We start from the raw sequence: 56,079 nt of genomic DNA on the forward strand, positions 1-56,079 counted from the left end.
GAGCAGGCCCGGCGTCCGGCATTTTCCGGCATCGACACTGATCGGCGCGGTCAGTAAACTTCGCCACCATGAGCGACGGGGGTACGCCGGTAACACCCGGCCAGCAGGTTTCGGTCGTTCCCGAGCAGGTTCGTGACGTCGGGAAGTACGTCTACGAGCTGGCCGAGGCCCTGCGTTCGGCCTTGGATTCCGCCGCGAAAGACGTCGACGCGCTGATCGACGGAAGCTGGACCGGCGACTCGGCCACCGAGTTCGCCAACGGGTGGACCGACGTCCACGACGGCGGCGTGCAGATCATGTCCGCCCTCACCGGCATGGCGGAGAAACTCGGCGTCACCGCCGACACGTACCGAACCCGCGATGCCGACAATGCCGCGGCGTTGAGCACCTCCACCCTGGATCTGCCATGAGCTCGGAATTCTCGGTCGACCTGGCACATCTCGACCAGATCGTCGCCCGCCTTTCCGGATTGGCCGGCTTCGTCGCCGATCACCTCGACGAAATCGACGACCGAGTCGCCGCCCTGCACAACACCGGCTGGGAAAGCATTGCCGCCCAGGCCTACGCCGACGCCCACCGCCAATGGGCCACTGGTGCACGCGAATTCGTGGAGGGCGTGCGCGAGATGAGCGACGCCGCGAAACAGGCGCACGGACGCTACACCCGAGCGATCGACCTCAACAGCAAGATGCTGCAAGGAGGTTGAGCCGTGCGCATCGACTGGCAGATCTACTACGAGGCCGCCAAGAAATGCCACGACCTCGCCGCCGATCTCCGTCGCGCGGACAAACCGGTGCACGACGCCGTCAAAGGTGAATGCGCGGGCATGGCCGGGGACGCGCCCGGTTGCAAGGAGTGGGGCGAAAAGTACGACACCGCCGCGCGCGACACGATGCAGTCGTGCACAGACCTGGCGGACGCCCTCACCAATTTCGGTTATGTGCTTTACGCAGCCGGATACAACTACGGCAAGAGCAACAAGAGCAATCCACTGCCTGATCTGCCCGTTGTGCACGAGGTGTCGAAATACCAGGTCACCATTCCGACCTCGGTGCGTAACAACGGGATCGGCATCGAACACCACGGCGGTGTTCAGGAACTGTTCGACGTGCTGATCGCCAAAATCATCGAGCAGTTCGGCAAGTTGCCCAATGGCGATATCGCAAAGCTCGCCAAAGCATCGTCCACCTGGACCACTTTCGCCAACCACGAAGCGGTCACCGGAGCGGCCTCCCAGCTCACCACCATCATCGGCCTGTTCGACACCATCGATGACAAAACGAATCTGCCGCCCCTCCTCAGCCACCTCGAAACTCTGCGCAACGGCGCGACCCAGGTCGCCGCCGCGGCCCAGAACCTGGCCGGCCCCGTCGCTGAATACCACACCGGCACCGTAGATGTGCGCGCCAACTTCGAATCCTCGATCACCAAGGCCGAATGGGCAATCGGCCTCACCGTGGTCGCCGCCGCAGCCGCCGCCTTCTTCACCTTCGGCGGCAGCGCGGCCGCCGGAGCAGGCGGCGTCGGCGTCATCGCCACCAACACCGTCAACACAATCCGCACCGTCTACCAGGGCAGCAACCTCCTCAAAGCAGTCGGCCTGGCCACCGCCGCCGCCGGAGCCGTAGGCCTGGTCAAATCCTTCGACAAAGTCCCCGACCTGACCACCACCCTCACCTCCCTAGCCACCATCATCGCCATGCGCGTGCTGATCGATAACGATGCAGACCCAAGCGGTGATTCGGGCGAGGATGCGGAAGAAGACCGCAGTCACGAGCTTCCGAATGTTCGAGATCCCAAGGGATTCGATCCACAAACGCTCGCAGGGAAAAGCCAGGAGGAAGTCGCCCAGGGGATCCCGCACAAGTGGGTGGAGTCGCCGAGCAAGAGCGGTGACGGAACTGTGTATCGCGATCCCGAAAACTTCGGCAGACAGATACGAATTATGCCCGGCTACACCGAGGGAAACCGACCAGATCCACTGACTCATGGCCCGTATGCGGAAGTGTCCCAGAACGGCAAGACGACTAAGATTCCGCTGCAAGGCAACCCGACGCTGGAAGGAAAATAGTGGACGACTCAGCGGCTGCACGGTGGTTACTTCAAGAAGCTGAAGATCATCTGGCCCAAGACAACCTCGGGATCTATGAGCTCCTATGGCTGCTGCGGGGTTCCGAGTTCGACGTGAACGATGACGACGCCAAGCGGCTGGCCCGGCAGATAACCGCCCACTTGATCGATACGGGCGCAGCATCGCTGGTCAAGATGAAGTGGCCGTCGAATGAAATCGTATCCACTGGCGTATCCGACATCGCATTGTACGACGACAGGGTTTTCGATCCAGGTCAAGAGGGTTCATACCTCGCGTTGGCCACGAAAGCGATGGCCTGACCTGGGGCACGGTTGAGCTACGCAGGCGAGATTCAACGACGGGCGGGGTGGATGAATCGAGAGATCATCGAATACGAGGATCGGTGGCTGCTGTGGCCGTTGCTGAGCAGTCGGGGTGCGCGTATCGATTGGGGCGCGGATGAATTCGAGCTCTCGATGGATTCGGGGTTTCGGATCGTTGCCGGGTACGGGACAGAGTTGTCGCCGCGTTTTTACCGGGGCTTTCCCGACCGGCATGTGATCCTTTGCGGTCTACTCCGGCGAGGATCTGCTGTGGCGTCGGCCGGGCCTGGTCGAGCAGACGAAACATCCTGTTATCCAGGTTGATCCGTGGACGGGCACTCGAATTACGGCACCGCCGTGGCCGTCTCGCCCGGATGATCTGAACATTGATTACGATTCGGGTGATATCAACGATTGAGTGAGGTTGGCGGCGACCTCGGGTCGTCGGGTGGGGTTGGACGAAAGTTCTTGCGGTAGGGCGCTACACGGGGCACCTGCTCGCCTCGATATGAAATCCTCACTTCTGTGTCTACATGGTGACATCACCAGATGGAAGCAACCATTGGCGGCGTCGGAAGCCCCCGAGAAGTGGGGGCATTTCGGTGAATCAATGTGGCGCTCGTCACATTAGTTCTGGTTCAGGCGGATCGTCGGATATGAATATCCCTGTCGATCAATATCAACGCTTCGATTCGTCTGGGGGACAAGGCGTTCCAAAGCGATCGGGGGCGGGAGAGAAAGCCTAAATGTTCCAAAAGACTGTCATGCGCGCGGGCCGCAACATCCTCACGGTCGTTCTGCCCTTCGCGGTAGTGGCAACCCTCGCCAACGCGGGCACCGCGTCGGCGACCGAACTCGCGGACCAGCAGGCCCGGTGGGCCGACAGCCTGGTGGCCTCGGGTGCCGAGCAGGGCGTCGAATACAAGACCACCACGTCGCCGGACCTGAAGTCCGTCTCCACCGTGCTGAACAGCGGCAAGTTCACCCTGACCGCGGATTCGTCGGCGGTCCAGGTGGAATCCGCCACCGGTGCGAAGGTCACCGAGTTCCCGATGTCGATGAAGTCGGCCGCGGGCAACACGATCGCGCTGGCCCCGCAGATTTCCCAGGACGGGAAGACCCTGGTCGTCACCCCGCAGGTGACCCCGGAAATCGCCGGTGAACTGAAGAACGTCGCCGCCGGCGAACTGAAGCCCATCGCGACCAACCCGGACGCACAGAACCATGACCCGGTGGCCAACGGCCTCGCGGCCGGTGCCATGACGGGCCTCGGCGTCGCCGCCGTCCTGTGCATCCCCGCCATCCTGGTCTTCATCGTCGGCTACTTCGCCTGCATCATCGCCAGCGGCATCAGCTACGTCGTGTTCGCCGCGGTGATCGGCGCGATCCTGGGCGCGGTCGCCCCGCAGATCATCCCGCAGGTTCTGCCCTGATAACCACCTGACCGGGGCAATTCACCGGTCAGCAAGAGCCCGTCCGCATCGAAAACCGATGCGGGCGGGCTTTTTTCGTCAGGTGAAAATGGCATGACCGGGTGCGGCCGAGGAGCGGATACTCGGGGAATGCAGGGCTTTCAGACCAATCCTTTCCGCGACCGGCCGCCTGCCATAACCGCCGCGTTCCCGACCGCGGACCCGAAACCCTCAGCCGCGCAAAGCCTCCGCCAACGCGGGACTGAGGGCGAGCGCCGGTAGCGATTCGACGATCAACTCGACGAGCTGCTCCCGGGGAATGGGCTTTTCGCTCATCCAGGTGAGAATCGTTTCCTCCACGAAGGCGATCCACCCGCGAACAGCGAGCGAGAGTCGAGGGCGATCGGGGTCGTCCGGCGGGATCGGCACCTCGGTGAGCACGAGTTCGGCTATGGCACTGCGTGATTCGTTGACATAGGTGACCATGCCGGGGTTGTAGCTGGACGGTCCGCGCAAAATAGCGTGATAAGCCGCGCGATTGTCCTCGACGTAGTCGACGTAGCGCTCGACCGAGTCGCGCAGCATGTCGAACAGTCCGAGGCTGCGATCCGGCGCGGTCGCGGCGAGGAACTCGGCGCTGACGTGCCGCGCGATCGCCTCGTGGAACTCGCCGACCGAGGCGAAGTAGTGGAACAGCAGCCCGCGGGAGATGCCCGCCTCCCTGGCGATGTCCTCGACGGAGATGTCCTGCAGCGCCCGCTCGGCGAGCATCTCGGCCCCGAGGGTGATCAGTTGCAGGCGGCGTTCGTCCGGGCTGAGCCGGACACGCTTGGACTCTCCCGGACCGGAACGACGGATACTCACACCGACATCCTACTGAACGTGATTCAATACTGTTGACTGATGCTCAATAAGCCTCTACGCTCGGATACATGAGTCGCAAGGTTACAGACAAAGCTGTCGGCGACCGGCCAGTCCGCCGCGTCAAGACGATCATCATCGGCAGCGGGTTCTCCGGCCTCGGTCTAGCCATCCGGCTCAGCCAGCAGGGTCGCGACGACTTCCTGGTGCTCGAGCGCGGCGGCGATGTCGGCGGCACCTGGCGTGACAACACCTACCCCGGCGCGGCCTGCGACGTCCCCTCGCACCTGTACTCGTATTCGTTCGCGCTCAACCCGGACTGGTCGCGCTCGTTCTCCCGGCAGGGCGAGATCCAGAAGTACATCCAGGGCGTGGCGAAGAAATACCAGGTCTACGACAAGCACATCTTCGACTGCGACGTGACCGGCGCCCGCTGGAACAACGACACCTCCCGCTGGGAGGTCGAGTCGACCCAGGGCAGCTTCGTCGCCGAGACCGTGGTCTCCGCGGTCGGCGCGCTGTGCGAGCCCGCGCTGCCGGATATCAAGGGCATCAACGACTTCCAGGGCGAGACCTTCCACTCCGCGCGCTGGAACCACGACGCGGACCTGACCGGCAAGCGGGTCGCGATCATCGGCACCGGCGCCTCGTCCATCCAGATCGTGCCCGCGATCGCGGACAAGGTCGCCCACCTCGACGTCTACCAGCGCACCGCACCCTGGCTGCTCCCCCGCCTGGATCGCCCGTACACCAAGCTCGAACGGCTCGCGTTCAAGCACGTGCCCGGCTTCCAGCGCCTATCCCGCGCGGCCATCTACGCCGCGCGCGAGACCCAGGTGGTCGGCCTGGCCAAGGTCCCGGCGCTGATGGGCGCGTTCGAGCTGATCGCCAAGGCGAAGCTGCGCGCCGAGGTGCGCGATCCCGAGCTGCGCGCCAAGGTCACGCCGAACTTCCGCATCGGCTGCAAGCGCATGCTGATCTCGAACAACTACTACCCCGCGATCAGCAGGGACAACGTGGACGTGGTCACCGACGGCATCGCCGAGGTACGGGCGAACTCGATCGTCACCCAGGACGGCACCGAACGCGAGATCGACGCGCTCATCGTGGCGACCGGCTTCCACGTCACCGACTCGCCGACCTACGAGACCATCGCCGGTCGCGACGGCCGCACGCTGAGCGAGGTCTTCGACGAGATCGGTCAGCAGGCCTACAAAGGCGCGACCATCGCCAACTTCCCCAACATGTTCTTCCTGCTCGGCCCGAATGTCGGCCTCGGCCACACCTCGATGGTGTACATGATCGAATCGCAGCTGAACTACGTCGCCGACGCGCTCGCCGCGGTCGACAAGCTCGGCCTGCAAACGGTCGAGGTGCGCCGCGACGTGCAGGACGAGTTCAACAAGGACCTGCAGCGCAAGCTGAGCAAGAGCGTCTGGCTCAACGGCGGCTGCGCCAGCTGGTACCTGGACAAGCACGGCAACAACACCACGCTGTGGCCCGATTTCACCTTCGAATTCCGTAGGCTCACCCGGTCGTTCGACGTGGACGCCTACCAGACCACCATCCAGTCCGAGGCCGACCTGAAAGTAGGGGCACCCCAGTGAGCAAAGACGCTTACTTCGAAAACAAAGTCTGTGTGATCACGGGAGCCGGTTCCGGCATCGGTCGCGCGCTCGCGGAGAACCTGGCCAAGCGCGGCGCGAAGCTCGCGCTGTCCGATATCGACACCGAGGGCCTGGCCGAGACCGTGCGCCGCTGCGAAGCGCTCGGCGCCGAGGTCAAATCCGATCGGATCAATGTCGCCGAGCGCGAGGCCGTGCTGCTCTACGCGGACGCGGTGAAGGCCCATTTCGGCAAGGTGCACCAGATCTACAACAACGCGGGCATCGCCTACCACGGTGACGTGATCAAGTCCGAGTTCAAGGACATCGAGCGGATCATGGACGTCGACTTCTGGGGCGTGGTCAACGGCACCAAGGCGTTCCTGCCGTTCCTGATCGAGTCCGGCGACGGGCACGTGGTCAACGTGTCCAGCCTGTTCGGCCTGATCGCGGTCCCCGGCCAAAGTGCTTACAACGCGGCCAAATTCGCGGTGCGCGGGTTCACCGAGTCGCTGCGCCAGGAGATGCTGGTCGGCAAGCACAAGGTCAAGGTCACCTGTGTGCATCCCGGCGGCATCAAGACCGCGGTCGCCCGCAACGCCACCTGGGCCGAGGGCATCGACGGCGCGAAGGCGGCCTCGATGTTCGACGCGAAGCTGGCCATGCACACCCCGGAGATGGCCGCGCAGACCATCACCGAGGGCGTGCGCAAGGGCCACGGCCGGGTGCTGATCGGCTGGGAGGCCAAGCTGCTCGACGTGTTCGTCCGCGTCACCGCCTCCGGCTACCAGCGCATCGCCGCCGTCGTCAACCGCCCGTTCCTACCCTGATTCGAGTTCGAAAGACTATGCGGGACATCAATCTTCCGCTGCCCGTCGCACGAGCGGTGCTGCGTCCGATCTTCCGCGCCACGCTGAACCAGCGGGCGCCGTGGCGGATGCAGCGCCTGCTGCTCGAAGTCGGCTCGGCAGCGCAACTGGTGCCCGCGGGCACCACCATCGATCGGATCCGGCTCGGCGGCAGGCCCGCCGAGAAGGTCACCGCCACCGCGGCGCCCAGCGGCGCGGTGCTCTATCTGCACGGCGGCGGTTACGCGGTCGGCTCGCCGGCCACGCACCGGTCGCTGGCCGCGCGGCTGGCGCACCAGACCGGTTCGACCGTCTACGTTCTCGACTACCGGCTGGCCCCGGAGCACCCGTTCCCGGCCGCGCTCGACGACGCCGAGGCGGCGTTCCTCGAGCTGGTGCAAGACTCGGGCTACCTGCCGGGCCGGATCGCCCTGTCCGGCGATTCCGCGGGCGGCGGGCTTTCGCTGGCTACCGCGCAGCGGCTGATCGCCCGGCACGGGTACACGCCCGCCGCGCTCGGCCTGATCGCGCCGTGGGCCGACCCGAACCAGATTCCCGAGCGCGACAGCGACCTGGTGATCAACCGCCGGTGGTCGCGCGCCTGCGCCGCCGCCTACCTCGGCGGCGGGGATTCCAGTGATCCTGGTTACGCGCCGCTCACCGGCGAATTGGTCGGCCTGCCGCCGACCTATGTGCAGGTCGATGTGGACGAGCTGCTGCACGGGCAGTGCGGCGATCTGGTCGCGGCGCTGCGCAATGCGGGCGTGCCGGTCCGGTTCACCGAGAGCAAGGGCCTGTGGCACGTCGCGCAACTGCAAGCCGCGCTGGTCGCCCCGGCCGCGGCGGCGCTGAGCGAACTGGCGGCGTTCCTGCGGGAAGCGATTCAGCCGGCCGAATTGCGGGACTTAGGATAACTACGACACGGGTCCGTACTCGGCGGTTACGCACGGATCCGGTTCTGGTGGTCGACCTCACGGCCCTGACCAAGGTGTCGTAGATTACTGGCGAGTAAACCCACGTGGAAGGGCACTGATGCGAGAGTTCGAAGTCCCGGCTTCCTACACCATTCCGGAAGACGCGAACAATTCCGACAACGTCTTCCGGCATGCCGAACAGTCGCCGGACGCGGTGCTGTTCAACGTGCCCAACGGCAGCGGCGGCTGGCAGGACGTGACGGCCGCGCAGTTCGCGAAGACCGTCACCGGCGTGGCCAAGGGACTGATCGCCTCGGGCATCGAACTGGGCGACCGGGTCGCCATCATGGCCCCCACCCGATACGAGTGGGCCGTGCTCGACTTCGCCATCTGGGCGGTCGGCGGCTGCACCGTCGCCATCTACGACAGCTCGGCCGCCGAGCAGGCCAAGTGGATCCTCCAGGACTCGGCGACCAAGCTGCTGTTCGTCGACAGCGACAAGCACCGCGCGATCATCGATGAGATCGAACCCACGGCGCTGACCGAGCTGAAGGAGACGCTGCAGATCGACAAGGGCGTGGTCGACGAGCTGACCGCCCGCGGCAAGGACCTGGACGACCAGGCCGTGCACGATCGGCGCAAGCAGGTCAACGCGGCCTCGCCCGCCACCCTGATCTACACCTCCGGCACCACCGGGCGGCCCAAGGGCGTCATGCTCTCGCACGCCAACCTGTACGCCGAGTCCCGCTCGGACGGGATCGCGCTCGGCACGTTCATCCGGCCGGGAAAGAAGACGCTGATGTTCCTGCCGCTGGCGCACGTGTTCGCCCGCGCGGTCGCGCTGGTCGCGTTCGACGCCAAGGTGACCGTCGCGCACACCTCCGACTGGTCCACCCTGGTCGACCAGTTCGGCAGCTACAAGCCGCACTTCATCCTCTCGGTGCCGCGGGTGTTCGAGAAGGTGTTCAACAGCGCGAAGCAGAAGGCGCACGACGGCGGCAAGGGCAAGATCTTCGACGCGGCCGCGGAAACCGCCATCGCGTGGAGCGAGTCGCTGGACAACGGCGGGCCCGGGCTGGTGCTCAAGCTCAAGCACGCGCTGTTCGACAAGCTGGTCTACAGCAAGCTGCGCACCGCGCTCGGCGGCCAGTGCGAGGCCGCGGTCTCCGGCGGCGGACCGCTCGGCGCGCGCCTCGGCCATTTCTTCCGCGGTGTCGGCGTCACCATCTTCGAGGGCTACGGGCTCACCGAGACCACCGCGGCGATCACCGTGAACACCCCGGAGAACATCCGGGTCGGTTCGGTGGGCAAGCCGATCGAGGGCCACGGCGCGAAGATCGCCGAGGACGGCGAACTGCTGCTGCGCGGGTCGGTGGTGTTCGACGGCTACTGGGGCAACGAGGAAGCCACCAAGGAGGCCTTCCAGGACGGCTGGTTCAAGACCGGTGACCTCGGTGCCATCGACGCGGACGGGTTCATCACCATCACCGGCCGCAAGAAGGAACTGATCGTCACCGCGGGCGGCAAGAACGTGTCCCCCGCGCTGCTGGAGGACTCGCTGCGGGCCAACCCGCTGATCAGCCAGGTGATGGTGGTCGGTGACGGGCAGCCGTTCGTCGCCGCGCTGATCACCCTGGATCCGGAGGCGCTGCCGGGCTGGAAGAAGAACCACAACCTGCCCGAGGACACCCCGATCGAGAAGCTGATCGAGAACCCGGAGCTGATCGCGGATGTCGATGCCGCGGTCGCCGAGACCAACAAGAAGGTCTCGCACGCCGAGGGCATCAAGAAGGTGCGCATCCTGCCGATAGACTGGACGCAGGAGACCGGGGAGCTCACCCCGAAGCTGTCGCTCAAGCGCGCTGTGGTGATGAAGCAGCACGCCGACGATGTGGCCAAGATCTACAACTGAGTTCGCCCCCGATCCGCGCTGTCTGCGAGACCTCCTCGCAGACAGCGCTTTTCGGCTTTCACGGACATAACGCCGCGCTTCGCGCTTCAATGGGATGACACCGTCGAAGATCGGGAGCGTGCTGAGATGACTGACGGCGCAAAGAAATTGCTCGATGAGATCCAGGCGGAGCTGGCGCCGCGCGAGGCGGACAACCGGCTCGTTCCACTGATCGCCACGGGTAAGGCGGCGCGGGCGGTGTTCGCCGCGATCGCCACCGAGGAGTGGCGGATCACCGGGAGCGACTGGCGCAGTTTCCACGAGATGGCGGCGCGGGCGGCGGACGCGCAGGCCCGCGCGTTCTTCGGCATGCTCGCGCCGGGTGAGCAGCAGGCGCAGGGGATGCTGGACGCGCTCTTCGCCGCGGCGGGCGCGGATCCGGGAACCGAACTGCCGCGGGCCGGATGTCAGGCGTACCCGGCGTATGTGGCGTGGCTGGCGGTGAACGGCGAGTCGTCCTCGGTCGCCGCCGGGATCTACGCGAACTTCGCCACCTTCGGCGGGTACTGCCGCGACGTGGCCGCGGGCATGCGCGAGCACTACGGATTCGACGACGCGGCCTGCGCGTTCTTCGACTTCTACGCCACCGACGTGCCCGAGATCGCGCAGCAGGCGGTGCGCGCCATCCAGGCCGGCCTCGACTCCGGCCGGCTCAAACGCGACGAGGCCCACCTCTACGCCCGCCTCTTCCAAAGCTACGAACTCATGTTCTGGAACACCCTTGCCGACGAGTTCGCCGCCTGACGCAGTCGACAAGATCATGGGGAACTGATGTAGGCATCGCGCGAGCGGCCACCTGCACCAGTTCCCCATGCTCTTGAACAGCGCCCGATCAGTGCCGTCATCGAATGGTCACATTCCTGGGCCTTGTCCCGCAGTACGCTCGGATTCATGGCCGATCTGCGATCGCGGGTGGCGGCCGGGATCGTCTCGGCAGCTGTGACGCTCGGCGTCGCGGAGCTGCTCGCGGCGTTCTTCGGCCCCGACAGCGCACCCCTCAATGCCCTCGGCGCGACCGTGGTGGACCACACGCCGGACGGGGTGCGCGAATGGGCGATCACCACGTTCGGGACGAGCGACAAGACCGTGCTGTACATCTGCATGGCGGTGGTCGCGGTGGTGGTCGCCGGGCTCGCCGGGGCGCTCGAACGTACGTCGCGCACAGCGGGTTCGACGATTCTCGCGATCTTCGGCGTGGTCGCGACGATCGTCGCGGTCGGGCGGACCGGTCTGTCCGGAGCGCTGCCGACGATCGTCGGTGTGGCCGTTGGCATCTATGCGCTGCGCGTGCTGACCCGCCGGATCGACGCGGTTGTCGAGACGACCGACCGTGCCGAGGAACAGCACTCTGCGACTGCCATCCCCCCGGCGGGTGAAACCGAAAGCGCTACACCGGAATCGGCGGCAGCGCCGGACACGCGCTCGACAACCACCGACAGTCCGGTCGAGTCGACCGTGCCAGCAGATAGCGCCGCGCACGCAGGAGCCGCCACTACCTCAGGCGGCATCGCCGACTCGGCAATCGCTACCTCAGACTCCGCCAGCGCTGGGCGAGAGGTGGCGGCACCCGAACGGCGGCGAGTGCTGCAAGGTCTGGCGATAGTGAGCGGTCTGGCCGTCGTCACCGGTGTCGGTGGCAAGGTGCTGGGGCTGCGGCGGCGGGACGTGTCGGGCGAGCGGGCGGCGGTCGAATTGCCGCAGCCGGTCGCGCCCGAGGTACCGATCGCGCCGGGCGCGGACCTTCGAGTGCCGGGGCTGACGCCCTACCTCACCTCGAACGCCGACTTCTATCGCATCGACACCGCGCTGATCGTCCCGCAGCTGTCCAAGGACGACTGGTCGCTGCGCATTCACGGCCTGGTGGATCGCGAAATCCGGCTCAGCTGGGCGGATTTGGCCAACCGTCCGGTGCTGGAGCGGCTGGTGACCCTGGCCTGCGTGTCGAACCCGGTCGGCGGCGAGCTGATCGGCAATGCCCGCTGGCTCGGCTATCGCCTGGACGAACTGCTGGCCGAGGCGGGTCCGCACCCCGACGCGGACATGGTGCTCTCGCGCAGCATCGACGGCTTCACCGCGGGCAGCCCGCTGTCCGTGCTCACCGACGGCCGCGACGCCATGCTCGCGGTCGGCATGAACGGCGAGCCGCTGCCCGTCGCGCACGGCTACCCCGCCCGGCTCGTGGTCCCCGGCCTCTACGGTTACGTCTCCGCCACCAAGTGGGTGACCGAACTGGAGGTCACCCGCTTCGACCGCGCCACCGCCTATTGGACCCGCCGCGGCTGGTCCGCCCTCGGCCCGATCAAGACCGGCACCCGCATCGACACCCCGCGCGGCCGCGGCCGAATCAAGCCGGGCCGCACCACCATCGCCGGCGTCGCCTGGGCCCAGCACCGCGGTATCCGCGCCGTCGAGGTCCAGATCGACAACGGCAACTGGCAACCCGCCCGCCTCGCCGACGAACAATCCGTCGACACCTGGCGCCAATGGACCTTCGACTGGGACGCCACCCCCGGCCCGCACACCCTCCGCGCCCGCAGCACCGACGGCCCCGGCGACGTCCAAACCGCCGACCGCGCCGACGTAGTCCCCGACGGCGCCACCGGCTACCCCTCCGTCACCATCCAGGTCGGCTGAATCGCTCATCGAAACCACGAAAGCTGTCGCATATATCGACCGGATAGGGTCGGCGGGAATCCGTCACCCGCCCGGAGGAGCGCTGCATGTCTGCCGTATTCGATTGGGCCAAGGAAGAAAACCTGCAACCAGCGCCGATCCGAGTAAGCACTGCGCCCCACGGACGAAGGTTCGTGGGGCGCAGTGGTTTTCGCTGATCAGACGGTCAGGGATTCCGCCTTGGTGAGCTTGTCCTTCGGTCCGGGGGCGGCGGGCTTGCCGTGGCGGATGAAGAGGGCGGAGGCGAGGACGCCGATGAGCAGGATGCCCGCGGGGAGCAGGGTGGACTGGCCCAGGGCGGTGCTGAAGGCGTCCTTGACGAACTCCGGGATGGGGCCTTGGCCCGCACCGCCTTCGGCGACCTTGCCGCCGCCGAGGCCGTTGGCCGACATGCGGGACGCGATGAGGGCGCTGATCGCCGCACTGCCGAGCACCGAACCGACCTGACGGGTGGTGTTGTAGACACCCGCACCGGCGCCGGCCTGCTGCACCGGCAGGTTGTGCGTGGCGGTGGTGGCGAGCGGCCCCCAGATGCAGGAGTTCGCGAAGCCGGCCAGCGCGGCCGCCAGCAGGAACCACACGAGGGACGAGTCCGGCGACATCAGCGCGGAGAAGCAGAAGATCGACGCCGAGAACAACGCGAAACCGATGGTCGGCAGCAGCCGCGGGTGCAGGCGGTCGGAGATCTTGCCGATGAACGGCGCGACGAGGAAGGTGACGATGGCCATCGGCGCGAACACCAGGGCAGACTTCGTCGGCGACAGCTCACGCACCGCCTGCAGGTAGAAGTACGACGGCACCATGAACGCGGTGACCGTGGCCCCCATCGCGGCGATGGCCACGTTGGACAGCGCGAAGTTGCGCTCCTTGAACAGCTGCAACGGCAGCAGCGGTTCCCCGGTGTTGCGCGCCTGGTTCACCAGGAACGCGGCGAGCACGAGCACACCCGCGCCGATGATCAACCAGATCCGCAGCGACCAGTCGTAGCTGTTGCCCTCCTGGATGCCGAACACCAGCAGGAACATGCCGACCCCGCTGAGCAGCACGCCGGGGATGTCGAACCGGTGCCGGTTGGTCGGCAGCGCGGGCACCAGCCAGACGGCCAGCGCGAAGGCGACGATGCCGACCGGGACGTTGACGAAGAAGATCCACTTCCAGCTCAGTCCGTCGACCAGCACACCGCCGAGGATCGGGCCGACCAGCGTGGCCAGCCCGGCTACCGCACCCCACAGGCCCATGGCCGCGCCGCGCTTGTCCGGCGGGAAGGTGCGGGTGATCACGGCCATGGTCTGCGGGGTCATCAGCGCGGCGCCGATGCCCTGGGCGGCGCGCGCGGCGATCAGCATGCCGATGGTGCCGGACAGGCCGCACCACAGCGACACGCCGGTGAACACGGCCAGGCCGATGAGGTAGATGTTCTTGGGGCCGAAGCGATCTCCGAGCCGGCCGGTGACCAGCAGCGGCACCGCGTAGGCGAGCAGATAGGCGCTGGTCACCCAGATCACCTTGGAGATGTCGGCGTGCAGGTCGGTCATGATGGCCGGGTTGGCCACCGCGACAATGGTCATGTCCAGCAGGATCATGAAGAAGCCGACGACCAGCGCGGTGAGCGCCAGCCACGGATTGCGTTGAGTGGTCATGGGTTCGGAGTTCCTATCTCGGATGTGCCCGAGGGCGGGGGAAGTACGGCGGGCGCGGCGCGGCCGGCGGCGTCGGGCTGGTGGCGCGTCAGCCGCCGGGCGTACGGCGTCGGTGGTGGCTCGCTGTGTGTCTCGACGGTCCACGGGTGGTGGTGATGATGTTTGGCGGCCCTGGTGCCGGTGACCTGGTCGAAGTCCTCCCACTTCAGGCCGTCGTGCTCGAGCTCGCCGAGAAAGCCGGTGACCCAGGCGATCTCGGCGCCGATCATGGCGTGCAGATACGGGAGCACGATGGTGTAGCGGCGCGGCACCTTCCGCTCGCCCGCCCAGTCGATCAGCATCGCGACCTCGTCGTGTTCGGCTTCGAGGTGCCCGATCCGCTCACGCAGCAGTGCGAGCACGTCTTCCTTGGGCAGGTTGTGCGCCTCGGCCAGCGCGACCGGGAAGATCGGGTACTCCGGCACGGGCGCGCGCAGGATCTCGGTGATCCTGCCGCGCAGCGCCGCACGGCCGTGCTCGGTGATCCGGTAGGTGGTGCGCTCGGGGCGGTTACCCTCGCGGTTGACCCCCTCGGATCGCACCAATTCCTGCTCGGCCAGCCGCGCCACCGTGTGATACAGCGAGCCGGGGCGCACCTTGATCAGCACGTCCTCGCGGCGCGCGATCAGCAGTTGATACATCTCGTACGGATGCATGGGCTGCTCCTCGAGCAGCGCGAGCACAGCGATCGCCAGTGGCGTCACCACCGGACGCGCCTGCTGCGCCATTTCCGTCACCTCCCGCAGATCGCGCTCGCGCGGTCGTCGCACGAGCCGGAACATCGACCCGCGGGGCGAACACTAGCCCCGTCCTCCGACATGCTCCACGCTTAATATTCCACACGGAATGTACGGCGCGGAACAATGCGCTCGCAAGGCCGTTCGGTCGGGCAGAAAGGTGACTGTGCGCACAGCGAACCGGCCCCGACATCAGCCGGGGCCGGGCTGGATTCGGGCTATTTCAGCAGGTCGGTCCGCCTACGGCACGCTGAGGTCGGGAGCGATCGGCAACGCGTCGGTCCGCCGGAGCCGCCCGGTGCCTGGCGTGCTGACCCAGACCGCGAAGGCGAGCAGGCCGTCGAGCACCATGGCCAGCACGGCGACCAGCAGCGCGCCGACCAAGACGCGGTCGTACTTGTAGAGGCTGATACCGTCGAAGATGTAGCGGCCCAGCCCACCGAGGTTGACGTAGGCCGCGATGGTCGCGGTGGCGACCACCTGGAGGGTGGCCCCGCGCAGACCGGTGAGCAGGATGGGCAGCGCGTTGGGCACCTCGACCCGGAACAGGATCTGGGTCTCGGTCATGCCCATGGCGCGCGAGGCGTCGACGACATCGGCCGGGACATTGGCGATTCCGGCGTAGGCCCCGGCCAGCAGCGGCGGAACGCCGACCGTCACCAGCGCGAGCAGCGGCGGGATCAGGCCGAGCCCGAGGCCGAGCACCAGGAAGGTGAGCAGGCCGAGCGTCGGCAGCGCGCGCATGGCGTTGGCGAAGCCGACGAGCACCGCGGCGCCGCGCCTGGTGTGTCCGATCACCAGGCCGAGCGGCAGCGCGACCGCGGCGGAGATGACGATGGTGAGGAAGCTGTACCAGAGGTGTTCGGCGAGCCGATGTTCGATGCCGGCCGGCCCGCTCCAGTTCGCGCCGTCGGTGAGGTAGTGCCAGGCGTCGAGGAAAAGGTTCATGCGGCAACGCCTTTCGCCCGTGCGGCCCTGGCGTCGGCCCGCGCCCACGGGGTCGACCAGCGGCCGAGCGCGTAGACCAGGCGGTCGAAAATCAAAGCGAGCGCGAGGATCACGATGATGCCGGCGATGATCTCGTCCGGGTAGTCACGCTGATAGCCCTGGGTGAACAGCTTGCCGACGCCGCCGACCCCGATCAGCGCGCCGACCGAGACCATGGCGATGTTGGTCACCACCACCACCCGCAGGCTGGACACGAAAACCGGTATGGCCAGGGGCATGTCGACGGTGAGCGTGCGCCGTAGCGGGCTGAACCCGACCGCGTCGGCGGCGTCGATCACCTCGGCCGACACCGAATCCAGGGCCGCGGGCACCGCGATCACCAGCAGCGCGGTCGAATACAGCGTCAGCGCGATGATGACGTTCAACGGGTCGATCGTCGAAATCCCCACCAGCGGCGGGATGATCACGAACAGCGCCAGCGACGGAATGGTGTAGGCCAGGCTCGCCGTGGTCACGGTCACCCGACGCAGCCAGGACACCCGGCGCACCAGCGCGCCCACCGGGATCGCGATGATCAACCCGAGCGCCAAGGGCACCAGCGCTAGATACAGATGGGTTTTGGTGAATCCCATGATCTCGGCGAAGTTGTCGATCAGATACCTCACGTCGGTCCCCCGCCGCTCACTTCCTGTTCGAAGAAGTGCCGGTTGCGTTCGGCGTCCTCGACGGATCGCTGGTCGGCGAGCTGTTGCAGGATCTCGGTGGCCAGCACCCCGCCCCGGACCGCGCCCGCGTCATCCACGGCCACCCCGACTCCGGAGGGCGAGGAGATCGCGGCGTCGAGCGCCTGGCGCAGGTCGCCGGCCGGGGTGAACAGCGAGCCGCCCGCGGAGGTGCTGTCCGGCAGCGAACGTCCGCCGCGGACCGCTTCGACGCCGGTCACGTCGATCCAGCCGGATGGCTTGTGCTCCGCGTCGACGATCAGCACCCAGTCGCCCCGATCCAGCCGCAGCGCCGGGATCTGCGCCGCGGTCGCGGTTCGGATCTCGTGCAGCGGAACATCTTTGGCCGATCGGAAGGACAGTCCGCGGTAGCCGCGATCGCGGCCGACGAAATCGGCGACGAAGTCGGTGGCCGGTTGGGACAGCACATGATCCGGTGCGTCGTACTGCTGCAACACCCCACCGCGCCCGAACACCGCGACCCGATCGCCGAGCGTGATCGCCTCATCGATGTCGTGCGTGACGAACACGATGGTCTTCTGCAGTTCGGCTTGCAGCCTTTGCATTTCGCTCTGCAGCTCGGCCCGCACCACCGGGTCGACGGCGCTGAACGGCTCGTCCATCAGCAGCACCGGCGGGTCCGCGGCCAGCGCCCTGGCCACGCCGACGCGCTGCTGCTGCCCGCCGGACAGCTGCGCCGGATACCGGCCGGCCAGCGCCCGGTCCAGGCCCACCCGATCGAGTACCTCCAGCGCCGCCGCCCGGGCGGCCTTGCGCGAATCGCCGCGCAGCACCGGCACGGTCGCCACATTGTCGACGACCGTGCGGTGCGGCAGCAGTCCCCCGCTCTGGATCACGTATCCGATACCGAGCCGCAGCTTTACCGGGTCGACCGTCGAAATGTCCTGTCCGGCAATGGTGATCGTGCCGGAGCTGGGCGTGATCATGCGGTTGATCATCCGCATCGAGGTCGTCTTACCACAGCCGGACGGGCCGACGAACACGGTGAACGAGCCGGATTCGATGCGCAGATCGAGGTCGGTGACGGCCGTCGTGCCGTCCGGGTAGGTCTTACTGATACCGCGGAATTCGATATCGGACAACGGTTTTCCCCTAGCCGGTCGGTGTGTTCAGTCCCTGCGCGGCCACCCAGGCGACGGCCGCGGCCTTGGGCTCGGTCTTGCTGGAACCGGACACGGCCTCGTTCAGCTTGATCAGCTCCGCGGTGGTCAGCTTGGCCGAGGCGGCGTTCAGCACGGCCAGTGCCTTGTCCGTCTTCTTGGCCGCGTTGAGCAGCGGCACCACGTTCTGCGCCGGGAAGTTGTGCTTCGGATCCTCCAGCACCACAAGGTTGTTCTGCGTGATGGCGGGCGAGGTGGTGAAGATGTCGGCCGCGGTGACCTGGCCTTCGACCAGCGCGCGCACGGTGGCGGGGCCGCCGCCGTCGGCGATCGGCACGAAATTGTTCGCGGCGATGTCGAGGTTGTAGTTCTTCTTCAGGCCGGGCAGGCCGCCCGGGCGCTCCTGGAATTCGGCCGGCGCACCGAATTTCACCTCGGCGGCGTGTGCGGCCAGGTCGGCGATGGTGCGCAGGTTCCAGCGCTCGGCGGTGGCCTTGGTGACCACGACCGCGTCGGAATCCTCGCCGGGGGCCGGGGTGCCGATGGCGAGATCCGAGCCGAGCGCGGTGGCGAGCGCACTGTTCACATCGGCCGCGCTGGTGGCGGTCGCGTTCTTGTCCAGGTACTGGAGCAGGTTGCCGTTGTACTCGGGGATGACCGAGATCGCGCACTGCCGCACGGCCGGGACGTAGGCCTCCCGGCTACCGATGTTCAGCTTGGTGTCGACCTTGAATCCGTTGACGCGCAGCACTTCCGCGTACACTTCGGCTACCGTCTCGGATTCCGGGAAGTTCGCCGAACCGACGGTGAGCCCGTCGCCCGCACAGCTGCCCTTGCTGGCCAGTGGGTCGGAGTTGCCGCCACACGCGGACAGGATCATGGCGACGGCCAACGCCGCGGCCGCGACGATGAACCGGGTGGCGCGCAGCGTGAGCCGCAGCGCCGACCGGCCATGCCGCGCCGCATGGGGGGTGATCGAGGTTTTCACTGGAGTCCTTCCGGCCTGACGGGCAGTGCGAGGTCCCGGGGCAACACAGCCACCGGTACATTCTGGGTGTCCATACTGCCCGCTTCAGGGTGTTCGTGTTGGCTCTGTCGGTCTCTCGGAGAGTTGGTGTCGCCGGATGGTGTTGCCCGCGTCGCTGCGGATGCTGGCTCGAGTACTGGTCGTCGCGACCGCGACACTGGCCGTGTCCTGCGGTAACAGTGATCAGGGCGCGCGGATCACGGTGGGTGCCGGTGATTCGGTCGAGTCGAGTGTGCTCGCCGAAATATATGCGGGCGCGCTGGCTCGCGTCGGCGCGCGCACGTCGGTCGCACCCCATCTCGGTAGTCGCAGCGACTATCTCGCCGCCTTGGACGCGGGCCGGATCGATCTGATCGGTGAACACAACGGCGCGCTGCTGTCTTTCTTCGACCCCGCTGCCACCGATCGCGCGCCCGACCTCGGGCAGGTGCCGAGCGCACTGAGCAAGTCGCTGCCGGAGGGGCTGGTGGTCAGCGATGCCGCCGACGGCACCGACCTGCGACCGCGGGTCGTGCTGAGCGCCGAGGCCGCGACCCGCGACAACCTGCGCACCCTCGGCGATCTCACACCACGCTGCGCGACGCTCACGGTCGGTGTGGCACCCATCCCCGATCTGATCACCCTGCCGCCCGCGGCCGAGCAGGTGGCGGGCTGTCAGTTCGCCGCGACCGTGCCGTTCCCCGACGCGGGCGCGTTGCGAAAGGCCCTGCTGGAGGGTCAGGTTCACGCCGGTCTGCTGACCGGTCCGCCCGCCGTCGTCCCCGGCTCGACCGAGGGCCTGACGGTCCTGTCCGACACCGGCTACGCCGTGCGCACCGAGAACGTGCTCCCCCTGTTCCGCAAGGGCGTACTCGACGACCGCCAGATCAAGAAGCTCAATTACGTTGCGGGCGAACTCACCACCGACGACCTGGCCAAGCTGATCCGCGAGGTCCGCGACGCCGGCGCGAAGCCCGCCGACGTCGCGCGCACCTGGCTCGACGACCACTCGCTGTAAACACCGCACGTTCGGCGCCGGACCTGGCTAACGTCTGACCGGTGAGTATCAGGTTCATCGCCGGCTATGTGGCACTCGTAGCGCTATTGCTGTTCGCCTGGACGACCTACTCGGACAAGAATCCCCTGTTCGCGGCGGCGCTGATCTTCGCGCTGTGCGCGATGATCGCCATGAACATCTGGATCCATCTGTCCCTGCGCAAGCACACGCCCAAGCGAAAGGCGCCCGGCCCCGAGCGGGACAAGGCGCCTTCCAGCAGATGAACTGACTTACTAGGCAACGCCTTCGGCGCGCGCGGCGGCCGCGACGGCCTCGGCGACCGCCGGGGCGACCCGCGGGTCCAGCGGGCTCGGCACGATCTTCTCCGGGCCGAGTTCGTCGGCGACCACGCTGAGAATCGCGTCGGCGGCGGCGATCTTCATGCCCTCGGTGATGCGGCGGGCGCCGGCGTCGAGCGCGCCCTTGAACACGCCGGGGAAGGCGAGCACGTTGTTGATCTGGTTCGGGAAGTCGCTGCGGCCGGTGGCGACGATCGCGGCGTACTTGCGCGCGACCTCGGGGTGGATCTCCGGGTCCGGGTTGGACATGGCGAACACGATCGACTCCGGCGCCATCGAGGCGATGAGCTCCTCGGCGATCAGGCCGGCCGACAGACCGAGGAAGACATCGGCGCCGTTGAGCGCCTCGGCGGCGCCACCGGTCAGCCCGCGCGGGTTGGTGCGGGTGGCCAGCTCGGCCTTCACCTCGTTGAGGTCGCTGCGGTCACGGCCGATGATGCCCTTCGAGTCGAGCACAGTGACGTCCCGAACACCCGCGGCCAGCAGGATATTCGTGCACGCGACGCCGGCCGCGCCGGCACCGGACACGACGACCTTCATGCCGTCGATCGAGCGACCCTGCACCTTGGCGGCGCCGTTCAGGGCGGCGAGCACCACGATGGCGGTGCCGTGCTGGTCGTCGTGCATGACCGGGCAGTCGAGCGCCTCGATGAGTCGCTTCTCCACCTCGAAGCAGCGCGGCGCCGAGATGTCCTCCAGGTTGACCGCGCCGAAGCTCGGGCGCAGCCGGACGATCGTCTCGACGATCTCGTCGACGTCCTTGGTGTCCAACACGATCGGGATCGAGTTGAGCCCGGCGAACTTCTTGAACAGCGCGGCCTTGCCCTCCATCACGGGCAGCGAGGCGCGCGGACCGATGTCGCCGAGGCCGAGCACGGCGGTGCCGTCGCTGACCACGACGACGAGGCGGTCGGTCCAGGTGTAGCGCTTGCAGAGCTCGACTTCTTGCGCGATCGCCCGGCTGACCTGAGCGACGCCCGGGGTGTAGGCGATCGACAGGTCGCGCTGGGTCTCCAGCGGCGAGCTGAGTTCTACCGAGAGCTTGCCTCCGAGATGCCCCGCGAAAATTTCGTCGTGGGTGATTTCGGAAAGACTTGCAGTGGCATTCGGTGCGTCAGTCACAGGTGACACGATTTCACTCCTGCTCGGGCCGGACAAACCGGGGGACGGTTACCGCCGGGTATATAGGTATTAGTGTCTATGGTCGCTCCGCAGGCTCCGCTCCTGCGGTTTTCATTACGCTCATCGAGTGCGCTGACCGGTACGTTTCGCTGTTACGGCGGGTCACGAAAAAACCTGTAGCCGATTTCGCTGACGTGGCGCGGCACTGATCCGCGGAGCGGGAGCCGGACGGGTGGGTCCGGACAGAACATGCGGCGTGATCCTCGGGTCGCGACGGTGCGTCGCGAGGCGGAGATCTCCGTAACTCCAGTACCCGGCGGTGGCTTAGGTAAAGGAATCCGACACATTCTGCCAGCACGGTCCGCGACTTGCCAAACCGGTCGGGTTCCCGCCGTGTCGCGCGCCGGTCTCCAGCCTAGAGCGGCGGAATTACCCGGCGGTAAGGGAAAACTCGCGCCGGGCCGCGGCCGGGCGGTGAGTTGTCACATCGCGATCGGGTCGGCCGGTGTGAGGTGCTGGGCGGTGCCGTCCTCGTCCTCGGGCAGGATCGCCGGGGCATCCGGGACCGCCGCGGACCGCGCGCTCAGCACGCCCGGCTCGCGCAGGTGCGAAACGGCGGGGCCACGCGCGTCGAGCACCAGGGTCTGGCGCCGGCCGCGCGGGAACGGCTCACGGACCGGTGCCACGGAGTTCTCCGTCGCGCCGACCACGCCCGCGTCCAATGCCGCGATTTCCCGCGCGTCCGGGCGCACCCAGACGTTGTCCAGGCCCCCTGACATCAGCCGCACCCGCCAGTCCGCCTCGGGCCCGGGATGATCGGTGCGCCGATGCATGCCGCGGCTCTCGGTGCGGGCCAGCGCGCTGTACTTGGTCCACCGCGCGACCGCCAGCAGGGCGGCGGCCTGCCTGGCCCGCAGGCGGTCCGATCCGGTACCGCCGAGGTCGAATTCGGCGCCGGGCCACATCGCGTCGAGCTCGCCGATGCTGTCGACCAGGCTGCCCGCGCTGCGCCAGTAGCTGCGCCGCAGCGGCAGCGTGTGTTCCTGCACGAGGCCGACCACGGCGCGCGGATCGATCCGCGCCACCGCGTTGAGCCCGGCGCCGGCCACCTCGCGGGTGGGGCAGCGCCGGTCGGCGGTGCGCGCGTGCTCGGCCGCACCCGCGCCCGCCCACACACCGGAGGCGATGGCCCACGCGCCGCCCTGGCCGCCGAAACCGCTGACCGCGCCGGTGATCGGTTCCCTGGTGGTCACGTCGCCCGCGCCGAAGAGCCCGCGGACCGTGGTCGCGCAATCCGGGCCGGCCAGGCGCAGGCCGCCGGTGCCGCGCACGGTGCCCTCCAGCACGGCGCGCAGCGGCACCCGCCCGGTGCGGTCGACCAGTCCCTGCTCGATCAGCCACCGGCGCATCGTGGCGGGCATGTCGTCGAGCGCGGCGAACACCCGGCGGCCGTCGGCGATCGCGGCGAAGGCGGCCGCGCGGTGGCCCTCCAGGACCGTGCCGGACTCGTCGTAAAAGGTGGCGAAATGCAATCCGAGGCCCGACGCGGAATGCAGCGGCAGGGCCGGGCGCGGCACCGTCACGGCCGGCGTCAGGCCGTACGCGCTGGAGAATTCCATGCCCGACAGCTGCGCCCCGGCCTCCGCGGCGAACAGCAGTCCGTCGCCGGTGTCCACGTCGGTGCCCGCGCCGCCGGACAGGAACGCGCAGCCACCGGTGGCCACCACCACCGCGCCGGCCCGAACGGTCCACGCCCGGTACTGATTGTGCTGCTGCACGCCGGTCGCCCCCGCTACCTTGCCGTCGCGATCGATGAGCAGTTGCAACGCGGGATGATGGTCGAGAATGCGCACGCCCGCGTTCAGCACGCTGCGACGCATCCGGCGCAGGTAACTCGCGCCGTCGAGGTACACCCGCAGCGAGGAGCCGGGGCCCGCGCCGGGAAACCGATAGCCCCAGCGGGCCAGCTGTTCGACGCGCAGGTGGGTCTCCTCCAGCACCCGGTGCATCCAGGCCGGGTCGCCGAGTCCGCCGCCGTTGGCGTAGCCGCGGTGCACTGCCTCGTCCCTGGCCGGGCCGGGTGGGATGTTCCACAACGAGGTGGTGCCGTGTGCGGTGGGGCCGCTGGTGCCGCATCTGGCCTTGTCGGCGAGCACGACCCGGGCGCCGGTGGCGGCGGCGGATACGGCAGCCCAGGTTCCGGCGGGCCCGCCGCCCAAAACCAGTACGTCCGTCTCGAGTTCCGCCACAAAGAGAAATGTTCGGCCACAATTCACGGAACCGCAACCATTAACAGAATATTTAGCGCTCTCGTATTCGATCTGTTGCCGGCGGAGCGCTGCCGATCAGCTCCACCACTGGGTCCAGAGCAATAAACCGGCGGCAATAAAAACAACCGCAGATCCAGAAAATGCGGCTAAACCCCGACGCTTGTCCGAATAAACCTGTGCCCCAACGGCAATCACCGCGGCCACCACGTGCCACGCCACCGATTCGGCGCCCGGTCCGGGGAACTCCCGCCTGGCCGCGACGACCGCGGTGCCGATGACGACGAGCGCCAGCGCCAGCGTGCCCGCGGCGACGACGCCGCTGAAGCCGCGCAGCAACTTCACGAGCCGATCACCGGCACGCCGGTCGCCTTGCCGGTCAGCACCTCGAATTGCGCGGGGTCGGTGGTGAACTGGCCGAGTTGGATGGTCTTGTTCGAGCCGTGGTAGTCCGACGAGCCGGTGGTGATCAGGCCGAGCTCGGCGGCCAGCTCGGCGAGCACGGCGCGATCGGTCGCCGAGTGGTCCGGATGGTCGAGCTCGAGCCCGCCCAGGCCGAGCGCGGCCAGCTCCCGGATGTCGTCCAGCGCGAGCAGCCGGCCGCGCTTGCGGGCTCGCGCGTGCGCGACCACGCTGACCCCGCCCGCGGTGGCGATCATCTCGACCGCACGACGCAGCGGCGTGTCGGCCTTCTCCGCGTAGTACGGCCCGTGCGGCGCGAGCAATTCCTCGAACGCGGCATCGACACTCGGCACCACGCCGGCCGCGACGAGCGCCCTGGCCAGGTGCGGACGCCCCGCGGACGGACCGGCCGAGGCCAGCACCGCGTCGGGATCGATCGGCAGGCCGTCGGCCACCATCCGATCGGCCATGGCGCGCACCCGCTGGATCCGTTCGGCGCGCAGCCGCTCGCGTTCCTCGGCGAAGCTGCGGTCGGTCGGGTCGAACAGATAGGCCAGCAGGTGCACCGGCACCGGCCAGCCGTCCTCGCCCATGCCGATGCAGGACATCTCCATGCCCCGGACCAGCGTCAACCCCTTCGGCAGCGCGTCGACCGCCTCGGTCCAGCCGGACGTGGTGTCGTGATCGGTGATCGCGACGACGTCCAGGCCTGCCGCGGCCGCGTTCCGGACCAGTTCGGCCGGACTGTCGGTGCCGTCGGACGCGGTGGAGTGGGTATGCAAGTCGATGCGCACGCCCTCAGTCTTACAGTGTCGGCGCGGCGAACCGCACGCGCAGGCGACGTAGCATCACCGTGTGCCATCCATACCGCCGCTGCCGTCGTTCCGTGGTTCCGGCCGCGGACCGCGACAGCTGCCGCGGATTCCGATCCCGACCGCGCGGGCGATCGTCGACTGCGGCGTGTACGTCGAAGGTCGGCGGCTCCCTGGCAGATTCACGCATCGGGACGCGCTCGCGGAGGTGCGCAACCGGGGCGCCGGCTTCGTCTGGGTCGGCCTGCACGACCCGGACGAGACCCAGATGGCCGATATCGCCGAGACGTTCGGGCTGCACGCGCTCGCGGCCGAGGACGCGGTCAAGGCGCATCAGCGCCCGAAGCTGGAACGCTATGACGACACCTTGATTCTGGTGATGCGCACGGTCGCCTACGTCGAGCACGAGATGCACAGCATCAGCGAGATCGTGGAGACCGGCGAGATCATGGTGTTCACCGCGCCGGACTTCGTGGTGTCCGTGCGGCACGGCGAGCATTCCGAATTGGCCTCGCTGCGTAAGGAACTGGAGGCCGACCCGGCGCAGCTGATGCTCGGCACCGGCGCGGTGCTGCACGCGATCGCCGACCACGTGGTGGATTCGTATATCGAAGTGACGCAGTCGATCGAGCTCGACATCGACGCGATGGAGGAAGAGGTGTTCACCCCGCGCAGCCGGGTCACCATCGAGTCGATCTATCAGCTCAAGCGCGAGGTGGTGGAGCTGCGGCGCGCGGTGAACCCGCTCGCGGTGCCGCTACAGGTGCTCGGGCACAAGCCGGATGTCCCGCTGCCCAAGGAGATTCGGCGCTACATGCGCGACGTGGCCGACCATCACGCCGGGGTCGCCGAGCGGGTCACCGACTTCGACGAGGCGCTGAGCGCGCTGATCAGCGCCGCGCTGGCCAAGGTCGGCGTGCAGCAGAACACCGACATGCGCAAGATCTCGGCGTGGGTCGCGATCGCCGCCGTGCCGACCATGATCGCGGGCATCTACGGCATGAACTTCACCCACATGCCGGGACTGGAAGCGAGCTGGGGTTTCTGGCTGGTGATCGTGATCACCCTGGCCATCTGCGTCGGCCTGTACGCGAACTTCCACCGCAACGATTGGTTGTAGCCCGAATTACAGGCTGGCCGCGCCTCGTTCGGGGTCACGCACGTCGATTCCCGCCTCGGCCCAGGCATCTCGCAACGCCTGTGCCCCGCGCACCCGCACCCAGGCCGCCTCGGTGGCGGTCACCGGCGTCACCGCGAAGTAGCGCACCGGATCGGCCGGGGCGGGCAACACGACCTCGGGAATCCCGCTCGCGCCCAACAGCACCGCGGTGAACGGCGCGCCGTGCCACATCTGCTCGCCCAGGTCCATCAGCGCATCGGCTTGCAGCACAACGCCTTCCACCGCGGGCGCGGCGGCGAGCACACCGAGCGACTTGGCCAGCCCCGAGCTCGCGCCCGCCGAGCCGCGCAGGGTGAGCACCAGTTCCGCGCGCGGACCCTGCACCGGATCGGCAAGCAGCGCGGTGGGATCGCCCATCGGATGCCGGGAACCGCCCACCGTCGCGTAGTGCACCAGGTCGCCGTCGACGATCCGCAGGATCTCGATCGGCTCCACCCCGAGGAACGTCACCGACGCCGAATCGACACCGGTCGCAGGCACACCGAAATGGTCGAGCACACCGGTGCGGACCGTCGACAACACCTCCATGCGTCAGATGGCCAGCCGGGCGAGCATGTCCCGCGCCTGTTCCGCGGACTTCGGGTCGCACAGCACGTCGTAACGCCCGGCCACCAACTGCATGGTGGAGGCGAAGTCGCGCTGTCCCTTGGTCGCCGCGTACGGGATCGAGGTGGAGATGACGCCGAAGATGACGCCGCCGACCAGGCCGACCAGCAGCGGGCCGAGCGCGCCGCTGGTGGTGAACAGGCTCAGCAGCAGACCGAGGAACAGGCCCAGCCAGGCGCCGCTCACCACGCCGCCGCCGATGACCTTGCCCCAGGTGAGCCGGTAGAGGACCCGTTCGACCTGCATGAGGTCGACGCCGACGATGGTCACGTCCTGTACCGGGAACTCCCCGTCGGCCAGGTAGTCGACGGCCTTCTGCGCCTCGGCATAGGTGGGATAGGAGCCGACCGGCCAGCCGGACGGCGGCGTCGGCAGGGCCTGCCGTGCGCGATTCGAGTTCCCTAAGGGATTCGTCATGTCTCTATTCTGCTATTTCTACCGGTTTTCCGGGGGCGTGAAACGCGTGGTGCGCGTCATTGCCGCCGCCCGGCCCTTTTCCGCGATCACCTGAGCCATTTTCGCACTCGCCTCATCGATCATTTCGTCACCGAGCATCACCGCGCCGCGGGCACCGCCCTCGGCCGAGGTGTGGAAGGCGTACGCGTCCAGGATCAGCTCGGCCCGGTCGTAGTCGGACTGCCGCGGGCTGAAGATCTCGTTGGCCGCCTCGATCTGGCCGGGGTGCAGCACCCACTTGCCGTCGAAACCGAGCGCGGCGGTGCGTCCCGCGGCCCGCCGGAAGCCGTCGACATCCCGGATCTGCAAGTACGGGCCGTCGATCGCCTGCAGGCCGTGCGCGCGGGCGGTGAGCAGGATGGTCATCAGGATGTGGTGGTAGGCGTCGCCGGTGTCATAACCCTCCGGCTGTTCGCCGACCACCAGGGTGCGCATGTTGATGCTGGCCATGAAGTCGGCCGGGCCGAACACCAGCGCCTGCACCCGCGGGCTCGCGGTGGCGATCTCGTCGATGTTGCGCAGCCCCAACGCGTTCTCGATCTGCGGCTCGATGCCGATGCGGCCGACCTCGAGTCCGGTCGCCTTCTCCAACTGGGTGAGCAGCAGATCCAGCGCGCGCACCTGCCCCGCGTCGGTCACCTTCGGCAGCAGGACGGCGTCCAGCGCGGTGCCCGCGCCCTCGACGATGGTGATCACGTCGGTGTAGGTCCACTGGGTGGTCCAGTCGTTCACCCGGACCACGCGCAACTGGGATCCCCAGTCGGAGTCGTTGAGTGCCGCCACGATATTCGCCCGCGCCTCCGCCTTGGCCTGCGGCGCGACCGCGTCCTCCAGATCGAGGAACACCTCGTCGACGGGTAGGCCCTTGGCCTTTTCGATCATCTTCTTGCTGCTGCCCGGACAGGCGAGCACCGAACGACGCGGCTTCAAGATCACTCCCATCGATCGTGGCGTGGTGCTTACACCCGGCCGCGAACCTCTAGCCTGGCAAGCATGGCAGCTACCAGGGTGTACGTCGCCAGGCTGGCCGGCCTGGTGGTGCTAGGACCGGACGGCGAGTCTATCGGCCGGGTCCGCGACGTTGTGGTGGCCATCCGGTATGACCGCCAGCAGCCCCGTATCCACGGCCTCGTCGTCGAATTGCCCACCAGGCGGCGGATTTTCGTGCCGATCCTGCGGGTCACCGCGATCGAACCCGGCGTTGTGACATTGAACACCGGGACGGTGAGTCTGCGCCGGTTCAACCAGCGGCCCGGCGAGATGCTGGCGCTGGCGCAGATCGTGGATTCCTCGGTGCGCGTGGAGGATCCGGATCTGCCCGACCTGGCGGGCGTGGACGTCATCGTGGTCGATCTCGGCATGGAGCAAACCAGGACCAGGGATTGGCGGGTGGCCAAGGTGGCCGTGCGCGGGCACCGCAGGATCGGGCGCAGGCGCACCGTGCACGTGGTGGATTGGCTTCATGTCTCGGGACTGACGCCGAACGAGATCGACCGTCCCGGACAGGAGGTCACCCAGCTGCTCGAGCAGTTCGAGGGATTGCGCGCCGCCGACGTCGCGCACCTCCTGCGTGAGCTGCCGGAGAAACGCCGCATCGAAGTGGCCGTCGCGCTCGACGACGAGCGACTGGCCGACGTGGTGCAGGAACTGCCCGACGAAGGACAGGTCGAGCTGCTCAGTCATCTCGAGGTGCGCCGCGCCGCCGACGTGCTCGAGGCGATGGACCCCGACGACGCCGCCGACCTGCTCGGCGAGCTGCCGGTCAACGAGGCCGAATCGCTGCTCGCCCTGATGGACCCGGAGGAGTCCGAACCGGTTCGCCGGCTGCTCGAGCATTCCCCGTACAGCGCGGGCGGCCTGATGACGCCGAAGCCGGTGATCCTCACCCCGGCTACCACGGTCGCCGAGGCGCTGGCCCGGGTGCGCAATCCCGATCTGACACCGGCGCTGGCCTCCATGGTGTTCGTCGTCCGGCCGCCGACCGCCACCCCCACCGGCCGGTATCTCGGGTCGGTGCATATCCAGCGGCTGCTGCGCGAGCCGCCGGCGCATCTGGTCGGCGGCATTCTCGACGCGGGTCTGGCGCCGTTGCGTCCCGACGTCCCGCTGGGCGCGGTGACCCGCTATTTCGCGACCTACAACCTGGTCTGCGGACCGGTCGTCGACGACGAGAACCATCTGCTGGGTGCGGTCACCGTGGACGACGTGCTCGACCATTTGCTGCCCGATGACTGGCGCGATCAGGAAGAGCTGCACGAAGGGATTGCCGGACATGACTGACAAGGTCGGCGGGGCGCGGCAGCGGCTGGAAACGCCGGTCGAGTCCCGCTTCCGCATCGATTGGGACGCCGATGCCCTCGCGCGCAGCAGCGAACGCGTCGCCCGGTTCCTCGGTACCGGCCGCTACCTGGCCATTCAGACGATCGTCGTGGTCGTCTGGATCGCGTTGAACGTGTTCGTCATCGCCTTGCGCTGGGACCCATATCCGTTCATCCTGTTGAATCTGGCGTTCTCCACCCAGGCGGCCTACGCCGCGCCGTTGATCCTGCTCGCGCAGAACCGGCAGGACAACCGCGACCGGGTCTCGCTGGAGGAGGACCGGATGCGGGCCGCCCAGACCAAGGCGGACACCGAGTTCCTCGCCCGCGAACTCGCAGCGCTGCGAATCGCGGTCGGCGAAGTCGCGACGCGCGACTATTTGCGCAGGGAATTGGAGGAGATGAAGGAGATACTCGATCGGATCGAGGGTGCAGGCCCGGCCAAACCGCGACGCAAGAAGAGTTCCGGCCAAAAGCAGTCCCCAGCCCCGGTTTCACCGGCTGTTGCTGACGATTGACCGGAAATACCGAACAACTACCTGACTGGTGGGTAACCTGGACAGCGTTGTCCCGAGCGGCGCTGGGAGGGGATGTCCCAGAAAGCCGCTCACACGACGTAGAGGATTGGTGTGGCTGAATGCGTATATCTGCTCCGATAACCGTCTCGGCCCTGGTCGTAGCCGGTCTGGTCGCCTCCGGCTCAGCCTCCGATCCCACCACTCCCGCCGGCGCGCCCACCGCACCTGAGGCGTTGCTGGCCGCAGCCACGAATCCCGCCGGTTCGGCGGACAGCTCGGCCAAGTCGAGCGAGACCGGACTGTCTAAGACAGTTGGTTTACTACCGGTGACCCAGGAATCGCCCCGCAAACTCCGGGCAATGACCCCGTCCGACGGCGCTCCGCCGTTTGCCGGTCGGGTGCCGCTCCAGGAGATCTCGTTGCCGCTGATCGGCGGCGCGCTCGGCATCCCGGAGGTCGTGCTCGCCGCGTATCGCAACGCCGAACTCGCGCTGGAGTCCTCCACGCCCGGCTGCGGGTTGTCCTGGAGCCTGCTGGCCGGCATCGGCCGCATCGAGTCCGGGCACGCGGGCGGCGGGCGCACCGACGCCGCGGGCACCACGGTCTCCCCCATCTACGGCCCCGCGCTGGACGGCACGCTGCCCGGCAACGAGGTGATCAAGGCGGCCAGCGGCGGTTACGTGCGCGCGGTCGGGCCGATGCAGTTCCTGCCCAGCACCTGGGACCACTACGCGGCCGACGGAAACGGCGACGGCGTCGCCGATCCGAACAATGTCTTCGACGCCGCGCTCGCCGCGGGCAAGTACCTCTGCTCGGGCGGGCTGAACCTGCGCGATCAGGCGCAGGAACTGCAGGCCGTGCTGCGCTACAACAACTCCACGGCGTACGCGGCCAACGTGCTGAGCTGGGCCGCGGCCTACCGCACCGGCGGCGCGCCGACCCAGGTGACCATCTCGCCCGAGCTGATCCCGCCGGGCAGCGGCACCGGCGCGCCCGCGCAGCTGCCGGACATGACGGCGGTGACCTACACCAACAACACGCCGACCACGACGGCCCCCGCGGCGCCGCAGACCACCACCACGACGCCGACGCCGACCGAGGTGATGATCACCATCCCCGGCCTGCCGCCGATCCCGTGCGGCATCTTCTGCCCGCCGCCGCCGAAGCCGCTCAATCCCTGTGCGCCCGCGGTCATTCCGGCCCCCATGCCGCAGCCCGGCGAGCCCGCGGAACCCGCCGTGGTGCCCGGCGCGCCCGCCCAGACCTTCGGCGCGGGCGTGGCGCCGAAGGATCCCGCGGCCGGCGCGAAGGATCCCGCGCAGCCGGACCAGCCGACCGTCGCACCGGTCTGCACGCCGCCGGACGCCGCCCAGCAGCAGGCGCAGCCGCCGCAGCCGCCCGCGCCCGGCCAGCAGGCCGTACAGACGCCGGAAGCGACCCCGGAGGCCCCGCCGACGGTCACGGCCGAGCCGACCCCGTCCGCGGAGGCCGCGCCGACCCAGCAGCCGGGCATCACGTTGCCGTTCGGCATCGTGATTCCGCTGCCGCCCGCCCCCCAGGGCTGACGCCACACTCGAAGTAGGTCACGAAGCAGTAACAAAAAGGTCTCGGGTGCGGTAGTCTCCTCTTCGTCAGATCACGAAGGGCTCATCGAGCCGTTGGAGGGTCACCGCACAGTGGGGCGTCACCGAAAGCAACCAGCTGTCACCGTTAAACGCAGCTCGGTTATCGCATTGACCGGATTGGTTCCCGCTGGACTGATGGCATGTACTGCCGCGTCCAACGTGGGACACGGGACCACCGCGAACGCGGTGGAACAGCATCTGCCCGCCGACGATCAGGGCGAACTGGGCGCCAAGCCCGCGGCCCTGATGACCGATCCGGGCGCGACGACGGAGTTCGTCGCCAACAAGATGGCCAAGCCGAGCGGACCGCCGGTGGTGAAAAGCGTTGCGCTGGCCGACAATCGGCAGCTCGCCGCGCTGCCCGCCGGGCCGATGGGCGTGCCGGGCATCGCGGTCGCGGCGTACGAGAACGCCGAGCGCGTGCTCGCCGAGGAAAACCCCACCTGCCACATGCCGTGGTCGATGCTCGCCGGAATCGGCCGCGTCGAATCCACCCACGCGTACGGCAAGGCCGACGCCGACGGCAACCCGATCAACGCGGTCTACGGCCCGGTCCTGGACGGAAGCCTCTACGGCAACAACATCGTTCGCGATACCGACGGCGGCGAGCTGGACGGCCTGGCCGGATACGACCGGGCGATCGGCCCGATGCAGTTCCTGCCGCAGACCTGGAAGCGCTACGCCGCAGACGGCAACGGCGACGGCATCGCCGATCCGCAGAACCTGTACGACGCGGCGCTGACCGCCGGAAAGTACCTGTGCGACGGCGGTTTGAACATGCGCGACCTGGCTCAGCAGTCCAAGGCGATCCTGCGCTACAACAACTCGATGGCCTACGTCGCGAACGTCATGGCCTGGGAGACCTCCTACAGCAGCGGCGTCGCACCACGGGCCGGGGACCTGCCCAGAATTTGACACGCCTAAAATTCCTGCCATGCCAGTAGTTACGGAATCGGATGTGCGGGGCGCGCTCGCGAAGGTCGACGATCCGGAGATCCGCAAGCCGATCACCGAACTGGGCATGGTGAAGAGCATTGCGATCGCCCCGGACAGCAACGTCCACATCGAGATCTACCTGACCACCGCGGGTTGCCCGCTGCGCACCGAGATCATTCAGCGGGTCACCAAGGCGGTCGCGGACGTGTCCGGCGTCGGCGCGGTCACCGTCGATCTCGACGTGATGAACGACGAGCAGCGCACCAACCTGCGCAAGCAGCTGCGCGGCGACTCGGCCGACCCGGTCATCCCGTTCGCCCAGCCCGGCTCGCTGACCCGGGTGTACGCCGTCGCGTCCGGCAAGGGCGGCGTCGGGAAGTCCAGCGTCACGGTCAATCTCGCCGCCGCCCTGGCCGCGCGCGGACTCTCGGTCGGCATCCTGGACGCCGACATCTACGGCCACTCGATCCCGCGCATGCTCGGCACCGACGCCCGGCCGACCCAGGTCGAGAAGATGATCATGCCGCCGCAGGCGCACGGCGTGAAGATGATCTCCATCGCGCAGTTCACCCAGGGCAATACCCCGGTGGTGTGGCGCGGCCCGATGCTGCACCGGGCGCTGCAACAGTTCCTCGCCGACGTGTTCTGGGGCGACCTGGACGTGCTGCTGCTCGACCTGCCGCCCGGCACCGGCGACATCGCCATCTCGATCGCCCAGCTGATCCCCGGCGCGGAGATCCTGGTCGTCACCACCCCGCAGATCGCCGCCGCCGAGGTGGCCGAGCGCGCGGGCGCCATCGCGTTGCAGACCCGGCAGCGGATCGCCGGCGTCGTGGAGAACATGTCCTGGCTCGACCTGCCCGACGGCAGCCGAATGGAGCTCTACGGTTCCGGCGGCGGACAGGTGGTCGCCGATCGCCTCACCCGCGCGGTCGGCGCCGACGTGCCGCTGCTCGGGCAGGTGCCGATCGAACAGGCCGTGCGCGAGGCGGGCGACGACGGCACGCCGATCGTGCTGAGCGCCCCGGACTCCGCCGCGGGCAAGGCGCTGCTCGACATCGCCGACAAGCTGGCCGTCCGCCGGCGCGGACTGGCCGGCATGTCGTTGAACATCGACACCACGCGCCACGGGTAACCGACCTCGACGACCGATTTCCGCGCGGACGTTGTTCGCTCGGTGTCGGTGGGTGGCAATAAGCTCGGGGACATGCTCACGTTGCTGCTGTACGTGCTGATCGTCGGTCTGGTCGCCGCGGTGCTGTTCCTGCTCGCCAGCGCGGTATTCGGCCGGGCCGAGGAGCTGGGCCCGCTGCCGGAGGGGACCACGGCGACCGTGCTGCCCGCCGAGGGGATCTCCGGCGCCGATGTCCGGGCGCTGCGGTTCCAGCAGGTGGTGCGCGGTTACAAGGCGTCCGAGGTGGACTGGACGCTGGCCCGCCTCGCCGCCAGGATCGACGAGCTACAGCATCAGCTGTCCGAGGCGCAGGCCGCGCGCTGGCAGACCTCCGTCGCGCCGGAATCGAAGTGAGCCCGGCCGCGCTGGCCGTCGCCGAGGACGACGGCCGGATTCGCTGCCCCTGGCCGCTGGAGACCCAGTTGTACCGGGACTACCACGACTTCGAGTGGGGAAAACCGGTGCACGGCGACGACGCGCTCTTCGAACGGCTGTGCCTGGAGGCGTTTCAGTCGGGCCTGTCCTGGATCACCATCCTGCGCAAGCGGCCCGCCTTCCGGGCCGCGTTTGCCGGATTCTCGATCGAACGGGTGGCCGAGTTCGGCGACGCCGACGTGGCGCGGCTGCTCGCCGACCAGGGCATCGTGCGGAACCGGCTGAAAATCGATGCCGCCATCGGCAACGCCCGGGTTGCCCGCGATCTCGATATCAGCCTGGACGAGCTGCTCTGGTCGTTCGCGCCGGCCCCGCGGCCGCGCCCGGAAACCGGTGCCGACGTACCCGCCAGCACACCCGAATCCGTAGCTCTGGCAAAAGAATTGAAGCGGCGTGGGTTCCGTTTCGTCGGACCGACCACGGCCTACGCCATGATGCAGGCGACCGGGATGGTAGACGATCACCTGGCCGATTGCTGGGTCGGTAGTGACGTGTCCGACACAGTCCGACCGGTCACTTTTTGAACTCAGGTATCCGTCCACATCCGCGATAGGGAAGAATGGGACAGGTGTAGCTCGCCAAATGCCGGCGAGCTCGCTGGTTGGTGACAACTGGAGTTCCAAGAAAGTGCGCAGCATATCGCGCAGATCTGGAGGGAGCAGAGGATGGCGGCCATGAAGCCCCGTACCGGGGACGGTCCCCTCGAGGCAACCAAGGAAGGGCGTGGAATCGTCATGCGGGTTCCACTCGAGGGTGGCGGGCGTTTGGTCGTCGAACTCACGCCGGACGAGGCCGCGGCGCTCGGCGACGAACTGAAGAGTGTCACCAGCTGATACCTCGGCGCTGGCCGCTGTGGCCGGTCTGCTGGCTTGCCCGGAATGCGCGCTCGCACTCGAGCCGCATGATCGGGTACTGCGCTGTGGACACGGGCACAGTTTCGACATCGCCAAGCAGGGCTATGTCAGCCTGCTGACCGGCGCGTCGACCAAAATGACCGGTGACACCGCGACCATGCTGGACGCGCGTGCCACCTTTCAAGGTGAAGGACATTTCGCACCGATCGCCACCGCGGTGGCTGCGGCGGTCGGGCCGGACGAGCATGCGTCCGGCACCGTGCTGGAGGTGGGCGCGGGCACCGGCTATTACCTGGCCGGTGCGCTCGACGCCGCGCCTTCGACCTCGGGCATCGCCCTGGACGTGGCCAAACCGGCCGCCAGGCGCTGTGCCCGCGCTCATTCACGGGCGGCCTCGGTCCTGGCCGACGCCTGGCGTGGGCTGCCCGTTCGCGACGGCACCCTGCGCGCCGTGCTGTCGGTGTTCGCGCCGCGCAACCCGGGCGAGGTCGCGCGCGTGCTCGCCGACGACGGCCGATTCGTCGTCGCCACCCCCACCGAACATCACCTGCGCGAGTTGATCGGCCCGTTGGGCATGGTCACCGTCGACCCGAACAAGAATCGCCGCCTCGACGCGGCCATGTCCGGCCACTTCACCGCGGTCGATCAGGTACTGGTCGAGTATCCGATGAAACTCACCCGCCCCGACGTGGCCAATGTCGTCGGCATGGGCCCCACCGCCCACCACACCTCCGCCGACACCACCGCCCTACCCGCCACCATTCAGGTCACCGCCTCGGTGCTGGTCACCACCTACCGCCCGACCTGACCGACCCGAACACCGGACCTGCCGGAGCTCGCTCGGCCGGGTCAGGACTTGCGGACCTGCCGGTAGACGTCGACGGTCTGCTCGGCGATCTTGGACCAATCGAATTCGGCGATCGCTCGCGCGCGGCCCGCCGCACCGAACTCGGCGGCCAGCGCGGGATCGCCGGCGACCTCGTTGATCGCCACCGCCAGTGCGCGCTCGTATTCCTCGGTCGCGGCCGGGTCGTAGTGCACCAGCCGGCCGGTGCCGCCGTCGACGACCACCTCGGGGATGCCCCCGACATCCGAGGCGACCACCGCGGTCGCACACGCCATCGCCTCGAGATTCACGATGCCGAGCGGCTCGTACACCGATGGGCAGACGAATACCGTCGCGGCGGCCAGGATCTGCCGGATCTGCTCGGTCGGCAGCATCTCCCGCACCCAGAACACATTGCCCCGGCTGCGTTGCAGCTCCTCCACCGCGGCGGCCGTCTCGGCTTCCAGTTCCTTGGTGTCCGGCGCGCCCGCGCACAGCACCAATTGGATATCCGGATCGAAATCGCGGGCCGCGGCGAGCAGATGCCCGACCCCCTTCTGCCGGGTGATCCGCCCGACGAACGCCACCATGGGCCGGTCCGTGCGCACCCCGAGCACGGCCAGCACCGGCCGCGCGCCCGCCGCCACCGGTCCGGGATACCAGACGCCCGCGTCGATGCCGTTGTGCACGACGTGCACCCGGTCCGGGTCGACCGCGGGATAGGCGTCGAGCACGTCGTGGCGCATGCCCTCGCTCACCGCGATGATCGCGTCCGCGTGCTCGACCGCGTTGCGTTCCGACCACGAGGACAGCCGATACCCGCCGCCGAGCTGTTCGGCCTTCCACGGCCGGCGCGGCTCCAGCGAATGCGCGGTGAGTACGTGCGGGATGCCGTAGAGCGTGGCGGCGAGGTGCCCGGCCAGGCCGGTGTACCAGGTATGGGAATGCACGACGTCCACCTGCCCGGCGGCGTCGGCCATGCGCAGCTGCGCGGACATCATCTGCAACGCGGCGTTGGCGGCGTAGAGCTGCGGATCGGGTTGGTGCACTACGGCATCGGTGCGTGCGACACCCATGCAGTGCACGGTGACCTCACACAGTCGGCGCAGCTGGGCGGTCAATTGCGTCACATGTACCCCGGCCCCGCCGTATACCTCGGGTGGGTACTCGCGGGTCAGCATCGCGACCCGAAGCCGGTCCTGCGCGCCGGAATCCGCCGTCGAGCGCCCGGTGTCCGTGCCGAAACTCACCAGGTTCAAAGTAGACGTTCACCTCCGCTGGGGCCACTCGCGCGCCGGTTACCCGGTAGTTTGGCAGGTGTGAGGAGCCAGCCGCACGTACTCGGGATCGTGCTCGCCGGTGGCGAGGGCAAGCGACTCTTTCCACTCACGGCGGACCGTGCCAAACCAGCGGTGCCATTCGGCGGCGCGTACCGACTGATCGATTTCGTGCTCAGCAACCTGGTCAACGCGGGTTTCCTGCGCTTGTGCGTGCTCACGCAGTACAAGTCGCACTCGCTGGACCGGCATATCTCGCAGACCTGGCGGCTGTCCGGTTTCGGGGGCGAATACATCACCCCGGTGCCCGCGCAGCAGCGTCTCGGTCCGCGCTGGTACACCGGCAGCGCCGACGCGATCATGCAGTCGCTGAACCTGATCTATGACGAGGACCCCGACTACATCGTGGTTTTCGGCGCCGATCACGTGTACCGGATGGACCCGGAGCAGATGGTCAACCATCACATCGAGTCCGGCGCGGGCGTCACCGTCGCGGGGATCCGGGTGCCGCGCAGCGAGGCCAGTGCGTTCGGTTGCATCGACTCCGACGAGTCCGGCCTGATCACTCAGTTCCTGGAGAAGCCCGCGCATCCGCCCGGCACGCCCGATGATCCCAATGTCACTTTTGCGTCAATGGGCAACTACGTCTTCACCACCAAGGTGCTGGTGGATTCGATCAAGGCGGATGCGGACAACTCCGACTCCGATCACGACATGGGCGGCGACATCATCCCGTCGCTGGTGTCCGCCGGCCAGGCCGGCGTCTACGACTTCGCCGACAACGAGGTGCCCGGCGCGACCGAACGCGACCGCGGCTACTGGCGCGACGTCGGCACCATCGACGCCTTCTACGACGCGCACATGGATCTGGTGTCGGTGCACCCGGTGTTCAACCTCTACAACCGGCACTGGCCGATCCGCGGCGCGGCGGAGAACCTGCCGCCCGCCAAGTTCGCCCAGGGCGGGCTGGCGCAGGAGTGCATCGTCGGCGCGGGCAGCATCCTGTCCGCCGCCACGGTCCGCAATTCGGTGCTCAGCTCGAACGTGGTGATCGACGACGGCGCGACGGTCGAGGGCAGCGTGCTGATGCCCGGCGTGCGGATCGGCCGGGGCGCGGTGGTGCGCCGGGCGATCCTGGACAAGAACGTGGTGGTCGGCGAGGGCGAGATCATCGGGGTCGACCTGGAGCGCGATCGCGAGCGGTTCGCGGTCAGCAATGGCGGTGTGGTCACCGTCGGCAAGGGCGTCTGGGTGTAGCGAAACATTGGACAGCACGAGCATGCGGGCCGCAAGATTGGTCCTATGATCAGGCGCGCACAGTCCGATCCCGCGCTGAAACAGGTTCGCGCACTTGTCGCGTCACTCGATATTCCACGGCCGTGGCGCCTGGCGACATTCGTCGATCATGTGGCGACGCGCCTCGGCAAGCCGATCGAACTGCTGCCCCAGCCCGAGCTGACGGCGAAGGGCTTTCCCTGCGGGGTGGTCATCGAACGCCCGGACAGCTTCGCCGTCGCCTACGACGCGGCGAGCTCCGGCTATCACACCGACCACATCGTGCTGCACGAACTCGCGCACCTGCTGCTCGATCACGCGGGCTACGTCTCCCCGTCCGCGCACCTGCGCATGGTGCGCCAGTTGTTCACCGAGCTGGACACCGAGATCGTGCTGCGCGTGCTGGCCCGCACCGACTACGACGACATCCTGGAGAGCCAGGCGGAACTGTTCGCCTCGCTGGTGATGTCCGAAACCGACGCGCCCCGTTCGGGTTCCGTGCTCGGTCGCGCGATCTTCCACCGGTAGCGGGCCGATGCTGCCGAGCGCCGTCACGCTGCCGATCACGCTGGCCGCCTGGTTCCTGCTGATCGTGCGCCTGCTCCGGTTCCGCACGTCGCTGGTGGAACGCCGCTTCAATATGCTGCTGGCGCTGCTGACCGTCATTCTCACCACGCACGAACCGACGCTGCGCCATCAGCTCAGCACCCACACCGGCGGCCGCCTGAGCGAAGGATTGATCTACCAGTTCGGCGCGCTCGGGTTCCTGTTCACCACCGCGGCGAGCCTGTTGCTCGCGGGCGCGATGCTCGGCCGCACGCCCTCGGCCTGCGTCGTCTACGCGCTCGCCGGCGGGTCCTGTGCGATAGCGCTGCTCTGTAGCGGACCGGCTCAGGGACCGAGCCCGCAGACGATGTACGAGCAGCCCGGGTGGGGGCAGTTCGGCTTCTGGCTGGCGCTGGCGCCGATGTCCTACTGGATGGTCTTCTATTTCGGCGGCGTCTGCCTGGCCGAGCTGCGCAAGCAGCACGAGCGCGACGAACGCACGCTGCACGCCATGGTGCTCGGCGTCAGTGGCACGGTCTTCCTGATGTTCAGCCTGACCCTGGTCAGCACCTGGCTGCGGTCGTTCGGTCACGAAAGCCCGCTGACCAGGGCACAGGTCGTCATCGACAACAACGCCGTGTTCCTCCAGGCGCTGCCGTTCGTCGGCATCGGCGCGGTGCCGGTGCTGGCCCGGCTCATCGACGCGACCGAGCTCGACGCCTGGTCGCGTCGCCGAAAGCGACTGCTGCCGTTGTGGTTCGATCTCACCGCGGCCTGTCCGGAAATCGTGCATCGCACCGCGACCCCGGTGGGCCCGCACCGCAACCGATACATCCTGCACCGCACCGTCATCGAGATCCGGGACAGTGTGCTCATCCTGGCCAGGCACGCCACACCCACCCCGGCGGACCTGAGCGCGGAGATCGCCGTCGCGGGCCCGCAGCGGGAAGCACTGGACCTGGCGGTGCGCCTGGTGCTCGCCTGCGCCGCCAAGACCCGCGGCGACGCGCCGACCGGCACCGGCTCGTTGCAGCACTGCGCCGGTGACAATCTGGCCCAGGAGGCGGCCGAGCTGGCCGCCATCGCCGCCCAGTGGCCGCGGGCGCGCGCCCTGGTGGACGCCGCGGCGATCAGAGCCGCGGCGCGGGCGTAGCCGGGCAGAACGGTGCGCAGGGGCCGGGGGTGCGCGGCACCGTGGATTTCGCCGGTTGCCCGAAGTCGGCCGTGCTGACCAGATAGACCACCAGCACGGCGGCGACCAGAACCAGGGCGAACGCGACCATCGCCCCGCCCCAGTGAATCTGCGGGCGGCCGTCGTCATCGTTGTTGCTGTTGTTCAGGATGTAGTAGAGCACTCGGCTCGCACCTCTTCCGCATGCCCGTCGCCGGGCATCACCGCTCTGGTATCGGATGTGCTCTGAGCAGCATGCGCCTCGAATCGCCGCGATGTAGCTGTTTGATCCACCCGGCGGAACAGCGCTGGCGACCGGCCCACCCCTCCCGGGTCGGTCACCAGCGATCCGGCCGGCCTTCGTGCGCGTCCGTCATCGGCCTCCCCGCCGCGGACGCGACCTCTCGAAGGCGAACCGGCCATCGTACATCCGTTGCGGGACTTCGTATTCCGTGACGCGTCCCACACCGGGGCGAGCTACCGGCCCGGCACCGGCGGGGCGGGCGAGGCGGTACAGAACGGTTCGCACGATCCGTGCGTCGGCGTGACTTTCGCTGGGCCGGTACCGAAATCGGCGTTACTCACCACCAGCATCGCGATCACCGCGGCGAGAATGATCACCGCGAAGAAGATCAGCGCGGGCCGCAGCCAACTCGATCGAGTTTCGAAGACGGTGTGGCCGATGTGGCCGATTTCGAACAGTTCGTGCCCACGCATTGCGGTACCTCCGCCAGCGGAATACCCAGCGCGAACCCGGAAAACCGCGATGTCGGTACGGGTTAACCGCGCGAAGCGCAGAGCAATCCGTCGCCGACCGGAATCAGCACGCTGGTGAGTTCCGGATCCTCGGCGATCGCGCGGGTGGCCGCCCGCACCGCCTGGGTGGCCGGATCCCGTTGTGCCGCATCGGGTACCCGCCCGCCGAGCAGCGCGTTGTGCAGCAGGATCGCGCCACCGGCCCGCAGCAGTCGCACCGCCTGGGTGACGTACTGCGGGTGCTCGAGCGGCGCGGCATCGATGAACACCAGGTCGTAGGCGCCGTCGGCGAGGCGGGGTAACACGTCGAGCGCGCGGCCGTTGATCAGCCGGGTGCGCGCGGGCGGAATCTCGGCGGCGCGGAACGCCTCCTTGGCCGCGCGCTGGTGCTCCGGCTCGGAATCGATGGTGGTCAGCGTGCCGTCCTCGCGCATGCCGTCGAGCAGCCACAACCCGCTGATCCCCGCGCCGGTCCCCACCTCGACCACGGCCTTGGCGTCCAGCAGCTGCGCGTACATGCTCAGCAGCGCCCCCACCGACGGTGGCACCGGCACCGCACCGAGTTCGGTGGACCGTTCGCGCGCGCTGACGAGGATCTCGTCTTCCACGACGGATTCCTCCACGTAGGCGAGATTTCGCTCCAAATTCGATGCCACGCCTATGAGGTTAATGCTGGGTGCCTGGTATGGGCGTTCCGAACTACTCGCCCCGCCGAGCAATCTCCGCGCAGTTTTCTCAGGTGTCCCTCAGCATCTCCATATCCAGGCCATATCCGGACAGGAAAGAGTATGGGCAACGCAAGACCAACAGACCGGCTCGACACGGGACGCGGGAACAACGACGGACATCTTGTCGGTTGTATCCGAACGTAACGGTTTCCGGCCCGAAAGAGATTTCGGATCGGAGCCTGGTTCCGAGTTTACGGTCCTTAGTAGGAGGTAGCCCCATCCACATGGTCGATGCGGCGCGTGAGCACGCCACCCTGCCAGAGCAGATTCTGCCGATCGAATCCGACGCCGCCGAGGAGGCCGTCGATCTGACCGGTACCGCTGCTTTCGATGCCACCGGTGACCGGGCGGCCATGCCGTCCTGGGACGACCTGGTCCGCGAACACGCCGACCGTGTCTACCGTCTTGCCTACCGACTTTCCGGCGACGCCCAAGACGCCGAGGATCTCACCCAGGACACCTTCATCCGGGTGTTCCGCTCGCTGTCCAGCTACCAGCCGGGAACCTTCGAGGGCTGGTTGCACCGCATCACCACGAACCTGTTCCTGGACATGGTCCGGCGCCGCAACCGGATCCGGATGGAGGCGCTGCCCGAGGACTACGACCGGGTCCCGTCCGAGGGTCCCGACCCGGAGCAGGCCTATCACGATGCCCGCCTCGACCCGGATCTGCAGCGCGCGCTCGATTCGCTCGCGCCGGAATTCCGCGCCGCGGTGGTGCTGTGTGACATCGAAGGACTCTCCTACGAGGAAATCGGCGCTACGCTCGGCGTGAAACTCGGCACCGTGCGCAGCCGGATTCATCGCGGGCGACAGGCACTGCGCGACCACCTTGCGCATAATGGAAGTGAGCAGCGGTTCGCCGCTGATGCAGCAAGTATCGGGTGAGCTGGACGAAAGCCGGCATCACCCCACGGTTCGGATGATGTCGGTTGGAAGGGTGAGCACCGAATGAGTGGCGACTCCAGCACGCCCGGTCGTCGTCCGCCTCGTTTTCGTCCCACCGAGCATCTGGCCAGCGAGGCGATCGCGGCCTATGTGGACGGCGAGTTGCGGATGAATGCCTATCTGCGTGCCGCCCAGCATCTTTCTCAGTGCCCGGAATGCGCGGCCGAGGTCGACGCACAGCAGCAGGCGCGTATCGCGCTGCGCCAGTCGGGCCCCATCTCGATTCCGCACGACCTGCACGACAGCCTGACCCGAATTCCGCTCGCCGATCTTCCCGGCGCCGCGTCGAGTCAAACCTCGGGCAGCACCGGGACTCCGCGCAACGAGGCAGTTTTCGGCTTTCTCACCGATTCGTTCGCCGCGACTCGGTGGACAACGTGGTGGCGCAAGTAGAGTTTGCCGGGTGACGACGGAATCGACGAATACCGGATCGGCCGAGACCCCGGATCGCGTCCAGGGCAGGTCCACGGATTCGGCGGGCGACAGGGGAAACCTGAGGCCGCCGGATGCGCCCGTATTGGGTCCCCGACCGGTGTATCGACCCCATGTCGACAACCACACCGCGCACGCTTTCCGCAGGCCGGCGGGCCAGCGCGGGTCGTTCGCCGAGCCGCTGCCGCGCGGCGCGCAGCCGGTCTCGGGACCGGACGTGCAGAACCGGCCGCCGGATGCCGTGCTCGCCGAGGCTTTCGGCCGTCCCGAGGGCTCCACCGAACTGCTGCAACGCGATCCCGACGCGGCCGACGGCGCCGCTCCGGTCGCGGGTCCGGTCGATCCGTGGCGTGATCCGGATTCCGCCGCCCGCCTCGGCGCCCCCGCGGTGCCGACGCCGAAAGCCCAGCCGCTGCCGCAGGCGCAACGCCTCAGCGCGCGCGAGGTCCTCTTCGGCGCCAAGGTCGCGCCCAAGTCCCTTGCCTTGCTCGCGTTGGTCGCCCTCGCCGTCGGCGTGCTCGGCGGGCTGGTCGGCAGGCTGACGGCCGAACAGGCATCCACCCTCACCTCGCGCAGCGCGACGCTCGAGCAGAGCTCCGACACCACACAGCCGCACAGCCAGATCGCCAAGGTCGCCAACGCCGTGCTGCCCGCCGTCGTGTCCATCCGGGTCACCGTCGGCGACAACGGCGCGACCGGTTCCGGCGTGGTGATCGACGGCCTCGGCTACATCGCGACGAACAATCACGTGGTCTCGATGGCCGCTCAGGACAAGACGAACCGGGCCGTCATCCAGGTCCAGTTCTCCGACGGCACCCGGGTGCCCGCGCACATCGTCGGCCGCGACCCCAAGTCCGACCTGGCCGTGCTCAAGGTCGATGTGAAGAACCTCACCGTGGCCAGGCTGGGCAAGTCCGACGACGTCCAGGTCGGCGACGAGGTGCTGGCCATCGGCTCCCCGCTCGGCCTGAGCAAGACGGTCACCTCCGGCATCGTCAGCGCACAGCACCGCCCGGTGAAACTCCAGGGCGAGGGCAGCGACACCAACGCGGTGATCGACGCGGTGCAGACCGACGCCTCGATCAACCCAGGCAACTCCGGTGGCGCGCTGGTGGACATGGAAGGCCGGGTCATCGGCATCAACACCGCGATCCGCAGCGAGACCGGCGGCTCGGTCGGCCTCGGCTTCGCCATCCCCGTCGACCGGGTGACCCAGGTCGCGCAGATCCTGATCAAGGACGGCCAGGTGCACCACGCGACACTCGGGGTGTCCAGTCGCAACAAGACGGTCAGCAACGAGGTTTTCGCCGGTGCCCAGGTGGCGGATGTGGTGACCGGCGGGCCGGCCGACCGGGCCGGGATCGTGGAGAACGACGTGATCGTCAAGGTCGGCGACCGCGAGGTCACCAGCGCCGAGGAGCTGACGGTCGCCGAGCAGTTGAACGAGATCGGCAAGACCGTCACCGTGCAACTGATCCGGGACGGCCGCCTCGTCGACGTCTCGGCGACGCTCGGCTCCGATTGATCGCGCGGGCGGTCGTCGATAAGGCGACTGCCTGCGGTTCGTTCGATATCCGGGACGACAGAACCGCCGGCTCCCCGCCCTCGGCTCCCCAGACCACTCGATGCGAGATCGCCTCCTCGAACCGGTAGCCTGATTAGGTGTTCAGCAATATCGGCTGGAGCGAGATGATGATCTTGCTCGTCGCCGCCCTCGTGATCCTCGGACCGGAGCGACTGCCCGGCGCGGTTCGCTGGACCACGCGCAGCCTGCGGCAGGTGCGCGATTACGCCAGCGGCGCGACCTCGCAACTACGCGAGGAGCTGGGCCCGGAATTCGAGGACCTGCGCAAGCCGCTGGCCGACCTGAACGAACTGCGCGGCATGACTCCGCGCGGCATGGTCACCAAACACCTGCTGAACGGCGACGATTCGATCTTCCGCAACATGGAGGACGCGTTGCCGGACAAGAAGGACTTCCTCGGCGCCAACAGCGGCATGCCGGACTACCCGATGCCGAAACTGGAAAAACCGTTGGAGCGCAACGAACGTCCTCCGATCGACACCGACGCCACCTGAGCTGGCCTCACTGCGTCACGAAAAGGGTGCAGTGTCAAGAGTTCTAGACACTTTGCCCTGTCCAGCTGTCTAGACTTCCCACATGTCGGCCGATGACGTGGCGCGCGTTTTCGCAATCGAAGACAAGGTCGAACGACTGAAAGCGGCCACCGATGGTGTGGCTGCGGCCCAGCAGACCATCAACGAGCTAACCAGGATCCGTCGTGCGGTCATCCGGGAGCTACACGCCGAGGGCTGGACCTTCGCCAGAATCGGTGCGGCAGCCGGACTTTCCCGTGCGCGCATCCATCAGGTGAGCACGCAGGGTCCGGCGCCCGAGGGTCTGTTCTTCGGGCACGGGACGCTCACCGTGCTGGTACCGGAGGTGCGCGCGGGCCGGGTGATCGGCGCGCCGGATCCCGCGGCGGCGCACCGGCTCGTGGAATTGCTCCGTGAGCTCGGCTTCACCGCTTCGGTCGAGCACTTCCTACCGGGGCGACCGGTGGACCTGAACCGGGACGGCCTGATCGTGCTCGGCGGGCCGGAGCTCTCGCCGAGCGTGCGGCAGCTGATCGCCGCCGACCCGCGGCTGCGGCGCGCGGTGGCCAGAGCCGGCGACGCCCGGCGGGGCATCGAGGATCGGGCCGCGCGCCGGGTCTATCGACCGGGTGGTCCCGATCCGCACGACATCGCCTACCTGGCCCGGCTACCGCGTCCGGACGGGCGCGGCACGGTGCTGATGATCGACGGCATGCACCCGCCGGGCTCGCTCGGTGCCATCCGGTTGCTCGCCACCCGGCTGGCCACCCTGCACGAGCGCGCGGGCACCCACCTGTTCTCCGTGCTGGTGGCCTGCCGGTTCGATCGGGCGACCGGTGAACCCCTGGAAGCCGAGCTGCTCACGCCGGTCTATCGGCACGACCCCGAAAACCGTTTGCCCGCACCGGGTATCCGTCGCTGACAAACACCGGGCGGGTGACGCGTGGCAGACGGCTGCCGATGCTCATCGTGACCGAATTGTGTCGCGGGTCACTCGCCTCTTCCGTTCGGGAAATGTTGGTGCAATGCTTGAATAGCTAGAAGGTAACTATGCGTGATAGGTGAGCTCGATGAGTGGTGAACTTTCGACGGCGGCCAGTTCCGCACCCACGATCCGGACGGTGCGGCCGAAGCCGACACAGTCCGGCGCTGTCGACGCGGCCGACCCGATCGTCACCACCCACCGGGTCACCTACAGCGACCGCCTGAAGCTGTTCATCGGCGCGGGCGAGACCATCGACAACTTCCTGCGCCCGCTGCGCAGGCTGGACGGCTACCACCGCTTCTCGGTCCAGCTGTCCCGGCTGCCCGCGCCCATGCGCTCCGCCGATATCACCCCCGCGATCAGCTCCGCCCCCGGGCAGAACTATCTCCAGTGCACCGGCTCGGCGGACGCGCTGGTCATCGAGTTGCGCACCGTCCTCGACGGTGTGGTGCGCCGTGGTGTCGTCGGTCGCGGCACCGGTCACGACGGCGAACCCGGCATCTGCGTGCAGGTTCCGGAGAGCATGCCCGCGCCGTGGATCTATCCGGACGAGGTATTCACGGCCGAGGACGCGGCCGAGATCTTCGCCGTCTACTTCCGCACCGGCACGGTCCCACCCGGCCTCGCACTCCGCGAGACGTCGGATTGATGCGTGACCAGAGGAGGCAGTGATGAATCTGCTCGTCACAGTCGGCGGCGCCGTCCTGGTGCTCGGCCTGCTCATCCTGGTCGTCACCGTGCTGAGACGGCCGGCCAAGTCACCGGGGCAGCTCACCGTCGCCGCCCTGCAGGCGCGACTCGCCGAAGAGGGCACCCCGGTGTCGACCGAGGCCGAGGAACGCCTCGCCGACCACGTGTCGGCAGGCTCGAATCAGCCGCACACGTCCTGATTTCCCGCACACGCGATCGTCGGCGACTCGGTGTGCGCGAAATCATCAGCAGGTGTGCGGTGCGTCGCTGCCGCACGGCCCAATAGCTTTCGGGTAGCTAGGCTGGGGGGAGCCGGTGTACTCCGGTGTGCTCGCTCGGGAGAGGAGACGTGCTGATGCGCGCAGTGCTCGAGCAATTGATAACCCTGGCGGGGCGGGGGCCGGTGGCGTTGGCACGGGTGGTGGATACCACCGGGCCGGGGCCGCGGGAGCCGGGGGCGGCGATGATCGTGACCGAGTCCGGCGAGGTGTTCGGGTCGCTGTCGGGTGGGTGTGTGGAGGGCGCGGTCGTGGAGTCGGCGCGCCAGGTGCTGGCCACCGGGCATGCGGTGACCGATCGGTTCGGATACGCCGACGGCGACGGCATCGCGGTGGGATTGACCTGCGGCGGGGAGATCGAGGTCTTCGTCGAACGGCTGGGGCCGGAGCGGGTTCCGGTGCTGTCCGCGTTGCGCGAGCGGATCGCCAGCGGGCTGCCGGTCGCGCTGGCGACCACACTGGATACCACCGCGGAGTGGAAACTGCTGGCCGCCGGTTCGACCGAGACCTGGCACGACGTCGACCGCGACGCGCTCGCGCTGCTCGCCGCCGGGCGCAGCGGCGTGGTCGGTGCCGACGAATGCGAGGCCGACGCCTCCCCTCGTCCGCGCGTCTTCGTGCAGGTCTTCGGCATTCCCGCGCGGATGATCCTGGCCGGGGCCAATGATTTCGTGCGCGCGCTCAGCCGCACCGGGCGTCAGCTCGGGTACCGGGTGACCGTGGTCGATGCCCGCGAAACCTTCGCCACCGCGGCGCGTTTCCCGTCCGCGCACGAGGTCGTCGTGGATTGGCCGCACCGGTATCTGCGCACGGAGCACGAGGCGGGGCGCATCGATGGACGCACCGTGGTCTGTGTACTCACCCACGACACCAAGTTCGATGTGCCGACGATCGCGGTGGCCCTGGACATCGACGACATCGCCTTCGTCGGCGCCCTCGGTTCCCGCCGCACGCACGCCGAGCGCACCGACCGCCTGCGCGCCGCAGGCGTCACCGAAAGCAAGCTCGCACGGCTGAAAAGCCCACTCGGCCTGGACCTCAACGCCCGCACCCCGGACGAAACCGCGATCTCCATCGCCGCCCAGATCCTCGCCGACCGGACCAACGCCTCCGCCCGCCCGCTCGACCGCCGCACCGGCCCCATCCACCGCTGAGCCGCACCACTCTGGATTTCCCGCACCGAGATTCGCCTGCGATTGTCGGTGCGGGAAATCGGGAGTGGTGCGGGAAGTCAGAGCAGGTGTTCCATGCGCAGGGGGATGTCGCGGAAGCGGCGGCCGGTGGCGTGGTGGACGGCGTTGACGATGGCGGCGGCGGCGCCGATCATGCCCAGTTCGCCGATTCCCTTGACGCCCAACGGGTTCACCACCGGGTCGTCGACCTCGACGAAGGAGATGTCGACCTCGGGGGCGTCGGCGTTGACCGGCAGCAGGTACTCCAGCAGGGACGCGTTGGCCCAGCGGCCGTCCCGGGTGTCGGGCAGCGAGCCCTCCATGAGCGCCTGGGACAGGCCCCAATTCATGCCACCGAGCACCTGGCTGCGGGCGAGCTTGGTATTGAGCACCCGGCCCGGCGCGAACGCACCGACCATGCGGCGCACTCGGATCAAGCCCAGCTCCGGATCGACCGCGACCTCCGCGAACTGGGCACCGAAGCTCATCTTCCCGTACGGCGCGGCGGGCGCGGCCGGGCGCCAGCTGCCGGTCGTCTCGATGTCCGAAAGCTGGTTGCGCTCCAGCACATCCGCGTAGGCATCGGTCACCGACGGATCATCGACCAGCCGCAGCACGCCCGCCACGCCCTCGATCTCCTCGGGCGTGCGACCGCGTAACGGCGAGTCGATATCGGCGACCGCGATCTCGATCAGCTGGGCGAGCAGCCGCGTGCACGTCGTGTGCACCGCGGAGCTGACCGCACTCGCACCGATCGAGCCGACGGTAGCCGCGATGTTCGGATAGTCGGTATTGCCGATCTCGAAGCGGATGCGATCGAACGGCATTCCCATGGCGTCGCACGCGACCTGCGACATGGCGGTGGCGACACCGGTGCCGAACTCCTGCGTGCCGGCCTGGACGACCAGCGAGCCGTCCGACCGCAGCCGGGCATGGGCGCGCTGCGGCTGTCCCGGCTCGTACACCGGGTAGCCGGCGGTGCCGACGCCCCAGCCGAGCAGCCAGCGGCCGTCGGTGTGCGATCCGGGCGTCCGGCTCCGGCCGTCCCAGCCGAACCGCTCGGCGGCGAGCTGGAGGCATTCGACGTAACCATCGGAGCTCCACGGGTTTCCGCTCTCCGGATCGACGGCCGCGTGGTTGCGCATCCGGAGTTCCACCGGGTCCGCGCCGAGCTGTTCGGCCAGCTCGTCGATGGCGCATTCCAGCGCGATCATGCCGGACGCCTCGCCCGGTCCGCGCATGAAGGTCGGCGTCATCGTATTGCCCTTGATCAGCCGATACTGCCCCTCCCAGTGCGGAATTCCGTACGCCTTGCTCGCCACCTCCAGCGACGGCTCGGCCCAGTCGTCGAAATGCGAAGTGACGGAGAGCTTGTGGTGCCGAAGCCCGGTGAACCGCCCGTCGGCGTCGCTGACCAGGGTGACGCGCTGTTCCTGCTCTTCGCGTAAACCGGTGCCGTAGAACATCTGCTCGCGATTCAGGATCACCCGCAGCGGCCGGCCCAGCTCCCGCGCGATCAGCGGGGCGAGCGTAACGTGCGGCCACATCATGGCTTTCGCGCCGAACCCGCCGCCGACGTAGTCGGTGACCACCCGCACCTTGCTCGGCGAGATGCCCAGGTGCGCCGCGATGGTCAGCTGGCTGGCCACGATACCCTGGGTGGCGTCGTAGACGGTGACCGAATCGCCGTTCCACATCGCGGCGGTCACCGAGCATTCGATCGGATTGTGATGATTGGCGGCGAACCGGAACGTCGCGTCGACGGTGTGCGCGGCGTCCGCGCTCGCGCCGGCGAAGTCGCCGCGCGACTGGGCGGCGGGGATTTGACCGGCGAAGATGCTGTCCGGCAGGTACTGCTCGTCCCGGCCGTCGTCCAGGCGCACCAGCGGGGGCCGCGCGTCATAGGTGGCCTCGACCAGGCGGGCGGCCTGCTGGGCGATCTCGAAGGTATCCGCGACGACGACCGCGATCGGCTGACCGAAGTAGTGAATCGTGGTGTCCTGCATGGGAAAGAAGGTCTGCCCGGGTGCGGGCTGACCGAACATCGACGGCAGCAACGGCACCGAGGGAACCTTCGGCAGGTTCTCGTGGGTGAGCACGGCAACCGCGCCGGCCCGCAGCGCCTCGCGCACGTCGATGGATGTCAGTGTGCCGTTGCCGATCTCGGCGCCGACGAGCACGCCGTACGCGGCGTTGGGCATCGGGATCTCGGCGGTGTAGCGGGCGGCGCCGGTGACCTTGGCGTGCCCATCGATCCGGTCGAGTCCCTGACCGACCAGGCGGGGAACGGCGGGTGCGCTCATTTCCGGCCTCCCAGCCGCTCGGTGACGATCTCCAGGGTGCGCACCATGGTGCGTTGTGCCAGTTCGATTTTGAACCGATTCATCGCGTGGCTGTCGTCGGCCGCGGCCAGCTCGGTGGCGGCGGCCGCGGCGAAGTTCTCCTTCGTCGCGGGCTTGCCCACCAGCAGCGCCTCGGCCATCCTGGCCCGCCACGGCTTGGTCGCCACCCCGCCGAGGCCGATGCGGACATCGCGCACCTGCCCGTCCACCAGATCCAGCGCGACCGCCGCGGAAGCCGCGGCGAACTCATAGGATTCGCGGTCGCGCACCTTCAGATAGTGCGAGTTCACCGCGAACGGCAACGGTGGCACATCGATGCGGACGATCAGCTCGTCGGCGGTGATCGGATGTTCGAGATGCGGTGTGTCGCCGGGCAACAGGAAGAAATCGTCGAAGGCGATGGCGCGGGCGCCGCGCGGTCCCTGCACGTGCACCACGGCATCGAGCGCGGTCAACGGAATCGCCATGTCGGACGGGTGCATGGCGAAACAGTGTTCGCTGGTACCCAATACGGCGTTGCCTCGGTGCAGTCCCCCATGCGCGCCGCAGCCGCTGCCCGGCGCGCGCTTGTTGCAGTCGAACGCGATGTCCCGGAACTGCGGACAGCGCACCCGCTGCATCAGGTTGCCGCCCATCGACGCCATATTGCGGATCTGCGCGGACGCGCCCTTCCACAGAGCGATGGACAGGAACGGAAACCGTTCCACCACACCGGGATCGGCGGCCACCTCGCCCATCCGGACCAGCGCGCCGATGCGCAGGCCACCATCCGGCCGGTGCTCGAGCTCGGTGAGCGGCAATCGGTTGATGTCGACGACGTTGTCCGGCTCCATCGCGCCGATCCGCAGCATGTCCACCAAAGTGGTGCCGCCCGCGAGGAATACGGTATTCGGCCGGGCGGCCACCGCGGCGAGCGCCTGGTCCACCGTCTCGGCGCGGGCGAACGCGATGGGCTTCATCGGTTCTCCCTCATCTCGTCACGCGCGCTCTTTATCGCGTCCCGGATGTTCTGATACGCCGCGCAGCGGCAGATATTGCCGCTCATCCATTCGGCGATCTCCTCGTCGTCGCCGGCGTGGCCCTCTTCGATGCATTTGATCGCCGACATGATCTGTCCCGGCGTGCAATACCCGCACTGGAAGCCGTCGCAGCTGATGAACGCGCGCTGCACCGGATGCAGCTCCTCCCCCTCCGCGACCCCCTCGATGGTGGTGATCTCGCGCCCCTCCACGCTCAACGCCAAGGTGAGGCAGGACAATTCGCGTTTCCCGTCGACCCAGACCGTGCACGCGCCGCAGGCGCCCTGGTCACACCCCTTCTTGGTGCCGGTGAGCCGCAGGTACTCGCGCAGGGCGTCGAGCAGGCTGACCCGGGGTTCCAATGCCACCGGGAAAACGTGGCCGTTCACGCGCAGTGTCGCCAGCGTGTAGTCGGGACCGGCAAACTCTGGTTGCCGTGTGTCCTGCTTGGGTAGCTCCCCAATAGTCATAAACGTATCTCCTGCTCATGAGCGCGCGATGGACGGCGTCTTGAAGTACAGAATGCGAACGTAAGACCAGAACAACACTCTAGCGTCCAGTCAGCAACCATGCTCGTTAACTACCGAACGAGCAGATCGCATCCTTTGCCTGCCCATGTCTTTGGGCAGAACGCGACGAACCCGGGTACCGCAGGCACCCGGGTTCGCGCGTCGAGATATCGGTCAGGCAGCCGCCCACTCGGGGCGCAGCGTCTTCATCGGCGGCCGATCGGCCAGGGACACCTCGGTGCTCTGCGCGGTGAAGGCGTCGCCGACCAGCGGGAACTGGGTCAGCGCGGCGCCGGAGTCCTGCACCCCGCTGCGGCCGAGCACGGTGCCGAGGATCTGCCTACTCATCACGCCGAGATCGGCCAGCGGGCGGTTGCGGTGCGTGCGCACGCCCAGGTTCACCTGCCCGATCGCGGACAGCCCGAGCTGGTCGTAGGTATCGAGCAGCAACCCGATCTCCACGCCGTAGCCCGGCGCGAACGGGACCGCGGTGAGCAGCTCGCGGGTGCCCGCGTATTCGCCGCCGAGCGGTTGCAGCACCTGCGATAGCTCCGGACGCAGCGCGGCGAGCAGCGGGCGGGCGACGAGCTCGGTGACCCGGCCGCCGCCGTGCGCGTCCACCGCGCCGCCCTGGTGCAGCGGCCTGCGGTAGTACGCCTTGACCAGGTGCATGGCATCGACGGTGAGCAGCGGTCCGAGCAGTCTCGGCACGAATTCCGGATCCGGGTCGATCAGGTCGGAGTCGACGAAGGCGATCAGATCGCCACTGGTCACGGCCAGCGAGCGCCACAGCACCTCGCCCTTGCCCGGCACCGGATCCAGCTCCGGCACCGCCTGCTCGCGGGTGATCACCTCGGCGCCCGCGGCCATGGCCCGTTCGGCGGTGGCGTCGGTCGAGCCCGAGTCGAGCACGATCAGCTCGTCGACCAGGGTGCCGAGCAGCGGCATGATGCTGCCCACCACGTCGGCGACGGTGTTCTCTTCGTTCAGCGCGGGCAGCACCACCGAAACGGTGCGGCCGTCTTTGGCCGCGACGAGTTCGTCGACCGACCAGTGGGGGCTGTCCCAGGTGTTTGTCGTCGCCCACGGGGGGCGGTCTTCGCGGCCGTGTGGGTGGTGGAATTTCATACCAAACCTCGCAGGGTGCGTGCTGGGGGCCGGATGCCTTGGATCGCGGCGATCATGTCCACCACCCGCCGGGTCGCGGCGACTTCGTGGACTCGGAAGACTCGGGCGCCGGCGGCTGCCGACCAAGCTGTTGCTGCCAATGTGCCCTCCAACCGTTCGGAAAGATCGACACCTAGAGTCTCCCCGATGAAATCCTTGTTGCTCAGTGCCATCAAGACTGGCCACCCGGTATTTACAAGAACGTCCACTCCACGCAACAAGTCGAGCCCGTGATAAGTGTTCTTGCCGAAATCATGGGTCGGATCGATCACAATCGAATCCGCGCGCACCCCCGCCGCGACCGCGTTTTCCGCCGCGCGCACCAGGGTATCGGTCACCTCGGCCACGATGTCGGCGTAGCGGACGCGATGCGGCCGGGTGCGCGGGATCGCCCCGCCGGTGTGGCTGCACACGATGCCGACGCCCTGTTCGGCGGCCACCGACACCAGGTCGGGATCGGCACCGGACCAGGTGTCGTTGATCAGGTCCGCCCCCGCCCGGACCGCGGCCAGCGCCACATCGGCCCGCCAGGTGTCGATGCTGATCAATAACTCCGGGTACTTCGCCCGAATGGCCGCGACGAACGGGACCACCCGCCGCTTTTCCTCGACCGCGTCGACCAGCGATCCGGGACCGGCCTTGACCCCGCCGATATCGACTAGATCCGCGCCCTCGTCGACCGCCCTGGCGACGGCCGCCATGGCCGCCTCGTCGGTGAACGTGGCTCCTTTGTCATAGAACGAATCGGGAGTGCGATTCACGATCGCCATCACCAGCGCCCGATCGGTCGCCACCGGCTTGCCGCACAAGGTAGGAAGCGGCGTTGCGGTGGTACTGAACATCCTCTGACTGTACCGACCGGTGTGCTACCGGTCTTTCCACCCGGCGGCGTCGGCGGCGCACTCCCCGCTAGTTCTTCGGAGCGCGCCCCGCGGCGACGTCGGCGGCGTAGTCGTCATACGCGGGAACGTAACCGTCGGAGCGGCCGGCGAGAACGTACAGGCTGCCGTCGCCGTCGGCGGCGTACCCCTGCTTGCGCAGCTCGACCTTGCGGCTCTTGAAGGTGGAGGTCTGCTCCAGCTCCTTGACCACGCGGATGAACAGTGGGACGGCGTAGCCGGGCAGCTGTCGATAGACGTCGTCGGCGATCGCTTTGCCGTCGAACTCGACATCCGGGGTCAGCGTCACCGCCGCCATGCCCGCCTTGCCGTCGGCGCCCGGCACATCTACGCCGTAGACGACCGCCTGGGAGAGCGCGTGCGAGCGGGTCAGCGCGCCCTCGACCTCGGTGGTCGCCACGTTCTCGCCCTTCCAGCGGAAGGTGTCGCCGAGCCGGTCCACGAACGCGATGTGATGCCAGCCCTGGTCGCGCACCAGGTCACCGGTGTCGAACCAGACGTCGCCCTGGGCGAATCCGTCGCGGACCAGCTTCGCCTCGGAGGCGTCCTGGTCGGTATATCCGTCGAACGGCGAGCGATCGGTGACCTTGGACAGCAACAGCCCGACCCCGCCGGTACCTACCCGGTGCAGCCGGCCGTCCTTGTCCCGCTTGGCCTTTCCGGTCTCGTCGTCGTACTCGACCACCGCGTACGGCAGCGGCCCGAAGCCGGCCGTGCGGTCGACGCTGAACGCGTTGATGAAGGCGATGTTGGCTTCGCTCGCGCTGTAGAATTCGACGATCCGGTTGATGCCGAACCGGGTCTTGAACTCGTCCCACAGTTCCGGGCGCAGCCCGTTGCCGACCGCGAGCCGCACCCGGTGCTGCCGGTCGGTCGGCTTCGCGGGCTGGTTCAGCAGATAGCGGCACAGTTCACCGATGTAGATGAAACCCGTTGCCTGCTCGCGGATCACCTCGTCCCAGAACCGGGACACGGAGAACTGCCTGCCGAGGGCAAACGTGCCGCCGGCACCGATCACCGCCGACAGCGCGACGGTGATCGCGTTGTTGTGATAGAGCGGCAGGCAGCAGTACAGAGTGTCGTTGCCGCGCAGGCGAATTCCGAGTCCGGCGATGCCGGCCAGGCTCTTGGTCCAGCGCAGGTGCGTCATCACGCTGGCCTTCGGCAGGCCGGTCGTGCCGGAGGTGAAGATGAGGAAGGCGCGTTCCCTGGCGGTGACCTCCGCGCACGCCGGCGGATCGGTGGCGTCCGCGTGCCGGGCGGCCGCCTGCAAGTCGTTGGCGGGCAAGACATTCGGCAGCGGCTCGGCCAGGGAGTCCAGCGCCTCCGCGCATTCCTCGCCGACCACGTCGAGCACGCTGTTCAACAGGCCGAAGCTGTGCGCGAGCACCTGGCCGCGCTGATGGTGGTTGAGCAGGCCCGCGGTGGCGCCGAGTTTCACCGAAGCCAGGATGACGAACAGGGTTTCGGGCCGGTTGGTCATCAGCACGCCGACCACGTCGCCGCGCCGCACGCCCCGCGCGGCGAGCACCGCGGCGTAGCGGTTCACCTCGGCATTGGCCTCGCCGTAGGTGTAGGCGGTGCCCTCGAAACGCAGGAACGTCCGATCCGGATGCCGGTGCGCGGCGCGCTGAAAGTACAGCCCGACCGAGGATTTGTCGTCCGGCCCGACCAGCATGCCCGCCGCGTTGCGCAGCATGGCCGGCACGTCGAGCGCCATCGCGGGCAGGTTCTTGGCCAGGCTGAATAGGCTCACCGTCGAGCGGCCGTCGAAACTCACTGTCTAGCTCTCCTCATCAGGAAGGTGTTGCTCGCGCCTCCAATGCCGTGAAGGCGGCGGAAAGATCGGTGACCACGGTGATGCGGTCCATGGCGGGCTGGGGCACGAACTTACGGTCGTAGAGTTCGTCGAGCCACTGGAAAAGGCCCCGGTAGAAGCCATTCGGGTCCAACAACACCACCGGCTTATTGTGCTGTCCCAGATACCCTCCGGTCCAGGTTTCGAAGAACTCCTCGAGCGTGCCGATGCCGC

The 56,079-nt window shown here is 68.1% G+C and carries 59 protein-coding genes (1 of these 59 only partly in view); 34 read left to right on the plus strand and 25 right to left on the minus strand.

Going from position 1 to position 56,079, the window contains the following annotated elements; genetic code table 11:
- Positions 1-68: 68 nt before the first annotated feature.
- From ACFQ9K_RS25395 to ACFQ9K_RS25415, 5 genes are all read left to right on the plus strand, one after another.
- Positions 69-410: a WXG100 family type VII secretion target gene (locus ACFQ9K_RS25395; RefSeq protein ID WP_378716673.1), complete on the plus strand. Its 342-nt coding sequence runs from the start codon at positions 69-71 to the stop codon at positions 408-410.
- Positions 407-706: a WXG100 family type VII secretion target gene (locus tag ACFQ9K_RS25400; RefSeq protein ID WP_378716671.1), complete on the plus strand. Its 300-nt coding sequence runs from the start codon at positions 407-409 to the stop codon at positions 704-706. The genes ACFQ9K_RS25395 and ACFQ9K_RS25400 overlap by 4 nt, the downstream gene beginning before the upstream one ends.
- A 3-nt stretch (positions 707-709) precedes the next feature.
- On the plus strand, positions 710-2,071 hold the full coding sequence (locus tag ACFQ9K_RS25405; protein WP_378716669.1) for a hypothetical protein: 1,362 nt from the start codon (positions 710-712) through the stop codon (positions 2,069-2,071).
- Positions 2,071-2,391, plus strand: coding sequence for a hypothetical protein (locus tag ACFQ9K_RS25410; protein WP_378716668.1), 321 nt, complete (start codon positions 2,071-2,073; stop codon positions 2,389-2,391). The genes ACFQ9K_RS25405 and ACFQ9K_RS25410 overlap by 1 nt, the downstream gene beginning before the upstream one ends.
- Positions 2,392-3,140: 749 nt before the next feature.
- Positions 3,141-3,827 (plus strand): hypothetical protein, encoded by a 687-nt coding sequence (locus ACFQ9K_RS25415; protein WP_378716666.1) that lies wholly within the window; start codon positions 3,141-3,143, stop codon positions 3,825-3,827.
- Between the two features lie 210 nt (positions 3,828-4,037).
- On the opposite strand, the gene ACFQ9K_RS25420 is transcribed toward ACFQ9K_RS25415, so the two are convergent.
- Entirely contained in the window at positions 4,038-4,664 is a 627-nt protein-coding gene (locus tag ACFQ9K_RS25420) for a TetR/AcrR family transcriptional regulator (RefSeq protein ID WP_378716682.1), read from the minus strand.
- A 74-nt stretch (positions 4,665-4,738) separates the two neighbouring features.
- On the opposite strand from ACFQ9K_RS25420, the gene ACFQ9K_RS25425 reads away from it, so the two are divergent.
- From ACFQ9K_RS25425 to ACFQ9K_RS25450, 6 genes are all read left to right on the plus strand, one after another.
- Positions 4,739-6,274, plus strand: coding sequence for a flavin-containing monooxygenase (locus tag ACFQ9K_RS25425; RefSeq protein WP_378716665.1), 1,536 nt, complete (start codon positions 4,739-4,741; stop codon positions 6,272-6,274).
- Positions 6,271-7,101 (plus strand): SDR family NAD(P)-dependent oxidoreductase, encoded by an 831-nt coding sequence (locus ACFQ9K_RS25430; protein WP_378716663.1) that lies wholly within the window; start codon positions 6,271-6,273, stop codon positions 7,099-7,101. The genes ACFQ9K_RS25425 and ACFQ9K_RS25430 overlap by 4 nt, the downstream gene beginning before the upstream one ends.
- A 17-nt stretch (positions 7,102-7,118) precedes the next feature.
- Positions 7,119-8,033 carry an alpha/beta hydrolase gene (locus tag ACFQ9K_RS25435; protein WP_378716662.1) on the plus strand — a complete coding sequence of 305 codons (915 nt, stop codon included), beginning with the start codon at positions 7,119-7,121 and terminating at the stop codon, positions 8,031-8,033.
- 118 nt (positions 8,034-8,151) lie between these two features.
- On the plus strand, positions 8,152-9,945 hold the full coding sequence (locus tag ACFQ9K_RS25440) for an AMP-dependent synthetase/ligase (protein ID WP_378716661.1): 1,794 nt from the start codon (positions 8,152-8,154) through the stop codon (positions 9,943-9,945).
- A 126-nt stretch (positions 9,946-10,071) separates the two neighbouring features.
- Positions 10,072-10,728 carry a hypothetical protein gene (locus tag ACFQ9K_RS25445; RefSeq protein ID WP_378716659.1) on the plus strand — a complete coding sequence of 219 codons (657 nt, stop codon included), beginning with the start codon at positions 10,072-10,074 and terminating at the stop codon, positions 10,726-10,728.
- A gap of 147 nt (positions 10,729-10,875) precedes the next feature.
- Entirely contained in the window at positions 10,876-12,618 is a 1,743-nt protein-coding gene (locus tag ACFQ9K_RS25450) for a molybdopterin-dependent oxidoreductase (protein ID WP_378716658.1), read from the plus strand.
- 197 nt (positions 12,619-12,815) lie between these two features.
- On the opposite strand, the gene ACFQ9K_RS25455 is transcribed toward ACFQ9K_RS25450, so the two are convergent.
- The 6 genes from ACFQ9K_RS25455 to ACFQ9K_RS25480 form a co-directional block, all read right to left on the minus strand.
- Positions 12,816-14,297 carry a DHA2 family efflux MFS transporter permease subunit gene (locus tag ACFQ9K_RS25455; protein ID WP_378716656.1) on the minus strand — a complete coding sequence of 494 codons (1,482 nt, stop codon included), beginning with the start codon at positions 14,295-14,297 and terminating at the stop codon, positions 12,816-12,818.
- A complete protein-coding gene (locus ACFQ9K_RS25460) occupies positions 14,294-15,106 on the minus strand; it encodes a PadR family transcriptional regulator (RefSeq protein WP_378716654.1) in 813 nt (270 codons plus the stop codon). The genes ACFQ9K_RS25455 and ACFQ9K_RS25460 overlap by 4 nt, the downstream gene beginning before the upstream one ends.
- 207 nt (positions 15,107-15,313) lie before the next feature.
- On the minus strand, positions 15,314-16,021 hold the full coding sequence (locus tag ACFQ9K_RS25465; protein WP_378716653.1) for an ABC transporter permease: 708 nt from the start codon (positions 16,019-16,021) through the stop codon (positions 15,314-15,316).
- Positions 16,018-16,686, minus strand: a complete 669-nt coding sequence (locus ACFQ9K_RS25470) for an ABC transporter permease (protein ID WP_378716652.1) — start codon at positions 16,684-16,686, stop codon at positions 16,018-16,020. Before ACFQ9K_RS25470 ends, ACFQ9K_RS25465 begins: the two co-directional genes overlap by 4 nt.
- Positions 16,683-17,846, minus strand: coding sequence for an ABC transporter ATP-binding protein (locus ACFQ9K_RS25475; protein WP_378716650.1), 1,164 nt, complete (start codon positions 17,844-17,846; stop codon positions 16,683-16,685). The genes ACFQ9K_RS25470 and ACFQ9K_RS25475 overlap by 4 nt, the downstream gene beginning before the upstream one ends.
- Positions 17,847-17,856: 10 nt before the next feature.
- A complete protein-coding gene (locus ACFQ9K_RS25480) occupies positions 17,857-18,744 on the minus strand; it encodes an ABC transporter substrate-binding protein (protein ID WP_378716681.1) in 888 nt (295 codons plus the stop codon).
- A gap of 244 nt (positions 18,745-18,988) precedes the next feature.
- Between ACFQ9K_RS25480 and ACFQ9K_RS25485 the strand changes: the two genes are divergently transcribed.
- Entirely contained in the window at positions 18,989-19,888 is a 900-nt protein-coding gene (locus ACFQ9K_RS25485) for an ABC transporter substrate-binding protein (RefSeq protein WP_378716649.1), read from the plus strand.
- Positions 19,889-19,929: 41 nt separating this feature from the next.
- Positions 19,930-20,151 (plus strand): hypothetical protein, encoded by a 222-nt coding sequence (locus ACFQ9K_RS25490; RefSeq protein ID WP_378716647.1) that lies wholly within the window; start codon positions 19,930-19,932, stop codon positions 20,149-20,151.
- Between the two features lie 9 nt (positions 20,152-20,160).
- Here ACFQ9K_RS25490 and ACFQ9K_RS25495 read toward each other — a convergent pair whose 3' ends face one another.
- The 4 genes from ACFQ9K_RS25495 to ACFQ9K_RS25510 form a co-directional block, all read right to left on the minus strand.
- A complete protein-coding gene (locus ACFQ9K_RS25495; RefSeq protein ID WP_378716646.1) occupies positions 20,161-21,357 on the minus strand; it encodes an NADP-dependent malic enzyme in 1,197 nt (398 codons plus the stop codon).
- 473 nt (positions 21,358-21,830) lie between these two features.
- Positions 21,831-23,597 (minus strand): FAD-binding protein, encoded by a 1,767-nt coding sequence (locus tag ACFQ9K_RS25500; RefSeq protein WP_378716645.1) that lies wholly within the window; start codon positions 23,595-23,597, stop codon positions 21,831-21,833.
- 96 nt (positions 23,598-23,693) lie between these two features.
- Positions 23,694-23,960, minus strand: coding sequence for a hypothetical protein (locus ACFQ9K_RS25505; RefSeq protein ID WP_378716644.1), 267 nt, complete (start codon positions 23,958-23,960; stop codon positions 23,694-23,696).
- Positions 23,957-24,811 carry a PHP domain-containing protein gene (locus ACFQ9K_RS25510; protein ID WP_378716643.1) on the minus strand — a complete coding sequence of 285 codons (855 nt, stop codon included), beginning with the start codon at positions 24,809-24,811 and terminating at the stop codon, positions 23,957-23,959. Before ACFQ9K_RS25510 ends, ACFQ9K_RS25505 begins: the two co-directional genes overlap by 4 nt.
- Positions 24,812-24,872: 61 nt before the next feature.
- Here ACFQ9K_RS25510 and ACFQ9K_RS25515 point away from each other — a divergent pair, with 61 nt between their 5' ends.
- Positions 24,873-25,949, plus strand: coding sequence for a magnesium and cobalt transport protein CorA (locus ACFQ9K_RS25515; RefSeq protein ID WP_378716641.1), 1,077 nt, complete (start codon positions 24,873-24,875; stop codon positions 25,947-25,949).
- Positions 25,950-25,955: 6 nt separating this feature from the next.
- On the opposite strand, the gene ACFQ9K_RS25520 is transcribed toward ACFQ9K_RS25515, so the two are convergent.
- From ACFQ9K_RS25520 to ACFQ9K_RS25530, 3 genes are read right to left on the minus strand one after another with little or no spacing between them, the layout of a single operon-like run.
- Positions 25,956-26,537, minus strand: a complete 582-nt coding sequence (locus tag ACFQ9K_RS25520; RefSeq protein WP_378716640.1) for a suppressor of fused domain protein — start codon at positions 26,535-26,537, stop codon at positions 25,956-25,958.
- Positions 26,538-26,540: 3 nt separating this feature from the next.
- The gene (locus ACFQ9K_RS25525; RefSeq protein ID WP_378716638.1) at positions 26,541-27,032 is read right to left on the minus strand and encodes a general stress protein; all 492 of its coding nucleotides are present in this window, start codon (positions 27,030-27,032) and stop codon (positions 26,541-26,543) included.
- 18 nt (positions 27,033-27,050) lie between these two features.
- Positions 27,051-28,013: an HpcH/HpaI aldolase/citrate lyase family protein gene (locus ACFQ9K_RS25530; protein ID WP_378716637.1), complete on the minus strand. Its 963-nt coding sequence runs from the start codon at positions 28,011-28,013 to the stop codon at positions 27,051-27,053.
- A 51-nt stretch (positions 28,014-28,064) separates the two neighbouring features.
- Between ACFQ9K_RS25530 and ACFQ9K_RS25535 the strand changes: the two genes are divergently transcribed.
- The 9 genes from ACFQ9K_RS25535 to ACFQ9K_RS25575 all read left to right on the plus strand — a co-directional run bounded on the left by ACFQ9K_RS25535 (position 28,065) and on the right by ACFQ9K_RS25575 (position 35,739).
- Entirely contained in the window at positions 28,065-29,351 is a 1,287-nt protein-coding gene (locus ACFQ9K_RS25535) for a magnesium transporter MgtE N-terminal domain-containing protein (RefSeq protein WP_378716635.1), read from the plus strand.
- Positions 29,344-29,907 (plus strand): DUF1003 domain-containing protein, encoded by a 564-nt coding sequence (locus ACFQ9K_RS25540; RefSeq protein WP_378716633.1) that lies wholly within the window; start codon positions 29,344-29,346, stop codon positions 29,905-29,907. Before ACFQ9K_RS25535 ends, ACFQ9K_RS25540 begins: the two co-directional genes overlap by 8 nt.
- Positions 29,908-30,026: 119 nt before the next feature.
- Positions 30,027-31,472 carry a lytic murein transglycosylase gene (locus tag ACFQ9K_RS25545; RefSeq protein ID WP_378716632.1) on the plus strand — a complete coding sequence of 482 codons (1,446 nt, stop codon included), beginning with the start codon at positions 30,027-30,029 and terminating at the stop codon, positions 31,470-31,472.
- Between the two features lie 111 nt (positions 31,473-31,583).
- Positions 31,584-32,447 carry a lytic transglycosylase domain-containing protein gene (locus ACFQ9K_RS25550; protein ID WP_378716631.1) on the plus strand — a complete coding sequence of 288 codons (864 nt, stop codon included), beginning with the start codon at positions 31,584-31,586 and terminating at the stop codon, positions 32,445-32,447.
- A gap of 19 nt (positions 32,448-32,466) precedes the next feature.
- A complete protein-coding gene (locus ACFQ9K_RS25555; RefSeq protein ID WP_378716630.1) occupies positions 32,467-33,603 on the plus strand; it encodes an Mrp/NBP35 family ATP-binding protein in 1,137 nt (378 codons plus the stop codon).
- A gap of 72 nt (positions 33,604-33,675) precedes the next feature.
- Positions 33,676-33,996: a DivIVA domain-containing protein gene (locus ACFQ9K_RS25560; RefSeq protein WP_378716629.1), complete on the plus strand. Its 321-nt coding sequence runs from the start codon at positions 33,676-33,678 to the stop codon at positions 33,994-33,996.
- Positions 33,993-34,601: a DNA-3-methyladenine glycosylase I gene (locus ACFQ9K_RS25565; RefSeq protein ID WP_378716628.1), complete on the plus strand. Its 609-nt coding sequence runs from the start codon at positions 33,993-33,995 to the stop codon at positions 34,599-34,601. The genes ACFQ9K_RS25560 and ACFQ9K_RS25565 overlap by 4 nt, the downstream gene beginning before the upstream one ends.
- Before the next feature lie 141 nt (positions 34,602-34,742).
- Positions 34,743-34,910 (plus strand): DUF3117 domain-containing protein, encoded by a 168-nt coding sequence (locus tag ACFQ9K_RS25570; protein ID WP_011211259.1) that lies wholly within the window; start codon positions 34,743-34,745, stop codon positions 34,908-34,910.
- Positions 34,897-35,739, plus strand: coding sequence for a putative RNA methyltransferase (locus ACFQ9K_RS25575; RefSeq protein ID WP_378716626.1), 843 nt, complete (start codon positions 34,897-34,899; stop codon positions 35,737-35,739). The genes ACFQ9K_RS25570 and ACFQ9K_RS25575 overlap by 14 nt, the downstream gene beginning before the upstream one ends.
- 41 nt (positions 35,740-35,780) lie before the next feature.
- Here ACFQ9K_RS25575 and glgA read toward each other — a convergent pair whose 3' ends face one another.
- Positions 35,781-36,938: a glycogen synthase gene (gene glgA / locus ACFQ9K_RS25580; RefSeq protein WP_378716679.1), complete on the minus strand. Its 1,158-nt coding sequence runs from the start codon at positions 36,936-36,938 to the stop codon at positions 35,781-35,783.
- Positions 36,939-37,076: 138 nt separating this feature from the next.
- Between glgA and glgC the strand changes: the two genes are divergently transcribed.
- The 3 genes from glgC to ACFQ9K_RS25595 are packed head-to-tail and all read left to right on the plus strand — an operon-like array spanning position 37,077 to position 40,008.
- The gene (glgC, locus tag ACFQ9K_RS25585) at positions 37,077-38,291 is read left to right on the plus strand and encodes a glucose-1-phosphate adenylyltransferase (RefSeq protein ID WP_378716625.1); all 1,215 of its coding nucleotides are present in this window, start codon (positions 37,077-37,079) and stop codon (positions 38,289-38,291) included.
- A 45-nt stretch (positions 38,292-38,336) separates the two neighbouring features.
- Positions 38,337-38,837: a hypothetical protein gene (locus ACFQ9K_RS25590; protein ID WP_378716624.1), complete on the plus strand. Its 501-nt coding sequence runs from the start codon at positions 38,337-38,339 to the stop codon at positions 38,835-38,837.
- Between the two features lie 7 nt (positions 38,838-38,844).
- Entirely contained in the window at positions 38,845-40,008 is a 1,164-nt protein-coding gene (locus tag ACFQ9K_RS25595) for a DUF6545 domain-containing protein (RefSeq protein ID WP_378716622.1), read from the plus strand.
- On the opposite strand, the gene ACFQ9K_RS25600 is transcribed toward ACFQ9K_RS25595, so the two are convergent.
- The 3 genes from ACFQ9K_RS25600 to ACFQ9K_RS25610 all read right to left on the minus strand — a co-directional run bounded on the left by ACFQ9K_RS25600 (position 39,986) and on the right by ACFQ9K_RS25610 (position 41,444).
- On the minus strand, positions 39,986-40,210 hold the full coding sequence (locus ACFQ9K_RS25600; protein WP_375922607.1) for a hypothetical protein: 225 nt from the start codon (positions 40,208-40,210) through the stop codon (positions 39,986-39,988). The genes ACFQ9K_RS25595 and ACFQ9K_RS25600 overlap by 23 nt on opposite strands.
- A gap of 293 nt (positions 40,211-40,503) precedes the next feature.
- On the minus strand, positions 40,504-40,743 hold the full coding sequence (locus tag ACFQ9K_RS25605) for a hypothetical protein (RefSeq protein ID WP_378716621.1): 240 nt from the start codon (positions 40,741-40,743) through the stop codon (positions 40,504-40,506).
- A 62-nt stretch (positions 40,744-40,805) separates the two neighbouring features.
- Complete coding sequence (locus tag ACFQ9K_RS25610; RefSeq protein ID WP_150402856.1) at positions 40,806-41,444, minus strand: O-methyltransferase; 639 nt, start codon at positions 41,442-41,444, stop codon at positions 40,806-40,808.
- Positions 41,445-41,734: 290 nt separating this feature from the next.
- Between ACFQ9K_RS25610 and sigE the strand changes: the two genes are divergently transcribed.
- The 8 genes from sigE (at position 41,735) to ACFQ9K_RS25650 (ending at position 48,093) form a co-directional block, all read left to right on the plus strand.
- Positions 41,735-42,397, plus strand: coding sequence for an RNA polymerase sigma factor SigE (gene sigE / locus ACFQ9K_RS25615; protein WP_378716620.1), 663 nt, complete (start codon positions 41,735-41,737; stop codon positions 42,395-42,397).
- A gap of 63 nt (positions 42,398-42,460) precedes the next feature.
- On the plus strand, positions 42,461-42,850 hold the full coding sequence (locus ACFQ9K_RS25620) for a zf-HC2 domain-containing protein (RefSeq protein ID WP_378716619.1): 390 nt from the start codon (positions 42,461-42,463) through the stop codon (positions 42,848-42,850).
- 10 nt (positions 42,851-42,860) lie between these two features.
- Complete coding sequence (locus ACFQ9K_RS25625; RefSeq protein WP_378716618.1) at positions 42,861-44,414, plus strand: trypsin-like peptidase domain-containing protein; 1,554 nt, start codon at positions 42,861-42,863, stop codon at positions 44,412-44,414.
- Positions 44,415-44,551: 137 nt separating this feature from the next.
- Positions 44,552-44,968 (plus strand): Sec-independent protein translocase protein TatB, encoded by a 417-nt coding sequence (gene tatB, locus ACFQ9K_RS25630; protein WP_378716616.1) that lies wholly within the window; start codon positions 44,552-44,554, stop codon positions 44,966-44,968.
- 82 nt (positions 44,969-45,050) lie between these two features.
- The gene (locus tag ACFQ9K_RS25635; protein ID WP_378716615.1) at positions 45,051-45,908 is read left to right on the plus strand and encodes a hypothetical protein; all 858 of its coding nucleotides are present in this window, start codon (positions 45,051-45,053) and stop codon (positions 45,906-45,908) included.
- A 148-nt stretch (positions 45,909-46,056) separates the two neighbouring features.
- Positions 46,057-46,620 (plus strand): hypothetical protein, encoded by a 564-nt coding sequence (locus tag ACFQ9K_RS25640; protein ID WP_378716614.1) that lies wholly within the window; start codon positions 46,057-46,059, stop codon positions 46,618-46,620.
- 22 nt (positions 46,621-46,642) lie between these two features.
- Positions 46,643-46,861 (plus strand): hypothetical protein, encoded by a 219-nt coding sequence (locus tag ACFQ9K_RS25645; RefSeq protein ID WP_378716613.1) that lies wholly within the window; start codon positions 46,643-46,645, stop codon positions 46,859-46,861.
- A gap of 155 nt (positions 46,862-47,016) precedes the next feature.
- The gene (locus tag ACFQ9K_RS25650; RefSeq protein WP_378716611.1) at positions 47,017-48,093 is read left to right on the plus strand and encodes an XdhC family protein; all 1,077 of its coding nucleotides are present in this window, start codon (positions 47,017-47,019) and stop codon (positions 48,091-48,093) included.
- Between the two features lie 77 nt (positions 48,094-48,170).
- Here the strand turns inward: ACFQ9K_RS25650 and ACFQ9K_RS25655 are convergent, their stop codons facing one another.
- The 7 genes from ACFQ9K_RS25655 to ACFQ9K_RS25685 all read right to left on the minus strand — a co-directional run.
- Positions 48,171-50,414, minus strand: a complete 2,244-nt coding sequence (locus ACFQ9K_RS25655; protein WP_378716609.1) for a xanthine dehydrogenase family protein molybdopterin-binding subunit — start codon at positions 50,412-50,414, stop codon at positions 48,171-48,173.
- A complete protein-coding gene (locus ACFQ9K_RS25660; RefSeq protein ID WP_378716607.1) occupies positions 50,411-51,412 on the minus strand; it encodes an FAD binding domain-containing protein in 1,002 nt (333 codons plus the stop codon). Before ACFQ9K_RS25660 ends, ACFQ9K_RS25655 begins: the two co-directional genes overlap by 4 nt.
- Positions 51,409-51,942: a (2Fe-2S)-binding protein gene (locus ACFQ9K_RS25665; RefSeq protein WP_378716606.1), complete on the minus strand. Its 534-nt coding sequence runs from the start codon at positions 51,940-51,942 to the stop codon at positions 51,409-51,411. The genes ACFQ9K_RS25660 and ACFQ9K_RS25665 overlap by 4 nt, the downstream gene beginning before the upstream one ends.
- Positions 51,943-52,155: 213 nt before the next feature.
- A complete protein-coding gene (locus ACFQ9K_RS25670) occupies positions 52,156-53,109 on the minus strand; it encodes a glucosyl-3-phosphoglycerate synthase (RefSeq protein ID WP_378716605.1) in 954 nt (317 codons plus the stop codon).
- Positions 53,106-53,990: a dihydropteroate synthase gene (gene folP / locus ACFQ9K_RS25675; RefSeq protein ID WP_378716604.1), complete on the minus strand. Its 885-nt coding sequence runs from the start codon at positions 53,988-53,990 to the stop codon at positions 53,106-53,108. Before folP ends, ACFQ9K_RS25670 begins: the two co-directional genes overlap by 4 nt.
- A gap of 67 nt (positions 53,991-54,057) precedes the next feature.
- Positions 54,058-55,827, minus strand: a complete 1,770-nt coding sequence (locus ACFQ9K_RS25680; RefSeq protein ID WP_378716603.1) for a long-chain-acyl-CoA synthetase — start codon at positions 55,825-55,827, stop codon at positions 54,058-54,060.
- Positions 55,828-55,843: 16 nt separating this feature from the next.
- Positions 55,844-56,079 carry the 3' end of a TIGR00730 family Rossman fold protein gene (locus tag ACFQ9K_RS25685; RefSeq protein ID WP_378716601.1) on the minus strand. The gene runs 328 nt beyond the window's last position, so the window shows 236 of its 564 coding nt (coding positions 329-564); the start codon falls outside the window, past its right edge; it ends in the stop codon at positions 55,844-55,846.

This window comes from Nocardia sp. NPDC056564, from assembly GCF_042793755.1.
GTDB lineage: Bacteria > Actinomycetota > Actinomycetes > Mycobacteriales > Mycobacteriaceae > Nocardia.

Bases quoted from the DNA above. Each gene is read 5' to 3' on its own strand.
- ACFQ9K_RS25395 (WP_378716673.1), top strand. From the start codon at position 69: ATGAGCGACGGGGGTACGCCGGTAACACCCGGCCAGCAGGTTTCGGTC.
- ACFQ9K_RS25400 (WP_378716671.1), top strand. From the start codon at position 407: ATGAGCTCGGAATTCTCGGTCGACCTGGCACATCTCGACCAGATCGTC.
- ACFQ9K_RS25415 (WP_378716666.1), top strand. From the start codon at position 3,141: ATGTTCCAAAAGACTGTCATGCGCGCGGGCCGCAACATCCTCACGGTC.
- ACFQ9K_RS25425 (WP_378716665.1), top strand. From the start codon at position 4,739: ATGAGTCGCAAGGTTACAGACAAAGCTGTCGGCGACCGGCCAGTCCGC.
- ACFQ9K_RS25435 (WP_378716662.1), top strand. From the start codon at position 7,119: ATGCGGGACATCAATCTTCCGCTGCCCGTCGCACGAGCGGTGCTGCGT.
- ACFQ9K_RS25440 (WP_378716661.1), top strand. From the start codon at position 8,152: ATGCGAGAGTTCGAAGTCCCGGCTTCCTACACCATTCCGGAAGACGCG.
- ACFQ9K_RS25445 (WP_378716659.1), top strand. From the start codon at position 10,072: ATGACTGACGGCGCAAAGAAATTGCTCGATGAGATCCAGGCGGAGCTG.
- ACFQ9K_RS25450 (WP_378716658.1), top strand. From the start codon at position 10,876: ATGGCCGATCTGCGATCGCGGGTGGCGGCCGGGATCGTCTCGGCAGCT.
- ACFQ9K_RS25455 (WP_378716656.1), bottom strand. From the start codon at position 14,297: ATGACCACTCAACGCAATCCGTGGCTGGCGCTCACCGCGCTGGTCGTC.
- ACFQ9K_RS25465 (WP_378716653.1), bottom strand. From the start codon at position 16,021: ATGAACCTTTTCCTCGACGCCTGGCACTACCTCACCGACGGCGCGAAC.
- ACFQ9K_RS25480 (WP_378716681.1), bottom strand. From the start codon at position 18,744: ATGATCCTGTCCGCGTGTGGCGGCAACTCCGACCCACTGGCCAGCAAG.
- ACFQ9K_RS25485 (WP_378716649.1), top strand. From the start codon at position 18,989: ATGGTGTTGCCCGCGTCGCTGCGGATGCTGGCTCGAGTACTGGTCGTC.
- ACFQ9K_RS25520 (WP_378716640.1), bottom strand. From the start codon at position 26,537: ATGGAGGTGTTGTCGACGGTCCGCACCGGTGTGCTCGACCATTTCGGT.
- ACFQ9K_RS25525 (WP_378716638.1), bottom strand. From the start codon at position 27,032: ATGACGAATCCCTTAGGGAACTCGAATCGCGCACGGCAGGCCCTGCCG.
- ACFQ9K_RS25530 (WP_378716637.1), bottom strand. From the start codon at position 28,013: ATGGGAGTGATCTTGAAGCCGCGTCGTTCGGTGCTCGCCTGTCCGGGC.
- ACFQ9K_RS25535 (WP_378716635.1), top strand. From the start codon at position 28,065: ATGGCAGCTACCAGGGTGTACGTCGCCAGGCTGGCCGGCCTGGTGGTG.
- ACFQ9K_RS25540 (WP_378716633.1), top strand. From the start codon at position 29,344: ATGACTGACAAGGTCGGCGGGGCGCGGCAGCGGCTGGAAACGCCGGTC.
- ACFQ9K_RS25545 (WP_378716632.1), top strand. From the start codon at position 30,027: ATGCGTATATCTGCTCCGATAACCGTCTCGGCCCTGGTCGTAGCCGGT.
- ACFQ9K_RS25555 (WP_378716630.1), top strand. From the start codon at position 32,467: ATGCCAGTAGTTACGGAATCGGATGTGCGGGGCGCGCTCGCGAAGGTC.
- ACFQ9K_RS25560 (WP_378716629.1), top strand. From the start codon at position 33,676: ATGCTCACGTTGCTGCTGTACGTGCTGATCGTCGGTCTGGTCGCCGCG.
- ACFQ9K_RS25570 (WP_011211259.1), top strand. From the start codon at position 34,743: ATGGCGGCCATGAAGCCCCGTACCGGGGACGGTCCCCTCGAGGCAACC.
- glgA (WP_378716679.1), bottom strand. From the start codon at position 36,938: ATGCTGACCCGCGAGTACCCACCCGAGGTATACGGCGGGGCCGGGGTA.
- ACFQ9K_RS25590 (WP_378716624.1), top strand. From the start codon at position 38,337: ATGATCAGGCGCGCACAGTCCGATCCCGCGCTGAAACAGGTTCGCGCA.
- ACFQ9K_RS25595 (WP_378716622.1), top strand. From the start codon at position 38,845: ATGCTGCCGAGCGCCGTCACGCTGCCGATCACGCTGGCCGCCTGGTTC.
- ACFQ9K_RS25605 (WP_378716621.1), bottom strand. From the start codon at position 40,743: ATGCGTGGGCACGAACTGTTCGAAATCGGCCACATCGGCCACACCGTC.
- sigE (WP_378716620.1), top strand. From the start codon at position 41,735: ATGGTCGATGCGGCGCGTGAGCACGCCACCCTGCCAGAGCAGATTCTG.
- ACFQ9K_RS25620 (WP_378716619.1), top strand. From the start codon at position 42,461: ATGAGTGGCGACTCCAGCACGCCCGGTCGTCGTCCGCCTCGTTTTCGT.
- ACFQ9K_RS25635 (WP_378716615.1), top strand. From the start codon at position 45,051: ATGTCGGCCGATGACGTGGCGCGCGTTTTCGCAATCGAAGACAAGGTC.
- ACFQ9K_RS25640 (WP_378716614.1), top strand. From the start codon at position 46,057: ATGAGTGGTGAACTTTCGACGGCGGCCAGTTCCGCACCCACGATCCGG.
- ACFQ9K_RS25645 (WP_378716613.1), top strand. From the start codon at position 46,643: ATGAATCTGCTCGTCACAGTCGGCGGCGCCGTCCTGGTGCTCGGCCTG.
- ACFQ9K_RS25650 (WP_378716611.1), top strand. From the start codon at position 47,017: ATGCGCGCAGTGCTCGAGCAATTGATAACCCTGGCGGGGCGGGGGCCG.
- ACFQ9K_RS25655 (WP_378716609.1), bottom strand. From the start codon at position 50,414: ATGAGCGCACCCGCCGTTCCCCGCCTGGTCGGTCAGGGACTCGACCGG.
- ACFQ9K_RS25660 (WP_378716607.1), bottom strand. From the start codon at position 51,412: ATGAAGCCCATCGCGTTCGCCCGCGCCGAGACGGTGGACCAGGCGCTC.
- ACFQ9K_RS25665 (WP_378716606.1), bottom strand. From the start codon at position 51,942: ATGACTATTGGGGAGCTACCCAAGCAGGACACACGGCAACCAGAGTTT.
- ACFQ9K_RS25670 (WP_378716605.1), bottom strand. From the start codon at position 53,109: ATGAAATTCCACCACCCACACGGCCGCGAAGACCGCCCCCCGTGGGCG.
- folP (WP_378716604.1), bottom strand. From the start codon at position 53,990: ATGTTCAGTACCACCGCAACGCCGCTTCCTACCTTGTGCGGCAAGCCG.